We start from the raw sequence: 49,360 nt of genomic DNA, 5'->3' as shown, positions 1-49,360 counted from the left end.
GCACCCAACAAGCGCGGCCTCACCGCCTACGACCACTGAACACCAGCTTCAAGGAATCGATCATCTAGGCGGCACCCGCGGCCGTACCGGCCGGGGTGTGACGGACTACTGGCTCGCCTGGTCTCCCTGCTCCTGCTGCTGGCGGGCGACCTCGGCCTTGACCTCGTCCATGTCGACCTCCCGGACCTTGCCGATCAGCTCCTCCAGCGCAGGCGCCGGGAGCGCCCCGGGCTGCGCGTAGAGCACCACGCCGTCGCGCACCGCCATCAGCGTCGGGATCGACGAGATGCCGAAGGCCTGGGCCAGCTGGGTCTGGGCCTCGGTGTCGACCTTGCCGAAGGTGATGTCCGGGTGCTTCTCCGAGGCCTCGTCGAAGACCGGCGCGAACTGCCGGCACGGGCCGCACCAGGAGGCCCAGAAGTCGACGAGCACCGTGCCGTCGGCCGCCACGACCTCGTTGAAGTTGTCGGTCGTCAGTTCCACCGTTGCCATGTGGTGCTCAACTCCTCCGGGTCCGCGTGTGTTCCGGGCACCCGCGCAGCCCCTCCGCTCCGCCCAGCGCGGCGGGCAGCGGGGATCCGAGCCGGGAGCGGGCCTCCGGTCCGACCGGGTCGTGCGGCCGGAAGGCGCGGGCGTCGGCGTCGTAGACGAGGACGTCGGCGGTGCCCGCCAGCCACGCGTCGGGGCTGGGCCGGCCGGTGCGCAGCCAGTCGCCCAGGGACCCGAGCGCGCCCCTGCCGTGCCGGCGGGCTCGCTGACCTCGACCCGGCCCCCGGTGCCCCGGTGCCGCCGGGTCCAGGACTCGAGGTGGTCGTAGGCCGTGTGGTCGAGGTAGTCCACGACGAGGTCAACGCGCACGGGCTCGCCGCTCGGCACCTCCTTCAGCACGCAGGCCAGCGCCGGCACCGACAGGAAGCTCAACGTGCCCTCGACGACGACCCGGCGCGGCGCGGTGCCCGTCGGCTCCTCCACCCGCACCCGGGCGCGCGCGGCGCGACGCAGCATCAGCAGCCCGGCCAGCACGAGGCCGATCGCCACGCCCTCGAGCAGGTTGAGGAACACCACGCCGAGCACGGTCACGACGTAGAGCGGGAGCTCGCCGTGGGTCCGGGCGGTGCGGATGTCGGCGGGCTTGCGCCACGGTCAGCATGCCGCCGAGCACGCCGAGCCAGAGCCCGGAGTCGGGCAGCACCGGCAGCGCCACGGACTCGACGAGGTTCCCGGGCAGGTCGACGCGCGGCACGTCGGACAGCGCGACACTCAGCCCGGTGGCGGCGGCAACCGCGACGAGCGCACCCGGCACGGACTTCTGCGGCCCGGGCAGCCGCGGCCAGAGGCCCATGATCGCGATGGCGGTGAGCCCGACGAGGACCGCGCCGCCGTGCAGGTTCGTGAGTTGGGCCGGGAGCTCGCGCAGGTTGGCCGGCGCCCCGGTCTGCGCGCTGCCCCCGAGCACGACGTGCAGCTGGGCCAGCGCGATCGTGAGGCCGATGCCGGCGAGCATGCCGTGCACGACGGCGGGCGGGATGGCCTGGGTGAACCGCGCGAGCCGGGACAGCCCGAAGCCGAGCTGCAGGACGCCGGCGCCGACGGTGATCAGCGTGGTGACCTGCCAGCCGAACTGGTCGACCAGCCCGGCGACGATCACGGTCAGCCCACAAGCTGAACCTGTGGGAGAACGACACCGTGCAGGTCGAGGGCCTCGGGGTCTCGATCGCCGGACCGGCGGCACCCCCGCCCCGCTCCCGTTTCCGCCCCCGTGTCGGTGCCCGCACGCTGCGTCTGCCCACCGATCACATCGAACGGGGAGCCCGTCCGGTTCCCGGCCATTCGTTCCTGAACGTCCGATTCCTTCTGAATCGATCACCCTGCGTGGCCGGACCACCGGGATCGACGCCATCACGATCACCGCCGAACGCTTCGTTCGAGTGAGACCACCGCGCTGCGCGGCGCGCCGTACCCGCCCTCCCGGCGACCGACCGGCCCGATCGTGTGGATCATGATCGTCCGGACCACAGAAGCCCCGATCGGGTGATCGCGGTGTGAACGCCGTGTTACGCGGCGTCCACGACGGCGGCGACCCCGTCGGTGATCCGGGCGAGGTCCGCCGCGTCGCAGACGAACGGCGGCATCGTGTAGACGAGGTCCCGGAAGGGCCGCAGCCACACCCCGGCCTCCAGCGCCGTGCCGGTCGCGGCGGCCATGTCCACCTCGTGGTCCAGCTGGACCACGCCGATCGCGCCCAGGACCCGGACGTCGACGACGCCGGGTGCGGCCCTCAGCGGAGCCAGTCCGGTGGTGAGCGCGGATTCGAGGGAGCGGATCGTGCCGCGCCAGTCCTGGTCGAGCAGGAGCTGCGTGGAGGCGAGGGCCACTGCCGAGGCGAGGGGGTTGCCCATGAACGTGGGCCCGTGCATGAGGACCCCGGCCTCGCCGTCGGTGATCCCGCGGGCCACCTCGGTGCTGCACAACGCGGCCGCCATCGTCACGTACCCGCCGGTCAGCGCCTTGCCGACGCACATGACGTCCGGCGAGATCCCGGCGTGGTCGGCCGCGAACAGCTCGCCCGTGCGGCCGAAGCCGGTCGCGATCTCGTCGAACACCAGCAGCACGTCGTGGGTCAGGCAGAGCTCGCGCAGCACGTGCAGGTAGCGCGGGTCGTGGAAGCGCATCCCGCCGGCCCCCTGCACCACCGGCTCCACGATCACCGCGGCGAGCTCGTCGGCGTGCCGCTCGACCGCCTCCGCCAGCTCGGCGACGTAGTCGTGGGAGAACTGCCGCGGCGGCGCGCCCACGAACACCTGCTGCGGCAGCACGTCCCGCCACAGGCCGTGCATGCCGCCGTCCGGGTCGCAGACGCTCATCGCGCCGAAGGTGTCGCCGTGGTAGCCGCCGCGCCAGGTCAGCAGCCGGTGCTTGCCGGGGCGCCCGCGGGAGCGCTGGTACTGCAGCGCCATCTTGATCGCGACCTCGACCGACACCGAACCCGAGTCGGCCAGGAACACGTGCTGCAGCGGGCCCGGGGTGATCTCGACGAGCAGCCGGGCCAGATCGACGGCCGGGCCGTGGGTGAGCCCGCCGAACATCACGTGGCTCATCCGGCCCAGCTGGTCGGTGATCGCCGCGTCGAGCACCGGGTGGCGGTAGCCGTGGATCGCCGCCCACCACGACGACATCCCGTCCACCAGCTCCCGGCCGTCGGCCGTGGTCAGCCGAACGCCACGGGCGCCGACGATCGGGACCGGGTCCACGACCGCCGGCATCGGGGCGTACGGGTGCCACACGTGGGCGCGGTCGGCGGCCAGGAGGGCGGCGGTGTCGGTCCGGGCGGTGCCGTCGGTCCGGGCGGTGCCGTCGGTCCGGGCGGTGCCGTCGGTTCGGGCGGTGCCGTCGGTTCGGGCGGTGCTGTCGGTTCTGGCTTCGCTGTCGGTCCTGGCGTCGATGTCGAGGGTGGCGCGGGGATCGGCGGTGCTCACGCGGGGACCCTACGTCCCGGCCCGTCGTGCGCGGGGCGGCCGAGGAGGGGCACTATCCTGGGCCGACCATGTCCGCCGAAGCCAGCACGGACGTCGGTCCGGGGGGCGCCGACGTCGGGGATCTCGAGGGTCCCCATCCGGTCCTGTCCCGCCGCCGCGGCCTCGGCCAGACCAGCGCGCGCTCCCTGCTGCTGACCCTGCTGGGCGAGTTCGTGCTGCCGCGCGACGAGCCGGTGTGGACCCAGGTGCTGATCGACGTCCTGGGCGGGCTCGGGGTGGAGAGCAAGTCGGCGCGGCAGGCGCTCGCCCGCACCGCGGCCGAGGGGCTGGTCAGCTCCGACCGGGCCGGGCGCCGGGTGCGGTGGACGCTGACCGACGCCGGGCGCGGGCTCCTCTCGGCGGGCGCCGAGCGCATCTACACCTTCGGCAACCCCGCCCCCGCCTGGGACGGGCGCTGGCTGGTCCTGCTGGTCAGCGTCCCGGAGTCCCGCCGCCAGCTGCGGCACCGACTGCGCACCCGCCTGGCGTGGGCGGGCCTGGGCTCCCCCGCCCCCGGCGTGTGGGTCTCCCCCGACCCCGGCAAGGAGGCCGAGGTGGCCGACGTGGTCGCCGACCTCGACCTCGAGGCCGTGACCAGCTCGTTCGTCGGCCCGTTCGGCCGGATCGGCGAGCAGGCGGACGTCGTGGCCCAGGCCTGGGACCTCGCCGCCGTCGAGCGGGAGTACGAGGACTTCCTCGCCGAGTTCGCCGACGCGGCCCCCGCCGGGCCGGCCGACGTGCTCACCCACCAGGTGCTGCTCGTGCACGCCTGGCGCCGCTTCCCCTTCCTCGACCCCGAGCTCCCCGCGGAGCTGCTGCCGGAGGAGTGGGCCGGCACCCGCGCCGCCGCCCTCTTCGACACGCTGCACAGACGCTGGCAGCGGCCGGCCCAGGCGCACTGGCGCACGCTGGTCCAGCGCGCCGCCTGACCCATTGGGACGACGACCGGCGCCCCCGCTTCATCCGAGCGGGAGCCCCGGTCGTGTGTCCGGGCTCAGCCGGCTCCGGCCTCAGCCGACGAGCTCAGCTGGGTTCGGCTGACCGGGTTCAGCCCAGGCAGCCGGGGCCCAGGAGGGCCTTCAGGTCGCCCATCAGCGCCGGGGTGTTGGTGACCTTGAGGGTGTCGGCCAGCTTCCAGTGCGTGATCTTCGTGCCGTAGACCAGCGACAGGTGCACCTCGGAAGTGCCCGGGTGGTGGGTGAGCACCTCCCTGAGCTGGGCGACCCGCTCCGGGGTGCACAACTCGGTGCGCAGGCTGACCTTGACCGGCAGGCCCGCCTCACCGGCGGCCTGCAGCTCGGGGACGGCGAGGTCGTTGGCGATCAGGGACACCCGGTCGTCCCGCTTGTTGACCCGGGCCTTGACCAGCACGATCGCGTCCTCCGCCACGTCGACGCCCACCACCTGGTAGGCCCGCGGGAAGAACAACACCTCGATGCCACCGGCGAGGTCCTCGATCTGGGCCGACGCCCAGGGCTCGCCGTTCTTGTTCACCCGGCGGTTGACGTTGGTGAGGATTCCGCCGACGGTGACCTGCGCGCCCTCGCCGACCGTGCCCTCGAGGATCGCCGGGATCGGGGTGTCCGCCTTCGCGGACAGGGCCTGCTCGACGCCGTCGAGCGGGTGGCCGGAGACGTAGAGGCCCAGCATCTCCCGCTCGACCGCGAGCTTGTGCTTGGTGTCCCACTCCTCCTCGGGCACCTTCACGTCGAAGATCCCGCCGATGTCCGAGTCGTCGCCCCCGGAGCCGTCGAGCGAGCCGAAGAGGTCGAACTGGCCCATCGACGCGGCCTTCTTGCTACTCATGATCGCGTCGATCGCGTCGGCGTGGACGAGCAACAGACCCTTGCGCGAGTGGCCCAGTGAGTCGAAGGCACCGGCCTTGATCAGGGACTCGATGACCTTCTTGTTGCAGACCACCGCGTCGACCTTGCGCAGGAAGTCGGAGAAGTCGGTGAAGTCGCCCTTCTCCTTGCGCGCGGCGACGATCGCGTCGACGACGTTGAAGCCGACGTTGCGGATCGCGCCCAGGCCGAACCGGATGTCGTCGCCGACCGGGGCGAAGTTGCGCACCGACTCGTTGACGTCCGGCGGGAGGACCTTGATCCCCAGCCGGCGGCACTCGCCGAGGTAGACGGCGGCCTTGTCCTTGTCGTCCCGGACCGAGGTGAGCACCGCGGCCATGTACTCGGCCGGGTAGTTCGCCTTGAGGTAGGCGGTCCAGTAGGAGACGACGCCGTACGCGGCGGAGTGCGCGCGGTTGAAGGCGTAGTCGGAGAAGGGCAGCAGGATGTCCCAGAGCGTCTTGACCGCGTTCTCGGAGTACCCGTGGTCCTTCATGCCCTGGGCGAAGCCGGCGTACTCCTTGTCCAGGATCTCCTTCTTCTTCTTGCCCATCGCGCGGCGGAGCAGGTCCGCCTTGCCGAGCGAGTAGCCCGCCAGCTTCTGGGCGATCGCCATGACCTGTTCCTGGTAGACGATCAGGCCGTACGTCTCGCCGAGGATGTCCTTGAGCGGCTCCGCCAGCTCCGGGTGGATCGGCGTGACCTCTTGCCGCTTGTTCTTGCGGTCCGCGTAGTCGTTGTGCGCGTTCGCGCCCATGGGACCGGGCCGGTACAGCGCGCCGACGGCGGAGATGTCGTCGAACTCCGTGGGGGCCATGCGTCGCAGCAGGTCGCGCATCGGCCCGCCGTCCAGCTGGAAGACGCCGAGCGTGTCCCCGCGGGCGAGCAGGTCGTAGGTCTTCGGGTCGTCCAGCTCGACGTCCTCGATGACGAGCTTCGGCTTCCCGTTGAGCTCGATGTTCTCCAGCGCGTCGTCGATGATCGTGAGGTTGCGCAGGCCGAGGAAGTCCATCTTCAGCAGCCCGAGCGTCTCGCAGACGCCCATGTCGAACTGCGTGATGATCGCCCCGTCCGCCTCGCGGCGCTGGATCGGGATGACGTCGATCAGCGGCTTGCTGGACATGATCACGCCCGCGGCGTGCACGCCCCACTGCCGCTTCAGCCCCTCGAGGCCCCGCGCGGTGTCGATGATCTCGCGGACCTGGGCGTCCGCCTCGTACAGCGCGCGGACCTCGGTGGCCTCGGCGTACCGCTTGTGGCCCGGGTCGAAGATTCCGGACAGCGGGATGTCCTTGCCCATGACGGCCGGCGGCATGGCCTTGGAGATCCGGTCCGCCACGGAGTAGCCGGGCTGGCCGAACAGCACGCGCGCGGAGTCCTTGATCGCGGCCTTCGCCTTGATCGTGGAGTACGTGATGATCTGGGCGATCCGGTCCTCGCCGTACTTCTCCGTGGTGTAGCGGATCATCTCGCCGCGCCGGCGCTCGTCGAAGTCCATGTCGATGTCGGGCATGGAGATGCGCTCGGGGTTGAGGAAGCGCTCGAAGATCAGCTTGTGCCGGATCGGGTCCAGGTCGGTGATCTCCAGCGCGTACGCGATGAGCGAGCCCGCCGCGGAGCCACGGCCGGGGCCGCACCGGATGCCGACGGACTTGGCGTGCTGGATGAGGTCCGCGGTGACCAGGAAGTACCCGGGGAAGCCCATCTGGATGATCACGCCGAGCTCGTACTCCGCCTGCCGGCGGTACTGCTCGGTGACGCCGCCCGGGAAGCGCTTGTGCAGCCCCCGCTCGACCTCCTTGATCAGCCACGACTCCTCCGTCTCCCCCTCGGGGACGGGCGCGCGCGGCATGAGGTCCTGGTGGCCGAACGACACGTCGACCCGCTCGGCGATGGCGAGCGTGTTGTCGCAGGCCTCGGGGTGGATCGGGTCCCACATCGCGCGCATCTCGGCGGCCGACTTCAGGTAGAAGTCCTGCGCGTCGAACTTGAAGCGGTTGGGGTCGGCGAGGGTCTTGCCCGTCTGCACGCAGAGCAGCACCTCGTGCGGCTTCGTGTCGTCCGGGTACGTGTAGTGCAGGTCGTTGGTGGCGACGCCGGGGAGGTCGAGCTTCTTCTTCAGCGCGAAGAGGTCCTCCTGGACCCGCTTCTCGATCTCGATCCCGTGGTCCATCAACTCGCAGAAGAAGTTGTCCTTGCCGAAGATGTCCCGGTAGTCCGACGCGGCCTGGCACGCGTCGTCGAAGCGGTCCTGCTGCAGCAGGCGCGCCACCTCGCCGGACGGGCAGCCGGTGGTGGCGATGATCCCCTTGCCGTAGGTCTCCAGCAGCTCCCGGTCCATGCGGGGCTTGTAGTAGTACCCCTCGAGGCTGGCCAGGCTCGAGAGCCGGAAGAGGTTGTGCATCCCCTCCGTGTTCTCGGCCAACAGCGTCATGTGGGTGTACATCTCACCCGGGTTGTCGTCGCTGACCGTCTGCCCGCCGAGGGTGGCGCGCTTGCGCTCGTGCCGCGAGCCCGGGGAGAGGTAGCCCTCCATGCCGATGATCGGTTTGACCCCGGCCGCGTTGGCCTTCTTCCAGAACTCGTACGCCCCGTAGACGTTCCCGTGGTCCGTCATGGCCAGCGCGGGCATCTCCATCCGCGCGGCTTCCTCGAACAGGTCGTCGAGCCGGGCCGCACCGTCGAGCATGGAGAACTCGGTGTGCGTGTGGAGGTGGACGAAGGAGTCAGTCATGGTCCGCTCCGCTGTTCCCGCTCGCCGGGGCCATCTGTTGCCGAGACTCCCTTCACGCGCTCGCGCGCGGGTGGTGCGGCGGACCCGCGGGGCCCGACGGCGGCCGCCCGGCCGCCCTCGGGGTACGACGTCCGGGTGCACGGCCGGCGACCGGGCGGTGGCCCGTGCGGTGCCGGCGGGTGTCGGGTCCCCGGGTCCGGGGGTGCGGCCAGACTAGCCCCGGCCACCGACAGTTCCGTGACCGCCGCCGGGCCCGCCGCGAACCCGCAGCTCACCGCGTCGGGGTGTGTCGGGGGCCCGGCGCGTCGCCCCCGTCCGGGCGTGTCGCGGGCGCCGGACGGGGCTCCGCTCAGGCCGCCAGCGCGGGCACCGCGGGCCGAGCGGCGACCCGGTCGTAGACCTCCTCGAAGGCGTCGAGCGTGGCGTCGAGGGCGTGCCCGGCGACGAGCTCGCGGGCCGCCGCGCCCATCCGCCGACGGGCCGCCGGGTCGGCCAGCAGCGCGGCGAGGACCGAGGTGAGGACGTCGACGTCGCCCGGCGGGAAGAGCCAGCCGGTGCGGCCGGGCCGGACCAGGTGCGGCAGCGCCATCGCGTCGGCCGCCACCACCGGCTTACCCGCCGCCATCGCCTCCAGCGTGACCAGGCTCTGCAGCTCGGCGACCCCGGGCATGCAGAACACCGCGCACCGCCGGTACGCCGCGAGCAGGGTCTCCTCGTCGACGAACCCGTGGAACACCACGCGGCCGCCGAGCCCCAGCTCCCCCGCCAGCCGCTGCCACGCGCCGCGCTCGGCGCCGTCGCCGACGATCTCCAACCGGACGGGCGCCGCCAGCCGCGCAGTGGCGCGCAGCAGCTCGTCGACCCGTTTCTCCTGGTCCAGGCGTCCGACGAACAGGACGGTCGGGGTCGGATCCTCCTGACCGCCGGCGTAGCGGGCCGCGTCGACGCCGCAGGAGATCGCGGTGGCCGGCAGCCCGGTCGACCGGGTGAGCAGCTCGACGGCGCGGGGTGTGGGCGCGGTCAGGGCGTCGGCGCGGCCGAAGACCCGCCGGACGTCGCGCCACGCGAGGCGGGCCGCGAGCCGGTGCAGGGCGCCGGGGATCCGGGCGTGCGCGACCAGGTTCTCCGGCATGAAGTGGTTGGTCGCCACGAGCGGGCGCCCGGTCGCCGACGCGGCCGCCGCCAGCCCGCGCCCGACCGAGAAGTGCGCCTGCACGTGCACGACGTCCGGGTCCACCTCCGCCAGCACGGTCGCCGCCGCCGGGCCCGCGACCCACGGCAGGCACACGCGGAAGTTCTCGTGCAGCGGGTAGCGGTGCGACGGCACCCGGTGCACGGTGACCCGGCCGTCGCCGCCGCCGAAGCGGTGTACGGCGGACGGACCGTCCGGCGACGGGGCGGCCACGTGCACCTCGTGGCCGCGGCCGGCCAGGCCGGTGGCCAGGCGTTCGGCGAACCGGGCCGCGCCGTTGACGTCGGGCGCGAAGGTGTCGGCGCCGAGCAGGATCCTCACGTCGGTACCTCTCTCGGGGTGGAAGGGCGGGTGGACGGGTGCGGGACGGGCCGCGGGGCCGCGTCCGGGTGGTGCCGGGAGAGCAGGGCAACGCCCGCGGCCGCGACCGCGCCGGCGCCCAGCAGGAGAGCCACGCCGGCGGCGCCGAGCCCGCCGGCCTCGCCGAGCAGGGCCGTGCCGAGCCCGGTGGCCACGAGCGGGTCGACGACGGTCAGTGCGGCCACCACGACCGCGGGCGGGCCGGCCGCGAACCCCTGCTGCACGAGCCAGCCGCCGGCGGCGAGCGCGACGGCCAGAGCCGCGGCCGCGCCCAGCACGGTGCCGACGTCCGCGGTCCCGAGCTGCACGGAGACCGCCCGGAGCAGGGCGGAGACCAGGCCGAACGCGACAGCGCCCGCCGCGGCGAAGGCGACGCACCGGACCCTGCCGGCGGTCCTGGCCGCGACGACCGCGAGGGCGAGGCCCGCAGCCGCGGCGGTGGTCCCGGAGACCAGGAGGAACCGCCCGAGGTCGGCGGGCGCGTCCGGGGTGGCCGCGGCGGCCGTCCGGACGACGAGCGCGACCCCGGCCACGCACAGCGCGGCGCCGGCCACGACCCGCACGGGCGGCCGTTGGTCCCGCAGGCTCAGCGCGACCGCGATCGGGACCGCCAGGACCCCGACCGGCTGCACCACGCTCACCGGGGCGAGGACCAGGGCGAACACGTGCACGCCGGCGCCCGCGGCGGCGAGTCCGGCGCCGGCGAGCCAGCGCGGCCGGGCGAGGAGCTCGCGCAGGTCGACCCGGCGCCGCGGCGCGATCGCCCCGTGCTGGAGCACGGCGCCGCCGGCGAAGCAGAGGGCGCCCACCACGGCGAGCAGGAGGGCCGGCGCGGTCATCGGGAGACGCCCGGGATGCTCACCGGGCGCAGGGCGAGGGTGGTCGTGATCAGCAGCGCGGTCACCGCCCCGTACAGAACCCGCTCCACCCCACCCAGCAGGGGAAATGTGGATGAACCCGCGACGACGATCGGCAGATGGGCGAGGAGGAACGTCCCCGACAGAGCGGCGGTGAGGAGGGCGAGCGCCACGACGCGGCGCCGCGCGGCCTCCCGGATCGCGGACCCGCGGGCCAGGAGCAGGACGGCGACCGGCAGCACGGCGAAGATCCACGCCCCGGCGTAGCGGTGCACGGCGGCGGAGAGGTCCGGCGGGGTGCCCGGCGCGTTGGTGGGGACGACACCCGCCACGACCATCGCCACCGCCCAGCTCGCGAGCAGTCCGACGGGGGCGCGGGAGGCTCCTGCCCGCGCCGCCGCGCCCGCCAGCACCGTCGCGGCGAGGGCCAGCGCGGCCGCCGCGATCCCGAGCACCAGGTGCCCGCCCGGCAGCAGGACGTAGTCGCTCACGGTGTGCACCAGCGGGTCCACGACCGGGGAGTGCAACGCCCCCGCGACGTGCAGGACCGCTACCGCCCACACCGCCACCGCGACCCCCGCCGCCACCAGGGCGGAAGGGAGGGTGAGGGCGGGGCGCTCGGGCGCGGTGGCCGGCAGACGCCCACTACTCGTTGCCGGTGCGGCCGCCGCCGGTGCTGCCGTCGTCCTGCCGTGTGCCGCCCGCACCGAGAGCACCGCCGGCGCCGTCGCAGCCTGCGCCGTCGCGATCGTGGTCCTGGGCGCGACCACCGCCGCCCCGCCCGCCTCGCTCCCCCGCTGTTTCACGTGATCAACGCTCGCAGCGGGGCGGCTCCGCCGGAATCCGGTGATCCACCGAGCCGACCCGGGGGTCACCCCGACCTTTGCCGGGGTCGCCCGCCCCACCATCGGGCCACCAGGGCGCCGGAACCTGCTCGCACACCAGCGGGAATCTCCGCACATGAGCCCAGGCCGATGTGCGAGCCACCGCCCCTGTGTGCGAGCGGCACGGCACTGTGATCAAGGGCGGGAAGGCGTCAGTCGATCTCTCCTCGCACCCTTCCGCCCTTGATCACCGCGAGGCGGCGGGGTGCGGGCGCGATGCGCGAGCGGCGCGGTACGAGGCGGGCGGGGTGCGAGGGGCGGGCGTGATGCGGTGGCGGGCGCTCACGACGCGCCGGGCGCTGCGGGGACCGGGCCGTCGTCGGGGAGGGGGGTGGCAGCCGTGGTCTGCTCGGGCAGCAGCGGGGAGAGGGCGAGCTCGGGCGCCGTGACCCCGGCCGGCGCGGCCTCCACCGCCCGCACCCCCGGCGCCGCGGCGAGCGCCTCCAACCCGGCCCGGTCGGCCGAGACCACCAGCGCCACCACGCACGCACACGATCCCGCTTCGTACGCCGCCGCCTCCGCCCGGGCGACGGCGGCGGGGCGGTCGGTCGACCGGGAGGCATCGGCCCCGGCGGCGTGCTCCGCGCGCTGCCGGGCGGTGTCGAGCGCCGCCGCGACCGGTGCGCCGGCGGGGAGGGTCTCGAAACGCAGGGCCGTCTGCACCCGCGGGATCGGCACCCGGAACACGACCTCGGCCGGCGCGGCGGACCCGATCAGCGCGGCCGCGTCGGCGGTCGTGACCTCCCGGTCGAGCTGTACCAGGGCCAGCGCCTGCTCCCCCGGAGCGGGCAGGGTGGCCGGGAGCCGGGCGAGGTAGTCCGACACGGCCTCGCCCGAGTCGGGCCCGAGCCGCACCTGCCCCTGCGCGACCGCGGGCCCACGTCCGGCGGACAGCGCCCGGGACTGGGCCGTCGCGTACCCCACGGCGGCCAGCACCGCGAGCACGCACGCGATGATCAGCCAGCGGCGCCCCCGCCGGGTGAGCAGACCACCCTCGTCGGCGGAGTCGGGATCGTCCGGCTCAGTCACGCAGCCGCTCGAGGGCCCGGGCGAGATCGGCCGGGTACTCGCTGGTGAACTCGACCCACCGCCCGTCGGCCGGGTGGTCGAAGCCCAGCGAGCGGGCGTGCAGCCACTGTCGCTGCAGCCCCAGGCGCTTGGCCAGCGTGGGGTCGGCGCCGTAGGTCAGGTCGCCGACGCACGGGTGCCGCAGCGCGGAGAAGTGCACCCGGATCTGGTGCGTGCGCCCCGTCTCGAGGTGCACGTCGAGCAGCGACGCCGCGCGGAACGCCTCCACGGTGTCGTAGTGCGTGACGCTCGGCTTGCCGCCCGCGACCACCGCGAACTTGTAGTCGTGCTTGGGGTGCCGGTCGATCGGCGCGTCGATCGTGCCGCTGCTCGGGTCCGGGTGCCCCTGGACGATCGCGTGGTAGCGCTTCTCGACCGTCCGCTCCTTGAACGCCCGCTTCAGCACCGAGTAGGCGTGCTCGGACTTGGCCACGACCATCACGCCGGTGGTGCCGACGTCGAGCCGGTGCACCACGCCCTGCCGCTCGGCCGCGCCGGAGGTCGACACCCGCACGCCGAGCGCGGCCAGCCCGCCGACCACGGTGGGCCCCGTCCAGCCCGGGCTGGGGTGCGCCGCGACCCCGACGGGCTTGTCGACGACGACGATGTCGTCGTCCTCGTACAGCACCGTCATGCCGCCCACCAGCTCCGGCGGCGCGGCGATGACCGCCGGCGCCTCGGGCTCGGGCAGCTCGACCTCCAGCCAGCTGCCGGCGGTGAGCCGGTCCGACTTGCCGGCGGCGCGCCCGTCGAGCGCGATCATCCCGTCCTCGGCGAGCGTGGCGACGACGGTCCGGGACAGCCCCAGGAGCCGGGACAGGCCGGCGTCGACCCGCATCCCGTCGAGGCCGTCGGGCACCGGGAGCTGGCGGAGGTCACTCACCGGCCGGCTCCCGCTCGGCCGCCTTCGCCCGCGTCCCGTCGAGCTCGCGGCCGGTCAGCGCGAGCAGGACCAGCAGGATCCCGCCGCAGACGATGCTGGAGTCGGCGAGATTGAACACCGGGAAGAACGAGCCGTCCGTCCGGACCACGGAGATGATGTCGACGACGTGGCCCTGCAGCGGCCCCGGCGCCCGGAAGAACCGGTCGACCAGGTTGCCGAGCGCGCCGCCGAGCACGAGCCCGAGCGCGATCGCCCAGCCCACCGACCGCAGCTTGCGCGAGATCCGGATGATCACCACGACCACGGCGAGCGCGATGATCGACAGTACCCAGGTGTAGCCGGTGGCCATGGAGAAGGCGGCGCCCGGGTTGCGCACCAGCACGAGGTTGACCAGCCCGCCGAACAACCGCACCGGCGGCCGGTCCTCCAGCGTCGCGACCGCGAGGACCTTGGTCAGGATGTCCAGCAGCAGGACGACGGGCGCCACGAGCGCGAGCACCCACACCCGGCGCGGCGGGAGTGGGGCGGTGTCGGTGCGCTCGGCCGGCTCGTCACTCACACCGTCGATTATGCGGGCTTTCCGGGACCGTCCGGACGGGGGCCGGGATCGGTGTCCCGCCAGCGCACCAGCGCGCCGCCCCGGTCGACGGCGCGCAGCCGCTCCTCGGTGCGCTCGCGGACCTCGGCCGTGGCCACCACGAGCAGCTGGTCGTGCTCGCGCAACCGGGTCTGCCCATTGGGGGTGAAGGCCTCCTCGCCACGCACGACGAGGCTGACCGTGGCGCCCACCGGCAGCCGCAGCTCGCGCAGGTAGACCCCGCGCAGCCGGGAGCCCGGCGGTATGCGGACCTGCAGCAGGTCGGCGTGCAACTCGTCGAGCGGGGCGGCGTCGACCTCGACGTCCCGGGCCTCGACGGGCTGAGCCACCCCCAGCCGTCGGGCCACCCAGGGCAGGGTCGTGCCCTGCAGCAGGGTGAGGATCACGACGAGCACGAACACGACGTCGACCAGGTTCGCCGCGCCGGGAGCACCCTCGACCAGGGAGATCAGCGCGAGCACGATCGGCACCGCCCCGCGCAGCCCCGACCAGGACAGGAACGCCTGCTCCCGCCAGGGCACCGTGAACGGCAGGGCGGCCGCCATCACCGAGATCGGCCGGGCGAGCACGAGCAGGACGCCGGCGGCGATCAGCGCCGGGATCACGGCGTCGACCAGCCGGGCGGGGCTGACGTAGAGCCCGAGCAGCACGAACAGGCCGATCTGGGCCAGCCAGCCGGTGCCCTCGGCGAAGGACAGCACGCCCCCGCGGTGCGGCAGCCGCGAGTTGCCCAGCACGAGCGCGCAGGCGTAGGTGGCGAGCAGCCCGGACGCGTGGGCGAGCTGCCCGGCGGAGAACGCGAGCACGCACACGGCCAGCGCCGCGAGCGGGTACAGGCCGGTCGCCGGCAGCGCGGCCCGGCGCAGCGCCCAGCCGCCGCCGAACCCGAGCGCGAGCCCGATCAGCGCGCCCGCGAGCAGCTCGTAGACGACGAGCAGCGGTGTCATCCAGGTCAGCGGGTCGTCCGAGGCGAGCAGGAGGACGGCCAGGACCACCGGGGCGTCGTTCATGCCGGACTCGAGCTCGAGGGCCCCGGCGAGCCGTGGCGAGACCCCGACCCCGCGCAGCACGCTGAACACCGCGGCCGCGTCCGTCGAGGAGAGGACCGCACCCCAGAGGAACGCGACCCGCCAGTCCAGGCCGAGCACGTAGTGCAGCGCGGTGCCGGCCACCACGATGCTCACGACGACGGCGATCGTCGAGAGCCCGATGCCGATCCCGAGCGACGGCCGCACCGCCTGCCAGCGGGTGGTCAGGCCGCCCTCGACGAGGATGAGCACGAGCGCGGCGAGGCCGAGGTTCTCGGTGAGCGCGGCGTTGGAGAACTGGACGCCGAGGACCGCCTCGCCGAGCAGGATCCCGATGCCGAGGTAGAGCAGCAGCGAGGGCAGGCCCAGGCGGACCGACACCCGCACGGCGAGCACGCCGATCAGCAGGACCGCCGCGACGACCCCGAGCAGGACCTCCAGACTCATCCCCACCCCCGGCTCGTGCGCGAATCACCCTATCGGCGCAGGTCAACCGGTCGTGAGGCGGGTGCCGCCACTGAGCGGCGGCGATGCTCGAAACGCCTGAACAGGCAACACGGGCAGGGTGCAGCGCAGCCGGAGAGCGGACGCTCCTGGCGGGGATCCTGCCGTGCGCCGTGCGGCGCTCGGCGGGCACCTCGTCACGCCCGTGCCGGCGCGCCTGGCCGGCGACTCGCTCGGCGTGGTGTCCGCCTGGTTCCCGATCACGTGATCAGGGGCGCCACACCAGGGTGGCCGCGGTGCGCGGACGCGGGGGGATCGTCCCGAGCGCCGCGGCGACCTCGGGCTCCCGGTCCGGGGGCAGGCACAGCCGCCGGGTGACCCACTCCGGGGAGCTCGGGGCGCGCCGCGCCCGCTCCCAGCGCGTGACCTCCGGCTCGACGCCCAGCTCCCGCAGCACGGCGACGGCGTCGTCGACGGTCGCGGGCTCGGGCCGCTGCAGGTCGTGGAAGCGCACCCAGAGCGGGTCGAGCCAGGCCATCGGGTGCTCGGACAGCATCTCGACGACGACGCCGCGCCCGGCCGCCGCGGTCAGCGCGTCGAGGAAGGGAGGCAGGTCGACGACGTTGTGCAGCACGTGGTGCGACACCACGACATCGGCGGTGCCGGCCTCCCCCGCCACGTCGGGCCACGGGCCGAGGACGGTCCGGACGGGCACCCCGCGCAGGTCGGCGCCCTCCTCGAACAGCTCGAGCATGTCCTGCTGGCTGTCGACACCGGTGGCGTGGGTCAACGGCCCGACCAGCGCGAACGCCGCATCACCACCGCCGCACCCGATGTCGCTGACCGTGCCCGAGGCGCCCAGCAGGGCCAGGCCGGCGGCGCGCGAGGGCGTGTCCTCCGGGACGTCGGGCACGGTGAAGTCCGCGGGGTTGTGCCCCCACGGGCTCACCGGCGCCTGCGCCAGGATCTCCGCCGGGATCCCCCGGCCCGACTGCAGCTCACTCCACCGCGCGGCAGCACTCCCCACGCCGGATCACCCTAGCGATCCGCGGCTCCGCGAACCGGCCCGAGCACCCGCGAGTCGGGGCCTCGCCACCCGGGAGTCGCGCACGACTCGCGGCAGGGCAGAGCGCGACCCGCAGAAGCCCACAGCGCGACCCGCGGGAGCCCACAGCCCGACTCGCGGGAGCCCACAGCCCGACTCGCAGAAGCCCACAGCGCGACTCGCGGGAACCCGCAGCCCGACTCGCGGGTCAGGGGGCGGTGACCGCGACCCGGACCTCGGCGTTCTTCCCCTGCGGGTCGGAGACGCTGCCGGTGCCGGTCGGCTCGGCGACCGCGGCGTAGGCCACGCTCGTCGCCAGCACCTCACCCGTTACGAAGGCCTCGTGGGTCCGGACCGCGTCGAGCACCGGCTCCGGGGCGTCCAGGGTCAGGGCGATCCGGTCCGAGACGTCGAGCCCGGCGTCACGGCGGGCCTGCTGGACCGCGCGCACGACGTCGCGCGCCGTGCCCTCGGCCGCCAGCTCCGACGTGACCTCGGTGTCGAGCACCACGAGCCCGGTGTTGCCGGGCAGCGCCCCGGTGGACTGCGGGTCCGCCGCGAGCAGCCGCTCGGAGAACTCGCCCTCCAGCAGCCGGATGCCGCCGGCCGTGACCGTGCCGTCCTGGTTCGGCGTCCAGTCCCCCGCCTTCACGGCCTTGATCGCCGTCTGGGTCTCCTTGCCCAGGCGGGGACCGCAGGCGCGGGCGTTGACCGTCAGCTCGAAGCGGCCGTGGGTCGCGACGTCCGTGGTCAGCACGACCTCCTTGACGTTCACCTCGTCCCGCAGGATGTCGGCGAACGGCGCGAGGGTCTCCGCGTCGGCGGCGGCCACCGTCAGCGAGGCCAGCGGCAGCCGGACCCGCAGCTTGCGGGCCTTGCGCAGCGACAGCCCCGCCGAGGCCACCTGCCGGACCCGGTCCATGGCCGCGACCAGCGCCGCGTCGTGCGGCAGGTCGCCCGAGGACGGCCAGTCGGTCAGGTGCACCGAGCGGCCGCCGGTGAGCCCCTGCCACAGCTGCTCCATGGTCAGCGGCAGCAACGGCGCGGCGACGCGTGCGGTCACCTCCAGCACCGTGTGCAGGGTGTCGATCGCGTCCCGGTCCCCCGCCCAGAACCGGTCCCGCGAGCGCCGGACGTACCAGTTCGTGAGCACCTCGGCGTGGTCGCGGACCTGCTCGCACGCCCCGGCGATGTCGTAGGCGTCGAGCGCCGCGGTCACGCCGTCGACCAGGTCCGCCGTCTTGGCCAGCACGTACCGGTCGAGGACGTGCGCGGACATCTGCTCGGGGTCCGTCCGGGTGGTCCCGGTGACCCCCGCCGCCCCGGCGTAGAGCGACAGGAAGTACCAGGTGTTCCACAGCGGCAGGATCGCCTGCCGGACGCCCTCGCGGATGCCCTGCTCGGTGACGACCAGGTTCCCGCCGCGCAGGATCGGCGACGCCATGAGGAACCAGCGCATGGCGTCGGAGCCGTCGCGGTCGAAGACCTCGTTGACGTCCGGGTAGTTGCGCAGCGACTTCGACATCTTGGCGCCGTCGTCGCCCAGCACGATGCCGTGCGCCACGCAGGTCTCGAACGCCGGACGATCGAACAGCGCCGTGGCCAGCACGTGCAGCGTGTAGAACCAGCCGCGGGTCTGGCCGTTGTACTCGACGATGAAGTCGCCCGGGTAGTGGTCCTCGAACCAGTCCCGGTTCTCGAACGGGTAGTGCACCTGCGCGAACGGCATCGAGCCGGACTCGAACCAGCAGTCCAGCACCTCGGGCACGCGGCGCATGGTCGACTTCCCGGTCGGGTCGTCCGGGTTGGGCCGGGTCAGCTCGTCGATGAAGGGCCGGTGCAGGTCCGTCGGCCGGACGCCGAAGTCCCGCTCCAGCTCGTCGAGCGAGCCGTAGACGTCCGTGCGCGGGTAGCGCGGATCGTCGGACACCCACACCGGGATCGGGCTCCCCCAGAACCGGTTGCGGGAGATCCCCCAGTCCCTGGCGCCCTCCAGCCACTTGCCGAACTGGCCGTCCCGGATGTTGCCGGGCACCCAGTTGATCTGCTTGTTGAGCTCGACCATCCGGTCCCGGAACGCCGTGACCTGCACGAACCAGGAGTCGACGGCGCGCTGGATCAGGGCGTTGCCGCAGCGCCAGCAGTGCGGGTACGGGTGGTCGTAGGTCTCGTGCCGGAGCAGGACGCCCTTCACGTAGGGGGCACCGCTCTTCAGGTCGCGGATGATGTTCGGGTTGGCGTCGAACACCTGCTGGCCGGTGTATGGCGGCACCTCGACGGTGAACTCGCCCCGCGAGTCGACGGGGACGACGGCCTCGATCCCGGCCGCGTCCGTGACGACCTTGTCCTCCTCACCGAAGGCGGGGGCGATGTGCACGAGCCCGGTGCCGTCCTCGGTGGTGACATAGTCCGCTTCGAGCACCCGGTGCGCGTTCTCCCGGCCGACGAAGAAGTCGAACGGCGGGGTGTAGGACAGGCCGAGCAGCTCGCGGCCGGAGAAGGTGCGCAGGACCTCGGGCTCCTCGCCCAGCTCGCGGGCGTAGGCGCCGACCCGCGCGGTGGCCAGCACGTACTTCTCACCGTTCGCGGAGAGCAGCGCGTACTCGACCTCCGGGTGCACGGCCACGGCGAGGTTCGACGGCAGCGTCCACGGCGTCGTCGTCCAGACCAGCGCCAGGGCGTCGTTCAGCTCGGGGTCGTCGCTCGTGAGCCGCAACCCGACGGTGACGGCCGGGTCCTGCCGGTCCCGGTAGACGTCGTCCATCTTCGTCTCGGAGTTCGACAGCGGCGTCTCGCAGCGCCAGCAGTACCAGAGCACGCGGAACCCGGAGTAGACCAAGCCCTTGTCCCACAAGGTCTTGAAGGCCCACATGACGCTTTCCATGTAGTCCAGGTCGAGCGTCTTGTAGTCGTTGTCGAAGTCGACCCAGCGGGCCTGGCGAGTCACGTAGTCGCGCCACTCGCCGGTGTAGCGGAGCACGGAGGTGCGGCACGCCTCGTTGAACTCGGCGACGCCCATGCTCTCGATCTCGGACTTGTGGTTGATCCCGAGCTGGCGCTCGGCCTCCACCTCTGCGGGCAGGCCGTGGGTGTCCCAGCCGAAGCGGCGCTCGACGTGCTTGCCGCGCATGGTCTGGTAGCGCGGGACGACGTCCTTGACGTAGCCGGTCAGCAAGTGGCCGTAGTGCGGCAGGCCGTTGGCGAAGGGCGGGCCGTCGTAGAAGACGAACTCGTTGCTGCCGTTCTCGCCGGCGGGGCGCGCCTCGACGGAGGCGACGAACGTGTCGTCGGCCTCCCAGTACTTGAGGACCTCGCGCTCGAGCTGCGGGAACGAGGGATGCGCGGGAACCGGGGGGTAGCTCTCGCTCATGGCGGTCGGGTGCTCCTCGTGCAGTCCGTTGCTGTCTGCACGGGGACGACTCGATGGTGCTGAGCCGCGGTACCACCCCGCTTGCCCCGCTCGCGCGGGACCGCTCGTTCGACGGCTGTGACGGGCCGAACCCGTCCGGTTCTACTCCCCGGCCCTGCCGGGTTTCTTCCGGAGGCTCCCCGGTGATGGCCGGATCGGTGCCTGTGTGACCAGGGTAGCGCGCCCGGTCGACAGGATATTCCGCGGGACGTCGGGCGCGACGTCCCGCGGCGGCCCGGGGTGCGTGCGGACCGACCGGACGGCCCGGTGGGCCGGCGGACCGGCGACGGGCCGGGCGCGGGGTGCGCCCGGACGAACAGTCCGGACGACCAGGCAGAAGTGATCAGGCAGGGGCGATCAGTGGGCCGCGGCCTGGTGTCGGCCCGCCATGGTGCGGTCCGGGTTGCACCAGCCGCACGGGGTGAAGCCCAGCTCGACCGCCTCCTTGGCCGGCAGCGGGATCACCGAGCGCCCGGGCAGCGACCGGCAGCCGGCCAGGTGGTAGCGCGGCTGCTCGTCGACCACGACGACCTCGTCCTCCAGCTCGGCGACCAACGCCGCGACCGTGGCGTCCCGAGGTTCCTCCGGGGGCTCGCCGTGCGGCCCGGGAGGCGGCATCGAGCCCACCGGTGGCGGACCGCCGGCGGGCTGCTGCCCGGCCGGGGCCTGCTGAGCCGGCTGGCCCTGCTGGTCCGGGGGCTGGTCGGGCTGCCCCTCGGACGGCTGGCCGGCCTGCTGCGGCTCTGCACCCTGGGCGGAGCCGGTGTGGGCCGGCGTCGCCACCGTGGGGCCGTCGATGTCCGAGGCCGAGGCGGACGCCGCCCCGGAGCCCGGGGTCGACGCGCTCCCGGGGGCCGCCGCGGACTTCGCCGAGGTGTCCGGCGTGGTCACGTCGCCGGACGTGGCGCCCGTCGCCGATGCGGCGCTCTCCGCCGACACGGCTTCCGGAGCCGACGCAGCCAGGGCCGACGCGTCCGGTGCCACACCTCCGGGCGCAGCAGCGGAACCTGCGGCCGGGCCGGCTGCCGCCGTGCCGCCGGCCCGACCGGGTTCCGATGCCTGGTCCACCGCCTCGGCGGACACGGGGGACGCCGCCGGGGACCCAGCCGGAGCCGGGGATGCCTCTCCGGCCGGCTCCACGTCCGACTTCGCTGCGTCGGACTTCGCCGTTCCGGACCCTGCAGCGTCGGACCCCGCAGCGTCGGACCCCGCAGCATCGGACGCCGCAGTGCTGGACGTCCCTACTCCGGGCTCCGCCGCCGGATCCGCGGAGGACGCCTCCTCTGCCGCGCCCGCGCGGGTGCCCGCCTCGTCGGCCGAGGGGCCGGACGCCGGCTCCTCGCTCTCGTGCTTCGCGTGCGCCGCACCGGCTACCCCGGCAACCGCGGCTCCCGCCGCAACGCCGGCCGCACCGGCCGCCACTGCTCCACCGGGGACCGCCCCGGTCTCCCCCGACGGAGAGCCGGGATGCCCCGGGGCGTCGACATGACCCTCGTCGCCAGTCACGCTGCGTGACGCAGATTCGCTCGACCGTGTGTCGCCGCCGAGAGCGCCGGACGGTCGCTCGGCTGAGCCGGACGGTCCCACCCGGGGCATCACGGAGGTCGCCTCGGCGTCGGACCCGGAGTCCGGGACGACACCGTGGCCGGAGTCCGAGGAGGACTGTCCACGCTCCACCCCGGGCCGGCCCGGGGTCACGCGTCCGGGTGAGCCCTGGCCGAACACCGGGAGCACCTCGGTGACCGGCTCGATGTCACGCCGCGGCGCCTGCGGCCCGCCCTGCGGCGCCACGGGGGCGCCGGAGGCGGGTTGCTGCGACTCCGCGCCCGCCTTCACGGCCGAGCGGCGTTGCAGCCAGTCGACCAGCAGGGCCACCGCGGCCGCCACGGAGACGGCCACGGAGATCCACGCCCAGAGCACGCTGCCCGAGAGCAGCGCCACGACCAGCAGGCCGAAGGCGATGAGGACCAGAACGAGAACCAGCAGCAGCACTGTTCACCCCGTGTACGGCGGGCGGCGGCGCGAGTGACGCACTACCGCCCACCAGTCGTTCGGACGACGGGCCGGGCCGTCAGCTTCCGGCGTCCGCACGCTGGCCGTAGCCGCTGGCGGCGTACCCGCCGTTGGCGTTCGACCGGGCGGCGTCCGACGGCGCGGCCGAGCCCCGACCCTCGAGGTCGCGCAGCTGCGACTCCAGGTAGGTCTTGAGCCGCGTGCGGTACTCGCGCTCGAAGGTCCGCAGCTCGTCGATCTTCTTCTCCAGCACGCCCTTGTCGCGCGTGATGGTGCCGATGATCTCGGTCTGCTTGCGCTCGGCCTCGCTGACCAGCGACGACGCCTTGTCGCGCGACTGCCGCTCGAGGGTCTCGGCGCGGGTCCGCGCGTCGTTGAGCATCGTCTCGGCGCGGGCGCGGGCGTCGTTCACCAGGCCGTCGGACTTGGTCCGGGCCTCGCTGAGCAGCTGCTCGGACTTGGCGCGCGCGTCCGACAGCATCGAGTCGGCCTCGTTCTTGGCCTCGGCGGTGAGCCGGTCGGCCATCTCCTGGGCCAGGCCCAGGACCTTCGCGGCCTGGACGTGGTGGTCCCCGCCGGCGGCGTCGCCGTCGCCCATCGGGCCCATCGCGCGCTGCGGCTCGACCGGCCGCGGCGGCTGCGGCGGCTCCACGGGCCGGATCTGCTGCGTGGGCGGCGGGCCGGCCTGGGCCCCCATCCCGCCCTGCTGCGGGCGCGAACGCGCCTCCTCCAGGTCGGCCTCGGCGTTGCCGAGCCGCTGCTCGAGCTGGGAGACCTGCTCGCGCAGGTCCTCGTTCTCCTCGATCAGCCGGGCCAGCTCGGCCTCGACCAGATCGAGGAACGCGTCGACCTCGTCCTCGTTGTATCCCCGCTTACCGATCGGGGGCTTGCTGAACGCGACGTTGTGAACGTCGGCGGGCGTCAGCGGCATCGGATCACCTCATGCAGTCCTCGGCGGCAAACCGGCTGGCGGGTGACTGGGGCTCACGCCACCGCCGGTCTGGCAATGCTCATCAGTATGAACACCACCAGCAGCAGAACCATAATCGAGAGGTCCAGTCCGACGCCCCCGATCCGGACGACGGGGATCACTCTCCGCAACAACTTCACCGGTGGGTCGGTGACGCTGAACACCATCTCGAGGGCCGCGGCGGGGCGCCCGGCGGGCACCCACTCGCGCGCGAACGAGTGCACCAGCTCGACCACGATGCGCGCGACGAGCAGGAGCCAGAAGAAGAACAGGATGTAGTAGATGACGAACTGGAGGACGATCGGCACGCCCTAATCCTGGCGGAAGAGGCCCCGCTCTGCGAGCCTCCGGGCGTCGTCGGCCGAGACCTCGACGTCCGCCGGTGTCAGGAGGAACACGCGGCTCGTGACCTTGTCGATGGAGCCGCGCAGCGCGAACGCCAGGCCTGCGGCGAAGTCGACGAGACGGCGCGCGGCGGCCTCGTCGAGGTCGGTCAGGTTGATGATCACCGGGACGCCGTCGCGGTACCGCTCGCCGATCGTGCGGGCCTCGGTGAAGCTGCTGGGCTGCAGGGTCGTGATGCGGGCCAGGGCGGCCGCGCCGCGGTCGCGCTGCTCGGGCACGGAGGAGGACGCCGCGACCGGCGCGGGCGGCTCCGGAGCGGCCCGCAGGACGGACTCCTCCCGGTCCACGGCGAGGGCGCCGCGCGTCGTCGGGGACCCCGCCGAGAGGCCGCCGCCCGCCCCTCCGGACAGCCCGCCCGTCGAACGGACGGGTTCGCGCGGGGGGCGCGCCGGACGGACGGGCTCGCGCGCCGACCGGTGGCTCCAGTCGTCCAGGGGCCGCTCGTCGCGGCCGGTCTCGTACTCGGCATAGCTGCCCCGGGGGTCGGGCGCGTCGTCGAAGCGGTCGTCCGGGTCCGACCAGCGGTCGGTGCGGGCGCGGGGCGCGCGGCGCGGATCGGCGAAGGCGTCCGGCTCGTCGGCGTAGTCCATCTCCTCGGCGGGCACCATGCCGAAGTAGGCCTTGAGCCGGTACATCGCACTCATCCGTGCTCCCAATCCTCGACGCCCCCGATGCCGGTCCGCCCCCGCGGACCGGGCAGTCACCGGGAGGTTAACGTCCGGTCCCCCACAAGGGCCGTTCCGACACGCGCGACCGTCGAACCGTGACGGATCGCCACCTCCAGGTCCCCGCTCATCCCGGCCGACAGCACGGTCGCGCCGGGGTGCGAGGACCGCACCCGCCTACCCGCCGCCTCGATCGCGGCAAACGACTCCTCGACGTCGGCACCCAGCGGGGCGACGCTCATCAGTCCGTCGAGGACGAGCCCGGAGGCCCCTGCGACCTGGTCCGCGAGCTCCTGCAGGCCCTCGTCGGGCACACCGCCGCGGTCCGGGTCACCGTCCACGCTGTACTGGACGAGCACCGGCAGCGGTTCCGTCCGCAGGCCCTCGTCGAGCGCGCGGAGCACCGCCTTGTCCAACGCGGCGGCCAGCCGGGGCGAGTCGACGCTCTCGACCCGTGTCACCCACGGGACCACCAGCTTCGCCTTGTTCCGCTGCAGCCCGCCGACGAAGTGCCACCGCAGCGGCGCGTCCGGCCGCAGCGCGCGGAGCTCCTCGACCTTCGCCGCCGCCTCCTGCGCCCGGTTCTCGCCGAACGCGAGGAGCCCGAGGTCGACCAGCGCCGCGACGTCGGCCGCGGGGATCGTCTTGGTGACGGCGAGCAGCTCCACCTCGTCCGGCTCGCGCCCGGCCGCGGCACAGGCCTTCGCGATCCGGGCACGCACCTCGCCGAGGCGGCGCTCGAGCTCGGCGCGCCGTTCCGGGGAGGCGTCCTTCATCACGCGGCGAACCTTACGGAACGTGGCCACCGGGACCCGCGAGCCGAAGGGGTGGTGTCGCGAGCATCACGCAACCGTGATGTCTCCCGAACGTCCACAGCTCCATGACCGCGGGGTGATGTCCGGGGCCGTCGTCGTCGGTGCCGTTCCCGCGCGGCGTACTCGGGCACGGTCGTCAGGCGCGGTCGTCGAGCCAGATCACGCCGGCGAGACGACCGGTCCGCGCGTCCCGGCGGTGGCTGAAGAGGGCCGGGTCCTCGAGGGTGCAGCGCGGGTCGGCACCGACCTTCGTGACGCCGAGGTCGGCGAGCTGGCGATACAGGCCCGCACGGACGTCGACCGACGGCGTGCCCCGCCGGGTCGTCGCGGCGCTGCCGGGCAGCGCCGACTCCACCTCGGCGCGCATCTCCGCCGGCACCTCGTAGCAGAGCCCGCAGACCGCCGGCCCGAGCAGCACCTCGATGTCCCCGACGGTCGCGCCCAGCTCCTGCATGGCCGCCACCGTCGCCGGCACGACCCCCGCGGCCGCCCCGACCCGCCCTGCGTGCGCCGCGCCCACCACGCCGGCCAGGGGGTCCGACAGCAGCACGGGGGCGCAGTCGGCGGCCAGCACCGCGAGCCCGATCCCCGGGACGGCGGTGACGGCGGCGTCGGTCTCCGGGACGTCGGGTGCACTGCGCCGCGGGGGCTCGGTGACCGTGACCACGCGGGTGCCGTGCACCTGGTTCAGGAACACGGTGCCGCGCAGGCCCAGCTCGCGGGTGAGGCGGTAGCGGTTGGCGTCGACCGCGGCGGGGTCGTCGCCCACCGCGCGGGACAGGTTGAAGCTGTCGAAGGGCGCCGTGGACCGGCCGCCCGCCCTCGTGGTCACGACCCTGCGGACCCGCGCGCGCTGCGCCGTCTCACTCACCCCACGACCCTATCCACGGCGCATCCGGTGCCTCGCACACCACATCGCCCTCCCGCACAGCGGTTGGAGCTGGTGTGCCAAGGGGCGGAGCGGTGTGCGAGCGGTTCGGTGGTGGAGAGCAGCCGCAGCAGCCCGTGGGCGCCGGTCCACTCGGCGGCGGCACGAGGCGCCAGAACGGGCGGGGGTGCCGGACCGCGTCCGGCACCCCCCCGCCGGTACCTACGTCTCCCGGACCTCAGCGGCGCATGAAGGGCGGGACGTCGACGTCGTCGTCGACCTCCCCGTCCCGGCTCGGCGTGGCTGAGGGGGCGCTGGAGGACGTCGACGGCGCGCCGGGGGCCGGGTCCGGCTGCACGTGCATGCCGGACGACGGGGACGAGGGCGCCGGGCCCTCCGCCACAGGACCGCCCAGCTCCGTCATGGCCGGGTTCTGCCGGGCCACCTCCGGCTGGCGGGGCGCCGGCGGCGAGTACGGCGCCACGGGCGGCAGCGTGCCGCTCTGGTTCGCACCCGAGCCGAACGCCGTCGAGGATCCGGGCGAGTACCCAGTGTGGCCGTTGCCGGTGTTCCCCGACGACGGCGGGGTCTGCGGCGCGGGCGACGGGGCGGCCGGCGGGGCCGCGGCAGGCGGCGCCACGGGCGCGGCGGGCTCGGCCGAGCGGAAGGCGGAGGGCTCCAGCTTCTTGTGCGTGGGCGTGCCGCCCTCGAACCCGGCTGCTATCACCGTGATGCGCACCTCGTCGCCGAGGGAGTCGTCGATCACCGTGCCGAAGATGATGTTGGCCTCGGGGTGGGCCGCCTCCTGGACCAGCGACGCGGCCTCGTTGATCTCGAACAGGCCGAGGTCCGACCCACCCGCGATCGACAGCAGCACGCCCTGGGCGCCGTCCATCGACGCCTCCAGCAACGGTGAGTTGATCGCCTTGCCGGCGGCCTGCACGGCTCTGCCCTCCCCCCTGGCCGAGCCGATGCCCATCAAGGCGGACCCGGCGCCGGACATGACCGACTTGACGTCGGCGAAGTCCAGGTTGATCAGGCCCGGCGTGGTGATCAGGTTCGTGATGCCCTGCACACCGGAGAGCAGCACCTCGTCGGCCGAGCGGAAGGCGTCCATCAGGGAGACGCCGACATCGCCGAGCTGCAGCAGCCGGTCGTTGGGGATGACGATCAGGGTGTCGCACTCGTTGCGGAGCTGGGTGATCCCGTCCTCCGCCTGGCCGGCACGGCGGCGCCCCTCGAAGGTGAAGGGCCGGGTGACCACACCGATGGTGAGCGCGCCGAGCTTGCGGGCGATCGACGCGACGACCGGCGCGCCGCCGGTGCCCGTCCCGCCGCCCTCGCCGGCGGTCACGAAGACCATGTCGGCCCCCTTGAGGACCTCCTCGATCTCCTCGCGGTGGTCCTCGGCGGCCTTGCGGCCCACCTCCGGGTTGGCGCCCGCGCCGAGGCCACGGGTCAGCTCGCGGCCGATGTCCAGCTTCACGTCCGCGTCGGACATGAGGAGGGCCTGCGCGTCGGTGTTCACCGCGATGAACTCGACGCCCTTCAGGCCGACCTCGATCATGCGGTTGACGGCGTTGACGCCGCCGCCACCGATGCCGACCACCTTGATCACTGCCAGGTAGTTGTGCGGGGGCGTCATGCGCGGCACCTCTCGGTCGCTCGGGTCCGGGTCAGCTCCGTCCAGCAGGTCTGTCCGGGCCGTTCGCGGTCGAACGCTAGGTCCGAGGAGGGGCCACGGTCCAGCAGGCGCGCCGCGCGTCGGCAACACCTCGATGGTGTGGAGACCGCGGAACCGTGACCTCCTCGTGACCCAGAGCCCATCCGGCCTGACGGAGAGCGACAGGCTGGTCCGGACGGAGCAGTGGCTCTCTCAGGAAGCGACCGGTCAGCGGGTGACGGTCGGGAGCTCCGGGCTGGAGACGTCGTAGACGCTGCCCTCCTGGGTCAGCAGCGGCACGAGCACGGCGACCTTGCGGTCCGCGCGGTCGGTGGAGCCGAACAGCACCTGCCGCTCCCCCAGCCCGAGCCGGACGGTGGGCTCGGTGGCCGCATTGTCGACGTCGATCGTGGTGACCTGCCCGCGCAGGTCGGCCGGCAGCGCCTGGAGGACGGTGAGCGCGGCCCTGGTCGACGGGTCGTCCGGCCCGACGGCGCCGAAGCCCAGCATCGGCAGCGCGGGCGGCACCTCGGGCGCCTTCTGGTAGGCGACGCCGGTGGCGTCGACGAGCGTGATCCCCTGCGGGGTCCGCGCCAGCGCCACCGCCGTCCGCTCCACGACGGCGATCTCCACCGTGTGCGGCCACCCGCGGCTGACCTGCACGGAGCCGACCCCGGGCAGCTGGGCGACGCGTTCGGCGGCGGCCTTGGTGTCGACCTCGGCGAGCGGCCCCCCGGTCTCGACGGCCGCGGCGTCCAGGACCGCGTCCCGTGAGACGGTCAGGGTGCCCGTGACCTCCACGGTCTCCACGTCGGCGAGCCCGGAGCGGGTCAGCAGCAGCCACGACCCCACACCCAGCGCCGCGAGCAGCACCAGGACCAGCAGGGTCAGCGCGACCCGCCGCCGCACCCGGAACCGCCGGTCGCCGGGCCTGGCCGCCCGGACCGCCGCCTTGCGGGCCTTCCGGGCCTGCCGCGCCGAGACCTGCGCCGACCGCTGCGCCGTCCTGCGCGCCCGCTTCTCCTCCGCCCGTTGCTGCTGCGGCAGCAGCCGTCCCCGTTGCGCCGCCCGCTCCTCGCGGATGCGGCGGGCGCGCTCGGCGGCGGCCGGGCGCGCGGGCATGCGGTCGGCGGTGCGGTCACCGGAGCGGTCCGACGACCGGCGCCCGCGCCGGGTGGAGGAGGTCCGGGTCACGTCGCGGCCCGGTCCAGTTCGAGGAGGATCTCCGGGCCGAGGACGGTGACGTCGCCGGCGCCCATGGTGAGGACCAGGTCGCCGGGGCGGGCCAGGCGCGCGAGCACGCCCGGCACGTCCCCCCACGCCGGGACGAAGTGCACCTGCTCGGCCGGCAGCGGCACGGCGTCGGCGACCAGCGCGCCGCTCACGCCCGGCTCGGGGTCCTCCCGCGCACCGTAGACGTCGAGGACCACGACCTCGTCGGCCAGCGCGAGGGACCGCCCGAAGTCCTCGGCGAAGGTCCGCGTACGGGAGTAGAGGTGCGGCTGGAACGCCACGATCACCCGGCTGCGCTGTCCGGGCCCTCCCGCCGGGGGCTGCACCTCGCGCGCCGCGCGCAGGGTGGCGGCGACCTCGGTGGGGTGGTGGGCGTAGTCGTCGTAGACGGCGACCCCGCCGGCCCGGCCCTTGAACTCGAACCGGCGCCGGACGCCGTCGAACACCGCGAGCCCCTCGACCAGGCCGCCCACCGGCGCGCCGAGCGCGACCCCGGCCAGGAGCGCGCCGAGGGCGTTGAGCGCCATGTGCTCGCCGGGCACGGCCAGCTCCAGCTCCCGCTCGACGCCGGCGTGCCGCGCCCGCACGCGCGAGCCGGGGCCCTCCGGCCGGAAGTCGAGCAGGACCGCGTCCTCGGGGCCGGCGGCGGTGCGCCCGTACCGGCGCACCGGCACCCCGCCGGCCTCGGCGAGCGTCGCCAGCCGTTCGGCGCCCTCGTCGTCGGCGCAGGTCACGAGCGTGCCGCCGGGTGCGAGCCTGCCGAGGAACTCCTCGAACACGGCCCGGTAGGAGGCCTCGTCGCCGTGATGGTCCAGGTGGTCGGGTTCGACGTTGGTGACGACGGCGACGAGCGGCGCGTAGGCGGTGAACGAACCGTCCGACTCGTCGGCCTCGACCACGAAGACGTCGCCCTCGCCGTGGTGGGCCCCGGCGCCGGTGACCGTGAGGTCGCCGCCGATGGCGAACGACGGGTCCACGCCGCAGTGCTGCAGCGCGACGGTGAGCATCGACGAGGTGGAGGTCTTGCCGTGCGTGCCCGCGACGGCGGCGACCCGGTAGCCCTGGGTCAGCGCGGCGAGCGCCTGGGCCCGGTGCACGACCGTGAGGCCCCGCTCGCGGGCCCGCACGAGCTCCGGGTTGGACTCCCGGATCGCGGTCGACACGACCACCGTGGGCGGCCCGCCGAGCTGTTCGAGGTTCTCCGCGGCGTGCCCGACGGCGATCGACGCCCCCAGCGCCCGCAGGGCGAGGACGGTGCGCGAGTCCTTGGCGTCGGACCCCGAGACCTCGACGCCGCGGGCCAGCAGGATCCGCGCGATCCCGCTCATCCCCGCCCCACCGATGCCGATGAGGTGCACCCGGGGCCCCAGCACGGGGACGGAGCTGTGCACGGTCACCTGCCCAGCACCCCGAACACCACCTGGGCCAGCCGCTCGTCGGCGTCGGCGTGGCCGGAGGCGCGGGCCGCGGCGCCCATCGCGGCGATCCGCTGCGGCTCGCGGAACCACGGGACCAGCTCGGCCAGGACGCGGTCGCCGGTCAGCTCGGCGTCCGGGACGAGCACGCCGCCCCCGGCCCTGACCACCGGTTCGGCGTTGAGGGCCTGCTCGCCGTTGCCGTGCGGCAGCGGCACGTACACCGCGGGCAGCCCGACGGCGGAGACCTCGGCGACCGTCATCGCGCCGGCCCGGCAGAGCACCGCGTCGGCCGCGGCGTAGGCGAGGTGCATGTCCTCGATGTAGGGCAGCGGCATGTACCCCGGCTGCGGCGCGGCGGCCTGCCCCGTCGGGCCGTGCGCGTGCAGCACGCCGACGCCCTCGTGCAGCAGGCCCGGCAGCGCCTGCGCCACCGCGCCGTTCAGGGTCCGCGCGCCCTGCGAGCCGCCGAAGACGAGCAGCACCGGGCCCGTCGGGGGCAGCCCGAAGCGGCGGCGGGCCCGGTCGCGCAGCCCCGCGCGGTCGAGCGTGGTGACGGCGTGCCGCAGCGGGATGCCGAGCACCTGGGCGTCGGGCAGGCCACTGCCGGGCACGGCCGCGACGACGGCGGCGGCGAACCGCGCGCCGACCTTGTTGGCCAGCCCCGCCCGGGCGTTGGCCTCGTGCACCACGATCGGGACCCGCCCGCGGGCGCCGAGGTAGGCCGGCAGCGCGACGAACCCGCCGAAGCCCACCACGACGTCGGCCTCGACCTTGGTGAGCACCTCGCGCACCCGGGCCACGGCGCCGCGCACCTTGCCGGGCAGCCGGAGCAGGTCCGCGGTCGGCTTGCGCGGGAGCGGGACGGGCGGGATCAGCTCGAGGGGGTAGCCGCGGGCCGGGATCAGCCGCGTGTCGAGGCCCTTCTCCGTGCCCAGGGCCGTGACGGTCGCGTCGGGCCGCAGCCGCTTGACGGCGTCGGCGAGGGCGAGCGCCGGCTCGATGTGACCGGCGGTGCCGCCGCCGGCGACCACCACCGACGGGCCCGGGCCCATCCGCGGCAGGAACTGGGTGCCGTACTCGCTCATCGTCTCCGCTCGGGGATCTGCTGTTGTCGGGATGGTCGGCGCGGTCGTCCGCTCCGCGTGCTCCGCTCAGCGGCGCACCGTCCGCTGGACCGGCGGACGCGGCGCGGGCGCACGGTAGGGCTCCGGCAGCGGGAGCCGCAGGAACGAGGCGATCCGGCCCTGGCCGTCCGACCGCAGCGCCGCCACGGCCTCGGGCTCGTGCCGGGCCGCGTTCGTCAGCATGCCGAACACGAACATGGTCACGACGAGCGAGGTACCACCGGAGGAGATGAGCGGCAGCTGCAGACCGGTGACTGGCAGCAGCCCCACCACGTAGCCGATGTTGATCGCGGCCTGCACGACGAGGGAGGCCGTGGCCGTGGCGGTCACGAGCCGCAGCCACGGGTCGGTGCTGCGCTTGGCGATGCGCAGGCCCGTGTAGGCGAGCGTCGCGAACAGCGCGAGGACGGCGAGGGCCCCGACCAGGCCGAGCTCCTCGCCGATGATCGCGAAGATGAAGTCGTTGTGCGCGTTGGGCAGGTAGTCCCACTTCGCGCGGCCCTGCCCCAGCCCCACGCCGAACAGCCCGCCGTCGGCGAGGGAGTAGAGCGCCTGGGTGGCCTGGTAGGCGGGCCCGAGCGGGTCGGCGGTGTCCGAGGAGAGGAACGCCGTGATGCGGCTGACGCGATAGCCGGCGGTGAGCCCGAGGATCACGGCCCCGCCCAGCCCGCCCGCGGCGATCGCGGCGATCAGCTTCATCGGGGCGCCGCCGAACCACAGCAGCGCGACCATGACGATGCCGACCGAGACCGTCATACCCAGGTCCGGCTCGAGGACGAGCAGGGTGAGCAGCAGCAGCGTGACCGGGACCAGCGGGTTGAGCGCGTGCTTCCAGCGGTGCATGACGGTGCGCCGCGCGACGAGCACGTGCGCGCCCCACAGCATGAGCGCCACCCGCACGCCCTCGGAGGGCTGCAGCGAGAACGAGCCGACGGCGAACCAGGACCGGGAACCGTTGCGGACCACGCCGACGCCCGGGACCAGCACCGCGACCAGCAGCACGACGCCGCCGATCAGCAGCCAGGGCGCCAGGGCCCGCATCCGCCTCGGCGGGATCCGCAGCCCGAGGTAGAAGAGCACCAGGCCGACCGCACAGAAGCCCAGCTGCCGCACGAACACCGAGTACGACGAGCCGCCCGCGGAGTACGCCTCCACCGACGACGCCGACAGCACCATCACCAGGCCGAAGATCGTCAGCAGCCCGAACACGCCGAGGACCAGGTGCAGCGAGGTGAGCGGGCGCCGCAGCCATGCCTGCAGGGCCTTGGTGCCGCGCGCGACGGCGGCGCGTGCCGGCGCCAGGCCGTCCGCGCTGGTCCGGGCCGGGCGTCGGGGGCGGCGGGTGGGGGCACTCATGCGCCCGGCTCCCCGGCCTCGCTCCCGGCCCGCGTCTCCAGGGCCGCCACCGCGGCCGCGAACGCCTCGCCGCGCTCGGCGTAGTCCCGGAACTGGTCCATGGAGGCCGCCGCGGGTGCGAGGAGCACGACATCCCCCGGTCGGGCGAGTGCGGCGGCACGGCGGACGGCGGAGGACATGACGCCATCGTCGCCCTCGGTCACCTCGGTCGCGGGGATCTGGGGCGCGTGTCGCGCGAGTGCGTCGATGATCTCCGCCCGGTCGGTGCCGATCACCACGGCGCCGGTCAACCGGCCCGCGTGCCGGGCGACCAGCTCGTCGACGTGCGCGCCCTTGAGCAGCCCGCCGAGGATCCAGACGATCTTCCCCGCCGGCTGGGCGGCGAGGGCGGCGTCGGCGGCGTGCGGATTGGTGGCCTTGGAGTCGTCGACGTATCGGACGCCGCCGACCGTCCCGACCAGCGCCGAGCGGTGCGGTCCGGGCCGGAACCCCGCGAGCCCCTCCCGCACGGCGTCGGCCCCGACGCCGTGGGCGCGGGCCAGCGCGGCGGCGGCCAGGGCGTCCGTGAGGCCGGGCGGCCCGCCGGGCGTGACGTCCGTGACCTCCGCGAGCACCACGCCCTCGCCGGTGCTCGCGACTCGTGGTGCGGAAGCTCCCGACTCGCGCGGCCGGTCGTCCCGACTCGCGGGGAAGGCGCGGTCGACGAGCTGCTCCCCCACGATCCCCAGCTGCCCCGGACCGGGCTCGGCGAGCGTGGCGCCGATCTTGGTCGGGGCCGGGGACCCGCGGAGCAGGCGGGCCGCGATCGCGTCGTCGATCCCGGCGACGGCGACCGGTCCGGTGAGCGCGCGGGCCTTCGCCGCCGCGTAGGACTCGAGCCCGCCGTGCCAGTCCAGGTGGTCCTCGGCGACGTTGAGCACCAGGCCGGCGGCCGGCACGACCGAGGGCGACCAGTGCAGCTGGAAGCTGGAGAGCTCCACGGCCAGCACGGGGTGCCCCGCCGCGACCGCGCTCACCACCGGGTAGCCGATGTTGCCGCAGGCCACGGCGTCGAGCCCGGCCGCACGCAGGATCGCGGCGAGCATGCCGGTGCAGGTGGTCTTGCCGTTGGTACCGGTCACCACCAGCCACACCGGCGGGACCGCCCGCTCCCGCCCCAGCCGCCAGGCCAGCTCCGGTTCGCCGACGACCTCGATCCCGCGGGCCGCCGCCTCGGCGACGAGCGGGTGGTCGGGCCGGCGGCCGGGGCCGGTGACGATCAGCTCGACGCCCTCGGGCAGCCCGGTGACGGCCTCGGCGCCGGCCGGGAGGTCCTCCAGGGCCGCGGCCCGGTCGTCGGACACCAGGGTCCGGGCCCCGGCCGCGACGAGCACCTCCGCCGCGGCGAGCCCGGAGACCCCTGCGCCCGCGACGAGCACCGTGCGGCCGGCGAACTGGCTCGCCATCTCAGAACGCCGACGCCGCGGAGAGCCACTCGGAGTAGAAGATCCCCAGCCCCAGCGCCGCGCAGATCGCCGCGAGCAGCCAGAACCGGATGATCACCGTGGTCTCGGCCCACCCGGCCAGCTCGAAGTGGTGATGGAAGGGCGCCATCCGGAACAGTCTCCGCCGGGTGGTGCGGAAGACGATGATCTGCAGCGAGACCGACAGCGCCTCGACCACGAACACCCCGCCCATGACGACGAGCAGCAGCTCGGTCTTGGTGACCATGGACAGCCCGGCGAGCAGGCCGCCGAGGGCCAGCGACCCGGTGTCGCCCATGAAGATGCGGGCCGGCGCGGCGTTCCACCACAGGAAGCCGATGCAGCCGCCCATCGCGGCGGCGGCCACGATGGCGACGTCGAGCGGGTCGCGCACCTCGTAGCAGCCCGCGGCCGCGCCGACCGAGCAGCTGTTCCGGAACTGCCAGAACCCGATGATCGTGTAGGTCGCCAGCACCATCGCGGCGGTGCCGGCCGCCAGGCCGTCGAGCCCGTCGGTCAGGTTCACGGCGTTCGACCAGGCGGCGACGATCAGGTTGCAGAGGATCACGAACCCGACGACGCCGAACCCGAGCACCGCGATGTCCCGCACGAAGGACAGGTACTCCGACGCCGGGGTGAGGTTGCGGGCGTTGGCGAACCGGAGCGCGAGGATGCTGAAGATCGTCGCCGTGAGCACCTGGCCCACGATCTTCGACGTCTTGTTCAGGCCCAGGTTGCGGCGCCGGCGCAGCTTGAGGAAGTCGTCGACGAACCCGACGATGCCCAGTGCCGTTGTGAGGAAGAGGACCAGCAGGGCCGACGCCGTCATCGGCTCACCCGTGAGCAGGTGCGCGACCAGGTAGCCCACCCAGATGGCGAGCAGGATCGCGACGCCGCCCATGGTCGGCGTACCCCGCTTGGTCTGGTGGCTCTTCGGGCCGTCGGCGCGGATCTCCTGGCCGAAGCCCTGCCGCGCGAAGAAGCGGATCAGGTACGGGGTGAGCAGGATGGACAGGGCCAGCGCGACCCCGGCCGCGACGAAGACGCCCCTCACTGTCGGATCAGCTCCTGTTCCACCAGCGCCGCGGCGAGCCGGTCCAGGCCGGCCGAGCGCGAGGCCTTGACCAGCACGACGTCGCCCGGGCGTACCTGCCCGGCCAGCAGGGCGGCCGCCGCGTCGCGGTCGGCCACCCGCTCGGTCCCGTAGAGGTCCGTGCCGACGGCCACGAACCGGTCCACCCCCAGCTCTCGGACGACCGCCGCGACCTGCGCGTGCGCCGCCGGCGCGGTGTCGCCGAGCTCGGCCATCGGGCCCAGCACCGCCCACGTGCGGCGCCGCTGCCCACCGTCCCCGCCCCCGCCGATCGCGGCCAGCGCGCGCAGCGCGGCGGTCATCGACTCGGGGTTGGCGTTGTAGGCATCGTTGATCACGGTCACGCCGTCGGCCCGGTCGGTGACCTCCATCCGCCAGCGGGAGGCGGCGCCGGCACCGGAGAGCGCGGCGGCGATCGCGGTGACCAGACCCGCCCGCCCGCCTCCGAGCTCCAGCGCGACCGCAGCGGCGGCCAGCGCGTTCCCGACGTGGTGCTCGCCGACGAGCTTGAGCGCCACCGGCGCCTCGCCGGCCGGGGTGACCAGCCGGAAGGTGGCCCGCCCGGCCTCGAGCCGGACGTCGGCGGCCTGCACCGCGCCGCCCGTGCCGTACCCGACGACCCGGGCGGAGGTCCGGGAGGCCATGGCCGCGACCCTCGGGTCGTCGAGGTTCAGCACCGCGACCCCGCCCTCGGCCGCCGGCGGCAGGGCCTCGACCAGCTCGCCCTTCGCCTGCGCGATCGCCTCGGGCGAACCGAACTCGCCGACGTGGGCGCTGCCGACGTTGAGCACCACGCCGGTCCGCGGCGGCGCGATCCGGCACAGCCGCGCGATGTGCCCCGGCCCGCGGGCCGAGAGCTCCAGCACGAGGTGCCGGGTCGCGACGTCGGCGCGCAGCGCGGTCCACGGGTGGCCCAGCTCGTTGTTGAACGACCCGGGCGGGGCGACGGTCTCGCCGAGCGGCCGCAGCACGGCCGCGATCAGGTCCTTGGTGGAGGTCTTGCCCGAGCTGCCGGTCACGCCGACGACCTGCAGCTCCGGCAGGTGCGTGACGGAGTGCCGGGCCAGCCTGCCCAGCGCGGTCAGCACGGCGGCACCGGAGCCGTCCGGGTCGGCGTCGCCGAGGTCCGTGCCGGCGAAGGAGTCCTCCGCCGGCGGCGCGATCACGGCCGGCGCGTCGACCTCCCGCCCGGCGAGCACCGCCGAGGCTCCGGCCGCCACCGCCGCGGCCGCGAAGTCGTGGCCGTCGGCCCGCTCCCCGGGCAGGGCGAGGAACAGCCCGCCCGGCCCGACCTTCCGGGAGTCGAACTCCACCGCGGTGACGGGCTCGTCGCCCGTCGCCCGGTGCAGCCTGCCCCCGGTGACGGCGGCGACCTCGGCCAGCCGCATCTCGATCATCGTGCCTTCCTCGATCCCCGGATCATCGCCCGGCGGCGCGGATCGCCGCGGCGAGCTCGTCCACGTCGTCGAACGGGTGCTTGACCCCGTGGACCTCCTGGCCGGTCTCGTGTCCCTTACCCGCAACGACCACCACGTCGCCGGGTTTCGCCACCTCGACGGCGGCCGCGATCGCCGCGCGCCGGTCGCCGATCTCGAGGATGTCGCCGCGGGCGGGTTCGGCCTCGGCACCTGCGCGCATGGCGGCCCGGATCTCCGCCGGGTCCTCGGTGCGCGGGTTGTCGTCCGTGACGATCAGCACGTCGGACCGGGCGGCCGCGGCGGCCCCCATGAGCGGGCGCTTGCCGGTGTCGCGGTCGCCGCCGCAGCCGAGGACGGTGACGATCCGGCCCTGCGGCTGCTGGGCGCGCAGCGCGTCGAGCAACGCGGCGACGGCCGCCGGCTTGTGCGCGTAGTCGACGATCGCGAGGAACTCCTGCCCGGCCTCGACCCGCTGCATGCGGCCGGGCACGGCCAGCTCGGCGAAGCGCGGCGCGGCGACGGCGGCGGGCACCCCGGCCAGGTCGAGCACGGCCAGGGCCAGCACGGCGTTGGCGATGTTGAAGGCCCCCGGCAGCTGCAGCCGCAGCGGGATCTCCTGCCCGTCCGGCGCCACGACGACGGCCTGCTGGGCCCCGTCGGGGTCGGTCACGACGTCCCGCGCGGTCCAGTCCGCCGGGGCGGTGGTGGCGACCGTCACGGCGTCGGGGGCCATGCCGGCCAGCCGGCGGCCCCATTCGTCGTCGACGCAGACGACGCCCTTCGCCGCGCGCAGCTCGTCGTCGACGAACAGGCGTGCCTTCGCGGCGAAGTACTCCTCCATGTCGTGGTGGAAGTCCAGGTGGTCCTGGGAGAGGTTGGTGAAGGCGCCCACGGCGAAGCGGGTGCCGGCCACCCGGCCCATCGCCAGGGCGTGGCTGGAGACCTCCATCGCGACGTCCGTGACGCCGCGCTCGCGCATGACGCCGAACAGCGCCTGCAGGTCCGGCGCCTCCGGGGTGGTGAACGCGCTGGGCAGGCGGTCGGTCCCGATCCGGGTCTGGACGGTGCCGAGCAGCCCGGTCACGCGGCCGCCGGCCTGCAGCCCGGCCTCGAGGAAGTGGGCCACCGTCGTCTTGCCGCTGGTCCCGGTCACGCCGAGGACGGTGAGGTCGGCGGTCGGGTCGCCGTAGACGGCCGCGGACAGTGCCCCGAGGACGGTGCGCGGGTGCGGGTGCAGCAGCGCCCGCACGGCCCCGCGCTCGACGGCCGCGGCCAGCTCGGGCCGGGTCAGCCCGGCCGGGTCGGTGAGCACGGCCGCCGCGCCGGCGGTCAGTGCCGCGCCGGCGAAGTCGGCGCCGTGGGCCCGGGCGCCCGGCAGCGCGGCGAACAGGTCGCCGGGGCGGACGTCGGAGTTGCGGTGGGTCACCCCGGTGACCGCGACCCCGGGCCCGCCGGTACCCACCTCCGCCTCCGTGTTCATGGTCGGCTCCGCACGCTCCGCCTCCGTGTTCATGGTCGGCTCCGCACGCTCCGCCTCCGTGGCCGGGTACGGCTCGGCCCCGCTCACTGCGGCGAGGCGGGCGAGGGCGACGGGCGCGACCCGCGCGGGCCGCGGAGGAAGGTTCCGGGGGAGCTGCTGCCCGGCCGTCGCACGCGCGTCCGTCGGGCGGTCCGTGGGGGCGGAGCTGGCGGGCGGCACGTCGGGGAGGCTACCGAGGCCCGCCGGGCGCCCCTCCCCCGCACCACCCGCCCGTCGCGGGTCCGCGGGACTCGTCGGGCGGCCGGCGCGCACGCCGGAGCGGCCCCCGGTCTGCAGGTCCGGGGGCCGCTCCGACGGCGGTCGGGTCACGGCCGGAATCACACCCCGGTCAGCCCCGGCGTCTCGCTCCGCACGCTCCGCTCAGGGCCGATGTCCGCTCCGCACGCTCCGCTCAGGGCGCCACCAGGGTCTGCACCGGCGCCGGCGGGCCGACCGGGATGGTGTCCCGCTGCCCCAGGTAGGACGCGATGTCGTGGAACAGCGGGGCGGCGGAGGTGCCGCCCTTCGGCGCGTCGAGCATGATCGCCGTCACGAACCGCGGGTCCTGCGCCGGCATCATGCCCGCGAAGGTGATCCAGTAGGTCGACGAGGCGTAACAGCCGCACTTCGGGTCGACCTGCTGCGCCGTGCCGGTCTTGCCCGCGACCTGGTAGCCGGGCACCTGGGCGGTGAAGCCGGTCCCGTTCTGCCCCGGCGCCTTCTGCGTGACGGCGGTGAGCATCGTGCGCAGCTGGGCCGCGGTCTCCGGCGACACCACCCGGATGCCCTCGGGCTGCGGCGTCTCGGTCCGCGACCCGTCCGGGGCGACGGTGGCGGCGACGATCCGCGGCGGGACCCGCACCCCGTCGTTGGCCACGGCCTGGTACATCCCGGCCATCTGCAGCACGGTCATCGACAGGCCCTGGCCGATCGGCAGGTTGCCGAAGGTCGAACCGGACCAGGCCGAGCGTGCCGGGACCGAGCCCGCGCTCTCGCCGGGCAGCCCGACGTTCGTGCGCTGGCCGATGCCGAAGCGGGCCAGCATGTCCGAGAAGCGGTCCGGGCCCAGCTTCTCCGCGGTCATGATCGTGCCGACGTTGGAGGACTTCGCCAGCACGCCGGTCAGCGTGTAGTGGTCCAACCCGTGGTTCCAGGCGTCGTGCACCGTGCGGTCGGCGACCTTGATGCTGCCCGGGACGTCGAGGACGTCGTCGGGCTTGGCGACGCCGAACTCCAGCGCCCCCGCCATGGTGACGATCTTGTTGACCGACCCCGGCTCGAAGGGGCTGGACACCGCGGCGTTGCCGAGCGTCGCCGGGTCGGAGGTGGCGAGCTGGCGCGGGTCGAACGTCGTCCCGTTGGCCATGGCCAGCACCTGGCCGGTCTTCGAGTCGAGCACCACCGCCGAGCCGCCCTTGGCGCCGGTCCTGGCCACGTAGTCCTGCAGCTTCTGCTGCACCACGTACTGCAGGTCCGAGTCGATGGTCAGCTCGACGTCCGAGCCCGGGACCGCCGGCTGCTGGGCCCGCGTGCTGCCCGGGATGACGGTGTCGCTGCCCTCGGCGGTGTCGACGACCTGGAAGCCGTCCGTACCGGCGAGCACGTCGTCGTCGGCGCTCTCGAGGCCGACGCGACCCACCAGCTTCCGGTTGTCCGCGCTCCACGTCGCGGCACCGATGACGTTGGCCGCCAGCGTGCCGGACGGGTACTGGCGCGCCTCCCGCTTCTCCTCGGCGATCTCCGGGAAGCGCTGCTCGAGGGCGCGCGCCACGTCCGGGTCCGCGCTGGTGGTGAGCACGACGTAGCCGCGGTCGGAGTTCAGCTGCTCCTGGATCGCGTTGGGGTCGCCACCGGTGGCCTGCGCGACGGCCTGCGCCATCTCGGTCTTGTACGCGCCCGCCTGCTCCTTCTTCACCGAGCTGATCAGCCGCGGGTTCGTGACGAGCGCGCGGGACTCGGTCGAGAAGGCGAGCCGGGTGCCGTTGCGGTCGAGGATCGCGCCGCGCTCCGCCGCGATGGTGATCTTGGTGGTGCGCTGTTTCTCCGCACTCGCCGTCAGCTCGCCGGCGCGCACGGTCTGGATCAGCAGCAGCTGGGCCGCCGAGAGCAGCAGCAGCACGACGAGCACGAGCCGGCCGATCCGGAACCGCCGGTCCGCCTGCCCGACGCGCGAGGCCGGCCTGCGCGGCGGCCCCGGAGGGCGCCGCGGGCCGGAGCGCGGGCGGGAGCCGGGACGGGCGCGCGGGGGCGCGACTGCCATCAGCCCGCTCCGCCGCCGGTCGGGGCCGGGGCCTGGGCGGCCTGCTGGTCCTGGGCCGCGCCGCCCCGGGGCTCCTGCTGCTCCTGGGTGGCGGCCTCGGCGTTGGGGTTGGCGGGTGCCTGGGCGTCCTGCGGCGTCTGCTGCTGGGCCCCGGCGTCCGCGGCGTGCTGCGACGGCGCGGGCGCCTGGGCCGGCATCGGGTCTCCCGGCGCCGCGGCGGCGGGCTGGGCCGGGTCCGCCGGTGCCGGGGCGGCGGGCTGGGCCGGGTCCGCGGGTGCCGGCGCGATCGGGGCGACGGGCGCCGCGGGCCGGGTGGCCGCGGACGGCTCGCCGACGACCGTGACCGTGCCGTCGGGCGCGACGACCAACCGGGCCGGGTCCTGCACCGGGACCATGCCCAGCTCGGTGGCGCGCTGGGCCAGCGCCGGCGCCGACTCCATCCCCGCCACCTCGCGGTGCAGCCGCTCGCTCTGCTCGGTCAGGTCGCGGGCCGCGGTCCGGGCGTCCTGCAGGGTGTAGGAGTCCGCGGCGGCGGCCGTGGACAGCCACAGCGTGAGCACCAGCGCGGTCGCCAGCAGCGCCATGATCAGCAGGACGAACTGCGCGCGCCCGCCGGTCGTGACCTTCTGCCCGGCGCGGCGCGGCGCACCGACCAGCCGCCGGTTGCGCTGGTCCCGGCGTGCGTAGGCGGCCTTGGCGGCGCCGGACCCGCGGCGCTGCGCGGGAACCGTGACGCTCCCGCGCTGGGCGGGGATCCGCCGGGCCGGCGCTTCCCTGGTGGTGGTGGTGGATGCGGTCGGCCCGGTGCCCTTCCAGCCGACCGACACCGAGGGCCGACGGGTGCGGGTCCGGTCCGCGACCGGCGCACTCACGCCGCACCCCCGGTGACGCCCTCCGAGTAGCTGCGGATCATGCTGCGACCTCCCGGATGCGTTCGGCGGCCCGGCACCGCACCGAGGCGGCGCGCGGGTTGTCTTCGATCTCGTCGTCCGTGGCGACCTCGGCCCCACGGGTCAGCAGCCGCAGCTCCGGGCCGTGGCCCGGCAGCTCGACCGGCAGGTCCACCGGGGTCCGGGAGGTCGCACGGGCGGTGAACTCCCGCTTGACCATCCGGTCCTCCAGCGAGTGGTAGGCGAGCACGACGACCCGCCCGCCCACGGCCAGCGAGTCGAGCGCGGCCGGCAGGGCCGTCCGCAGCGCCTCGAGCTCGCGGTTGACCTCGATCCGCAACGCCTGGAACGTGCGCTTGGCGGGATGCCCGCCGGTCCGCCGCGAGGCGGCGGGCACCGCGGCGTAGAGCAGTTCCACCAGCTCGGCGCTGCGGGTGAACGGTGCCTGCTGCCGGCGTCTCGCCACGGCGGAGGCGATGCGCGCGGCAAACCGTTCCTCCCCGTACTCCCGCAGGATCCGGGTCAGGTCGGGCACCGGGTAGGTGTTGAGGACCTCGGCCGCGGTCGGCCCCGTGGTGGGGTCCATCCGCATGTCGAGGTCGGCGTCGCGGGAGTAGGAGAAGCCGCGCTCGGCGGCGTCGAGCTGCAGCGAGGACACCCCGAGGTCGAACAGGACGCCGTCGACGCGCGGAAGCCCCAGTTCCGCGAGCACCTCGGCGATCCGGTCGTACACGGCGTGCACCAGGTGCGTGCGGCCGGAGTGGGCGGTGAGCCGCCGTCCGGCCAGCTCCAGCGCCTGCGGGTCCCGGTCGAGGCCGACCAGGGTCAGCCGCGGATGGGCCGCCAGCAACGCCGCCGAATGGCCGCCGAGGCCCAGGGTGGCGTCGACCAGCACCGCCGGCCGGTCCCGGAGGGCCGGCTCGAACAGCTCGAGCACGCGCGGCAGCATGACCGGCACGTGGGAGTGCGGACCCGGCTCGTCCCCCGTCGTGGACACCTGGTCACCTCCCGCCGCGCCTCGGCCCCGCGCCCGCACACGGAGCCGCCCTGCATGCACAGCGGCCCGGGACCCGCCGGCGTCCCGAGCCGCTGCCGTCCCGCTCCAGCTCCCCAGCCTGGCGGGTGTGTACCGCTGCGCAACCCCTGCCGCCGCCGTCCCCACCTGGCCGCCGTGCGGCCGCCCCGCCCCGACGGACCTGGCACCGGGGAAGGTGCGCCAGGGCCGTCGGACCGGGAGGGCCTTCACGGCGTCCGGGTCGGGACGGCGACGGTGTCGCGTCGTCGAAGTGGTGGACCGTTCCGCACCCGTGTGGTCACGGGCTCAGATCAGTCCGGGCAGAACCTCCTCCTGCGCCTTGGCGTAGTCCTCCTCGTGCCGCTCCTGGTACTCCTGCCAGGACTGCGCGTCCCAGATCTCGACGCGCGTGAACGCGCCGATCACCACGCACTCCTTGGTCAGTCCCGCGTACCGGCGCAGCTCCGGGGCGATCGCGATCCGGCCCTGGCCGTCGGGGTTCTGCTCGTCGGTTCCCGCGAAGAGGTTCCGCTGGAAGGCACGGGCCGACTCGCTGGTCAGCGGCGCCGAGGCGACCTTGGTGGCCATCTCCGTGAAGGCCTCGCGGGTGAACACGTAGAGGCAGTGGTCCTGCCCTTTCGTGACCATGCACCCGCCCCGCAGTTCGTCCCGGAACTTCGCCGGCAGCGTGAGCCGCCCCTTGTCGTCCAACCGTGGGGTGTAGGTGCCGAGGAACACCCGCCCCACCTCATCTCGGAGCCCCGTCTCGCTCCAACGGCGGCCACATTACCCCACTTCCCCCCACCGTCAACTCGAACAGACCCCTTCAGCGGCCTCCGTTCGGTGTTTCAGCAGGTCGGATGACGTGGGGGGCGGTGGGGGGAAACCGGCGGTACGCGTGTCCGGGCCCCGCTCCCCACCAGCACGGCTCCGAGAAAACCGCAGGTCAGCGCGCCGAGGGTGCGGCGATGGGGCCCGGTGGGGTGCGGGATGGGGGACGGTGGGAGCCCTCGGTGGGGGGCCGTGGGGCGGCGGGTGGAGGCCCCCGGACGGACGCCCCGGCGGGGTACACGTGACACGTCCGGGGGAGGCGCCGCGCGGCCGTTTGACAGACTGGGGGCGCAAGTTCCCGCAGTTCCCCGTGTCCGACCCGTCCGCGGACGCCCACGAACAGGAGCAGGGTTGACCACCAGCAGCCGTCCGGGCCCGCCGGTGACCGGCGAGAGCGCACCCGAGCCCCCGCCGCTGGCCGCCGTCGCCGACCTCACCGGCCGCATCGCGCAGAACGTGCAGCGGATCATCGTGGGCAAGCCGGAGGTCGTCCGGCTCGCGCTGGTCACCCTGCTCGCCGAGGGGCACCTGCTGGTCGAGGACGTGCCCGGCGTGGGCAAGACGTCGCTGGCCAAGGCGCTCGCCCGCTCGCTCGACTGCTCGGTCAGCCGCGTGCAGTTCACCCCCGACCTGCTGCCCGGCGACATCACCGGCATGTCCGTCTACAACCGGCAGACCGGCGAGTTCGAGTTCCGGCCCGGGCCGGTGTTCGCCAACGTCGTGATCGCGGACGAGATCAACCGCGCCTCGCCGAAGACCCAGTCGGCACTGCTGGAGTGCATGGCCGAGCACCAGGTGACCGTGGACGGCGGGACCTACGGGCTGGCCAGCCCGTTCATGGTCGTCGCCACGCAGAACCCGGTGGAGATGGACGGCACCTACCCGCTCCCCGAGGCGCAGCGGGACCGCTTCACCGCACGGATCAGCGTCGGCTACCCCGACCCCGCCGCCGAGCTCGCGATGATCGACGAGCACGCGGGCGCCGACCCGCTCGACACCCTGCGCCCGGTCGCCGACGCCCGCACCGTCCGCTCGGTGATCGAGGCCGTGCGCCGGATCCGGGTCGGCCAGGAGGTGCGGCAGTACTGCGTCGACCTCGTCGGCGCGACCCGCCGGCAGCCCGAGCTGCGCCTCGGTGCCTCCCCACGCACCACCCTGCACCTGGTGCGGGCGGCGCGGGCGCAGGCGGCGCTGGCCGGGCGCGGCTACGTCGTCCCGGACGACGTCCAGGCGGTCGCCGTCCCCGTCATCGCGCACCGGCTGACCGTCGCGCCCGAGGCCGGCGCGTCCCGGGTCACCGCCGCCGACGTCGTCCGCGGGTTGCTGTCGCGCATCCCGGTGCGGGCACCCTCACGGGCGTGAGATCCCGTCCGTCCGTGGGTCGATCCGGGGCCCGCACGTTCGGGCTGACGGTCCGGGGGCGCAGCCTCCTGGCCGGCGGCGTCGCGACCGCGGTGTGCGCGGTCGTGCTCGACGAGCGCGACCTGCTCCGGGTCGGGCTGGTCGTGTGCCTGCTGCCGCTGGTCTCGCTGCTGCTCGCCGTACGCACCCGCCGCTCGGTGCAGGCCGCGCGCACGCTGCTGCCCGCGCGCAGCGCCACCGACACCCCGGTCGAGGTGGCACTGGACCTGCGCGGCGGCCCCGTGTTCGGCGCCCTCCGCCTCGCCGACACCGTGCCCGACGCCGCCGGCCCCGTCCCGTCGACGCCCCCGCGGTTCACCGTGCACCGGATCGGGGGCCGCGGGGCCCGCGTCACCTATCCCCTGCGGCCCGCCCTGCGCGGGGCGCACCGGGTGGGGCCGCTGACCGCGCGGGCGGTCGGCGCGCTGGGGCTGGCCGAGTTCACCCGCGAGATGCTCGCGCCCGACCGGCTGCTGGTGGTGCCGCGGGTCGTCGGGCTGCACGGGGCGCCGCGCGCGCTGGGCAGCGGCGAGGGCCTCCCCGGGGCCGCCGCCCAGCAGGGCCAGGGCAGCCCGGACGTCATGGTGCGGACCTACCGGCAGGGCGACGAGCTGCGGCGGGTGCACTGGAAGAGCACGGCCCGGCACGACGAGCTGATGGTCCGCCTCGAGGAACGGCCGTGGCACGCGGGCGTGACCGTGCTGCTCGACCGGCGCGACGGGGCGCACCGCGGCCACGGCGCGGGCGCCAGCCTGGAGTTCGCGGTCACGCTGGCGGCCAGCATCGGCGCGCACCTACTGCGGCGCGGCGAGCCGGTCGAGGTGGTCACCGAGGACGGCGCCCCGGTCGCCGCCGGTGCCGGCCTCGATCCCCTGCTCGACGCGCTCGCCGTGCTCCGCCCCGCCGCCCGCCCCGACCTCTCCGGCCCGTCGACGGCCGCCGGCCGGGACGTCGTCGCCGTGCTCGGGGCGTGCACGCCGGAGCAGGCCGGGCAGCTCGCCGGGCGGCACCCCGGCGGCGGGTACGCGGTCCTGCTCGACGTCGCGACCTGGGACGGCGCCGGCGAGCGGACACCCGACCCCGCCGCCGCGGCCGAGGTGCTCCGGCGCGCGGGCTGGCACGTCTCCGTCGCGGGCGCCCACCGCACGCCCGAGCAGGCCTGGGACGCGCTCGTCGCGGGCAGCCCCGTGAGCCCGGCGGGTGCGCCATGAGCGCACCCACCGCGCTCCGGCCGGCGCCGCCCGCGACCGCTCCCCCACCGGACCGTCCGCGGATCCGCTGGATCGCTGCGGTGGCCGGCGGGCTCGCGGTCCTGCTCGCGGGCACCTGCCTGGTCGCCGTCGTGCAGGGCGGCACCTGGTTCGCCGATGCCGCGCTGGTCGTGGCGGTGGTCGTCGGCCTGGGGGTGGCGCTGCAGCGGCTGCCGGGCCCGGCCGTCGCCGTCGGCCAGCTGATCGGCGCCCTCCTGGTGCTCACCGGCCTGTTCGGCGACGGCGCGGTGGCCGGCTTCCTCCCCGGGCCCTCGGCGTTCGGCGCCTTCGCCGACCACGTCGCGGAGGCCGCCGCGCAGATCGACTCCGGGGTGGCGCCCGTCGTGCCGACGCCGGGGATGATGTTCCTGATCGCGGCCGCGTTCGGCCTGCTCGCGGTGATCGTGCACGCCGTCTCGGTGTCCTCGGACGCGCCGGCCGCCGCCGGGGTGCCGCTGCTGTGCATGGTCGCGGTGCCGGCCGCGCTCTCCGACGCCCTGCTGCCCTGGTGGGCGGTGGCCTGCGCGGTCGCCGGGTACGGCCTGCTGCTCGTCGCGCGCGACGGCGTCGGGCGGCGCAGCGGCGCGCTCGTGACCGGCGGGATCGCGGTCGTCGCCGTGGCCGGGGTGCTGGGGCTGCTGCTCGGCAGCGCGGCGACCGTCGTCGGCACGTCCGGGCGGTTCGTCAGCGGCGGCGCGGGCGGCGGCAACGGCGGCGCGATCGGGCTCAACCCGTTCACCTCGCTGCGCGGCCAGCTCACCCAGAGCGACCCCGTCGAGCTGTTCCGCACCACCGGGCTCCCGCGCCCGACGTACCTGCGCGCGCTGACCCTCTCCGACTACCGCGCCAACTCCGGCTGGCAGGCGGCCCAGCCCCGGCCCGGGGTCCCGCTCGCCGGGCCACTCACGGAGGACCCGCCGGAGGGCGACCGCGTCCAGGTCGCCGTGCAGAACGTGAACTTCCGGGACTACTGGCTCCCGCTCTACGGCCAGCCCGGGTCCGTGACCGGAGTGGACGCCGACAAGTGGGCCTACGACCGCAGCAGCGGCATCGCCTACACCCAGCGCCCGCGCGAGGAGGAGGCCTGGCAGGAGACCGCGGTGCTGCCGGCGCCGTCGGCCGACGATCTGCGCTCCGCCTCCGGCCCGACCCGGGTCGACCCGGGGTACCGGGACACGACGGGCGTCGACGCGCGGGTCGCACGGATCGCCGCCGACGTCACCCGCGGTGCCGCGACCAACTTCGACAAGGCGATCGCGCTGGTCGAGTACTTCACCGGTCCGCAGTCGCAGTTCCGGTACAGCCTGGAGACCGCGCCGGGCAGCGGCGACGACGCCCTCGTCGACTTCCTCACCGTCGGGCACGCGGGCTACTGCGAACAGTTCGCCTCGGCGATGGCCGTGATGCTGCGGACGCAGGGCGTGCCGGCCCGGGTGGCCGTCGGGTTCACGGCCGGCACCGAGGGCGACGGCTACCGCAGCGTGAGCACCCGCGACGCACACGCCTGGGTCGAGGCCTGGTTCCCCGGCTACGGGTGGACGACCTTCGACCCGACCCCGCTCACCGACGGCCGCACGGTCGTCCCGCCCTACGTCCTCGAGGCCGTGGGCGACGCCCCGCCCGGCGCCGCGCAGCCCGCCGCGCCCCAGCAGGAGGTCCCGCAGCCCGCGCCGCAGGCCGAGGCGCCGCAGCCGACGCCGCAGCCGACGCCGGTCGACGTGCCGCAGCCGGATCCGACCGCGGCGGACCAGGACGGCGGCGTCCCGGTGCTGGGTCCGCTCGTGGCGTTGCTGGTGGTGGCGCTGCTGGCCGGCCCGACGATTGCCCGGCGGATGCTGCGCAGGCGCCGTCTCGCCGCCGCCGGGGCCGGCGGCCCGGGGGCCGGTCGCGCGGCGTGGGACGAGGTGCTCGCGACCTCGCGGGACCGCGGCTCGGCCGTGTCCGCCGGCGGCACCGTCCGCGGCACCGCGCGGGCGCTCGTGGGGGCGCACGAGCTCGACGGCCCCGCGAGCGCCGCCACGCAGGACGCGTTGCGCGAGATCGTGCGGCTGGTCGAGGCGGAGTGGTACGGCGACGCACCATCCACCGAGGGCGCCCTGACCGCTCCCCTGCGGATCGTGCTCGCCGCGATCGACGGCTCCGGTCGCGGGGGGTGGCGGGCGTGGGTGCGGACCCTGGCGCCCCGCTCCCTGCTCGATCTGCTCCCGACGAAGGACCGCCGCCCGAGCACGACCGGCTGACGGCGCTACCCGCGTTATGGCTCCATAACGCTCACGGCGCGCGAACGACGAGAGCCGCGGCCTCCCGGGCCGCGGCTCTGCTCGTGGTCTGTCGATCAGTCCTGTTCGAACCGACGCCGGAAGCGCTCTTCCATGCGCCCGGTGAATCGGTTCTTGTCCGGCTCGGCCTGCTTGCCGTCCGCACCGCCACCGCCCTTGCCGGCCCCGCGGGCGCTGAGCGCCAGCATCGTGCCGCCGAGCATGGCCAGGAACCCGACCACGCTGACGACGGGGACCGCGCCGACGAGGTCGCGGAGCGGGGCGACCGCCACGCCGACGACGAGCAGCACCAGACCCACCGCGAAGAGCGCGATGCCCTGGATTCGCCGGCGCCGGCTCGGTTTGCGCAGCTTGGAGCCGCGCACGGTCGAGGCGAACTTGGGGTCCTCGGCGTAGAGAGCACGCTCGATCTGTTCGAGCAGGCGCTGCTCGTGCTCGGAGAGGGGCATGACGTCCTCCGGCACAACGGTCACGGGATGTCCCGCCAACCCTGGTGCGGCGGGTGGCGGAACGAGCGCCCGGGCTGGGCGTCTGACCAAGAGAATACGAGGCAAAGGGCTGGTCCACTACCCGGAGGTCACAACCCGGGCACATCGATCTTCGAACGGCCTCCCCGCCCCGGACGAGAGGTGATCGACATCGCTTTCCTCGTCCAGGTCGGACGGCGCCCCACCACCGGCTGCGGCGCCGGAGCGCCGCACCCGGCTCAGGGCGTGACGGCGCGCGCCAGGACGTGCAGCCGCGCGGCGACCTCGCGCAGCGCCGGCACCCCGGCGGCGAGGTCCTCCAGCTCCGCCGCGCCCCGCATGTCCGCCGGACCACCGTCCCGGACGGAGTGGGGCAACCAGGCCTCGAGAAGGCCGTCGCCCTGGACGAGCTCGACGCGCAGCCGCCTCGTCTCCTCCAGCAGCGCGGTGACCGTGGGCCCGTCGAGCCGGCGGCGGAGGGTGTCGTCCGGGCCGTAGCGCCCGTCCGGGTCGGTGAGGACGGCGCGGGCCTCCTCGAGCCGCCCGCCCAGGACGTGCCAGAGGACGGCGGCGTTCCGGCTGGTCGCCAGCACCGACACGGCGGCGCCCGGGGCTGCGACCGCGGCGAGCGAGGCCGCGGCCCGCGCCGGGTCGTCGACCACCTCGAGCAGCCCGTGCCCGAGTACGAGATCGGCGCCACCGGAGTCGATGAGGTCGGCCACGACCTCGGGCAGCTGGTCGGCGTCGCCCTGCACCGGGGTGACGAGCGCGTGCACCTCGGCCTCGCGGGCGCGGCGCTCGAGCGCGGCCAGGGCATTGGGGCTGACGTCGACGACGGTCACCGCGCACCCCGCGGCGGCCAGGGGCACCGCCCAGGAGCCGCTGCCCCCGCCGACGTCGACCACCCGGGGCCGGCCGTCGGGCCGGGCGGACCGCGCCCGCTCGACCTCCGCGTCGAGGACGCGACGGACCGCCCCGCCGCTCACGGTTCCCGGACGCTCGCCTGCCACCGCGTTCACACGGGCAGCCTAGTGGTCTCGGGCGTTAGTTCGTCGGGGGTCTGAGGTCCTGCCAGGCGTTGGG

General features: G+C 74.8%; 38 protein-coding genes. 4 read left to right on the top strand and 34 right to left on the bottom strand.

Annotated elements, in window-relative coordinates; all coding sequences use genetic code 11:
• Positions 1-105 precede the first annotated feature (105 nt).
• The 3 genes from trxA to LWC33_RS26495 all read right to left on the bottom strand — a co-directional run bounded on the left by trxA (position 106) and on the right by LWC33_RS26495 (position 3,263).
• On the bottom strand, positions 106-492 hold the full coding sequence (trxA, locus tag LWC33_RS26505) for a thioredoxin (RefSeq protein WP_233307394.1): 387 nt from the start codon (positions 490-492) through the stop codon (positions 106-108).
• 355 nt (positions 493-847) lie between these two features.
• Positions 848-1,900, bottom strand: coding sequence for a SulP family inorganic anion transporter (locus tag LWC33_RS26500; RefSeq protein WP_233307393.1), 1,053 nt, complete (start codon positions 1,898-1,900; stop codon positions 848-850).
• Between the two features lie 154 nt (positions 1,901-2,054).
• Positions 2,055-3,263, bottom strand: a complete 1,209-nt coding sequence (locus LWC33_RS26495; RefSeq protein ID WP_233307401.1) for an adenosylmethionine--8-amino-7-oxononanoate transaminase — start codon at positions 3,261-3,263, stop codon at positions 2,055-2,057.
• 281 nt (positions 3,264-3,544) lie between these two features.
• Between LWC33_RS26495 and LWC33_RS26490 the strand changes: the two genes are divergently transcribed.
• On the top strand, positions 3,545-4,444 hold the full coding sequence (locus LWC33_RS26490) for a PaaX family transcriptional regulator (protein WP_233307392.1): 900 nt from the start codon (positions 3,545-3,547) through the stop codon (positions 4,442-4,444).
• Between the two features lie 118 nt (positions 4,445-4,562).
• Here the strand turns inward: LWC33_RS26490 and dnaE are convergent, their stop codons facing one another.
• The 29 genes from dnaE to mraZ all read right to left on the bottom strand — a co-directional run bounded on the left by dnaE (position 4,563) and on the right by mraZ (position 42,787).
• Positions 4,563-8,093, bottom strand: coding sequence for a DNA polymerase III subunit alpha (dnaE, locus tag LWC33_RS26485; RefSeq protein WP_233307391.1), 3,531 nt, complete (start codon positions 8,091-8,093; stop codon positions 4,563-4,565).
• A gap of 349 nt (positions 8,094-8,442) precedes the next feature.
• A complete protein-coding gene (locus tag LWC33_RS26480) occupies positions 8,443-9,606 on the bottom strand; it encodes a glycosyltransferase (protein ID WP_233307390.1) in 1,164 nt (387 codons plus the stop codon).
• Entirely contained in the window at positions 9,603-10,484 is an 882-nt protein-coding gene (locus tag LWC33_RS26475; RefSeq protein WP_233307389.1) for a hypothetical protein, read from the bottom strand. The genes LWC33_RS26480 and LWC33_RS26475 overlap by 4 nt, the downstream gene beginning before the upstream one ends.
• On the bottom strand, positions 10,481-11,308 hold the full coding sequence (locus LWC33_RS26470; protein WP_233307388.1) for a DUF998 domain-containing protein: 828 nt from the start codon (positions 11,306-11,308) through the stop codon (positions 10,481-10,483). Before LWC33_RS26470 ends, LWC33_RS26475 begins: the two co-directional genes overlap by 4 nt.
• 360 nt (positions 11,309-11,668) lie before the next feature.
• A complete protein-coding gene (locus LWC33_RS26465; RefSeq protein WP_233307387.1) occupies positions 11,669-12,415 on the bottom strand; it encodes a hypothetical protein in 747 nt (248 codons plus the stop codon).
• The gene (locus tag LWC33_RS26460) at positions 12,408-13,292 is read right to left on the bottom strand and encodes an RluA family pseudouridine synthase (RefSeq protein ID WP_233307400.1); all 885 of its coding nucleotides are present in this window, start codon (positions 13,290-13,292) and stop codon (positions 12,408-12,410) included. The genes LWC33_RS26465 and LWC33_RS26460 overlap by 8 nt, the downstream gene beginning before the upstream one ends.
• Positions 13,293-13,329: 37 nt before the next feature.
• Positions 13,330-13,896, bottom strand: a complete 567-nt coding sequence (gene lspA, locus LWC33_RS26455) for a signal peptidase II (protein ID WP_233307386.1) — start codon at positions 13,894-13,896, stop codon at positions 13,330-13,332.
• Positions 13,897-13,904: 8 nt separating this feature from the next.
• The gene (locus LWC33_RS26450; RefSeq protein WP_233307385.1) at positions 13,905-15,410 is read right to left on the bottom strand and encodes a potassium/proton antiporter; all 1,506 of its coding nucleotides are present in this window, start codon (positions 15,408-15,410) and stop codon (positions 13,905-13,907) included.
• A gap of 265 nt (positions 15,411-15,675) precedes the next feature.
• Positions 15,676-16,434 (bottom strand): class I SAM-dependent methyltransferase, encoded by a 759-nt coding sequence (locus LWC33_RS26445; RefSeq protein ID WP_233307384.1) that lies wholly within the window; start codon positions 16,432-16,434, stop codon positions 15,676-15,678.
• A gap of 226 nt (positions 16,435-16,660) precedes the next feature.
• The gene (ileS, locus tag LWC33_RS26440; protein WP_233307383.1) at positions 16,661-19,822 is read right to left on the bottom strand and encodes an isoleucine--tRNA ligase; all 3,162 of its coding nucleotides are present in this window, start codon (positions 19,820-19,822) and stop codon (positions 16,661-16,663) included.
• Positions 19,823-20,218: 396 nt separating this feature from the next.
• Entirely contained in the window at positions 20,219-20,752 is a 534-nt protein-coding gene (locus tag LWC33_RS26435; RefSeq protein ID WP_233307382.1) for a hypothetical protein, read from the bottom strand.
• Between the two features lie 1,180 nt (positions 20,753-21,932).
• Positions 21,933-22,805 carry a DivIVA-like cell division protein Wag31 gene (wag31, locus tag LWC33_RS26430; protein ID WP_233307381.1) on the bottom strand — a complete coding sequence of 291 codons (873 nt, stop codon included), beginning with the start codon at positions 22,803-22,805 and terminating at the stop codon, positions 21,933-21,935.
• A gap of 53 nt (positions 22,806-22,858) precedes the next feature.
• Positions 22,859-23,152: a YggT family protein gene (locus LWC33_RS26425; RefSeq protein WP_233307380.1), complete on the bottom strand. Its 294-nt coding sequence runs from the start codon at positions 23,150-23,152 to the stop codon at positions 22,859-22,861.
• A 3-nt stretch (positions 23,153-23,155) separates the two neighbouring features.
• Positions 23,156-23,893: a cell division protein SepF gene (locus LWC33_RS26420; RefSeq protein WP_233307379.1), complete on the bottom strand. Its 738-nt coding sequence runs from the start codon at positions 23,891-23,893 to the stop codon at positions 23,156-23,158.
• Between the two features lie 56 nt (positions 23,894-23,949).
• Positions 23,950-24,690 (bottom strand): YggS family pyridoxal phosphate-dependent enzyme, encoded by a 741-nt coding sequence (locus tag LWC33_RS26415; protein WP_233307378.1) that lies wholly within the window; start codon positions 24,688-24,690, stop codon positions 23,950-23,952.
• Positions 24,691-24,865: 175 nt separating this feature from the next.
• Positions 24,866-25,600 (bottom strand): peptidoglycan editing factor PgeF, encoded by a 735-nt coding sequence (gene pgeF, locus LWC33_RS26410; protein ID WP_233307377.1) that lies wholly within the window; start codon positions 25,598-25,600, stop codon positions 24,866-24,868.
• 235 nt (positions 25,601-25,835) lie between these two features.
• Complete coding sequence (ftsZ, locus tag LWC33_RS26405) at positions 25,836-27,242, bottom strand: cell division protein FtsZ (protein ID WP_233307376.1); 1,407 nt, start codon at positions 27,240-27,242, stop codon at positions 25,836-25,838.
• A gap of 246 nt (positions 27,243-27,488) precedes the next feature.
• Complete coding sequence (locus LWC33_RS26400) at positions 27,489-28,382, bottom strand: cell division protein FtsQ/DivIB (RefSeq protein ID WP_233307375.1); 894 nt, start codon at positions 28,380-28,382, stop codon at positions 27,489-27,491.
• Positions 28,383-28,450: 68 nt separating this feature from the next.
• Positions 28,451-29,890, bottom strand: a complete 1,440-nt coding sequence (gene murC / locus LWC33_RS26395; protein ID WP_308191011.1) for a UDP-N-acetylmuramate--L-alanine ligase — start codon at positions 29,888-29,890, stop codon at positions 28,451-28,453.
• Positions 29,887-30,996 (bottom strand): undecaprenyldiphospho-muramoylpentapeptide beta-N-acetylglucosaminyltransferase, encoded by a 1,110-nt coding sequence (gene murG / locus LWC33_RS26390; RefSeq protein ID WP_233307374.1) that lies wholly within the window; start codon positions 30,994-30,996, stop codon positions 29,887-29,889. Before murG ends, murC begins: the two co-directional genes overlap by 4 nt.
• A gap of 66 nt (positions 30,997-31,062) precedes the next feature.
• The gene (ftsW, locus tag LWC33_RS26385; protein WP_233307373.1) at positions 31,063-32,391 is read right to left on the bottom strand and encodes a putative lipid II flippase FtsW; all 1,329 of its coding nucleotides are present in this window, start codon (positions 32,389-32,391) and stop codon (positions 31,063-31,065) included.
• A complete protein-coding gene (gene murD, locus LWC33_RS26380) occupies positions 32,388-33,836 on the bottom strand; it encodes a UDP-N-acetylmuramoyl-L-alanine--D-glutamate ligase (RefSeq protein WP_233307372.1) in 1,449 nt (482 codons plus the stop codon). Before murD ends, ftsW begins: the two co-directional genes overlap by 4 nt.
• 1 nt (position 33,837) lies before the next feature.
• Positions 33,838-34,908 (bottom strand): phospho-N-acetylmuramoyl-pentapeptide-transferase, encoded by a 1,071-nt coding sequence (mraY, locus tag LWC33_RS26375; RefSeq protein WP_233307371.1) that lies wholly within the window; start codon positions 34,906-34,908, stop codon positions 33,838-33,840.
• Positions 34,905-36,344 (bottom strand): UDP-N-acetylmuramoyl-tripeptide--D-alanyl-D-alanine ligase, encoded by a 1,440-nt coding sequence (locus LWC33_RS26370; protein WP_233307370.1) that lies wholly within the window; start codon positions 36,342-36,344, stop codon positions 34,905-34,907. The genes mraY and LWC33_RS26370 overlap by 4 nt, the downstream gene beginning before the upstream one ends.
• 22 nt (positions 36,345-36,366) lie before the next feature.
• Positions 36,367-37,845 (bottom strand): UDP-N-acetylmuramoyl-L-alanyl-D-glutamate--2,6-diaminopimelate ligase, encoded by a 1,479-nt coding sequence (locus tag LWC33_RS26365; protein WP_233307398.1) that lies wholly within the window; start codon positions 37,843-37,845, stop codon positions 36,367-36,369.
• 451 nt (positions 37,846-38,296) lie between these two features.
• Positions 38,297-40,144: a peptidoglycan D,D-transpeptidase FtsI family protein gene (locus tag LWC33_RS26360; protein ID WP_233307369.1), complete on the bottom strand. Its 1,848-nt coding sequence runs from the start codon at positions 40,142-40,144 to the stop codon at positions 38,297-38,299.
• A complete protein-coding gene (gene ftsL / locus LWC33_RS26355; RefSeq protein ID WP_233307368.1) occupies positions 40,144-41,016 on the bottom strand; it encodes a cell division protein FtsL in 873 nt (290 codons plus the stop codon). Before ftsL ends, LWC33_RS26360 begins: the two co-directional genes overlap by 1 nt.
• Positions 41,017-41,053: 37 nt before the next feature.
• Positions 41,054-42,031: a 16S rRNA (cytosine(1402)-N(4))-methyltransferase RsmH gene (gene rsmH / locus LWC33_RS26350; protein ID WP_372476695.1), complete on the bottom strand. Its 978-nt coding sequence runs from the start codon at positions 42,029-42,031 to the stop codon at positions 41,054-41,056.
• A 324-nt stretch (positions 42,032-42,355) separates the two neighbouring features.
• Positions 42,356-42,787 (bottom strand): division/cell wall cluster transcriptional repressor MraZ, encoded by a 432-nt coding sequence (mraZ, locus tag LWC33_RS26345; RefSeq protein WP_037041303.1) that lies wholly within the window; start codon positions 42,785-42,787, stop codon positions 42,356-42,358.
• 474 nt (positions 42,788-43,261) lie between these two features.
• On the opposite strand from mraZ, the gene LWC33_RS26340 reads away from it, so the two are divergent.
• From LWC33_RS26340 to LWC33_RS26330, 3 genes are read left to right on the top strand one after another with little or no spacing between them, the layout of a single operon-like run.
• A complete protein-coding gene (locus tag LWC33_RS26340; protein WP_233307396.1) occupies positions 43,262-44,242 on the top strand; it encodes an AAA family ATPase in 981 nt (326 codons plus the stop codon).
• 14 nt (positions 44,243-44,256) lie between these two features.
• The gene (locus LWC33_RS36260) at positions 44,257-45,492 is read left to right on the top strand and encodes a DUF58 domain-containing protein (RefSeq protein ID WP_233307367.1); all 1,236 of its coding nucleotides are present in this window, start codon (positions 44,257-44,259) and stop codon (positions 45,490-45,492) included.
• Entirely contained in the window at positions 45,489-47,771 is a 2,283-nt protein-coding gene (locus LWC33_RS26330) for a transglutaminase TgpA family protein (protein WP_233307366.1), read from the top strand. Before LWC33_RS36260 ends, LWC33_RS26330 begins: the two co-directional genes overlap by 4 nt.
• Before the next feature lie 95 nt (positions 47,772-47,866).
• Here LWC33_RS26330 and LWC33_RS26325 read toward each other — a convergent pair whose 3' ends face one another.
• Together LWC33_RS26325 and LWC33_RS26320 are read right to left on the bottom strand one after the other, a co-directional pair.
• Positions 47,867-48,259, bottom strand: coding sequence for an SCO2097 family morphological protein (locus tag LWC33_RS26325; RefSeq protein WP_233307395.1), 393 nt, complete (start codon positions 48,257-48,259; stop codon positions 47,867-47,869).
• Positions 48,260-48,516: 257 nt separating this feature from the next.
• Positions 48,517-49,287, bottom strand: a complete 771-nt coding sequence (locus LWC33_RS26320; protein WP_443720024.1) for a class I SAM-dependent methyltransferase — start codon at positions 49,285-49,287, stop codon at positions 48,517-48,519.
• Between the last annotated feature and the right edge of the window lie 73 nt (positions 49,288-49,360).

The sequence above is a fragment of the Pseudonocardia terrae genome (assembly GCF_021343995.1).
Lineage (GTDB): Bacteria > Actinomycetota > Actinomycetes > Mycobacteriales > Pseudonocardiaceae > Pseudonocardia > Pseudonocardia terrae.
The sequence above is the reverse complement of the archived record's forward strand: the minus strand, read 5'-3'. Positions and strand labels throughout refer to the sequence as shown.

What these genes read in the sequence shown, in the direction of transcription:
- trxA (WP_233307394.1), bottom strand. Translation starts at nt 492, where the DNA reads ATGGCAACGGTGGAACTGACGACCGACAACTTCAACGAGGTCGTGGCG.
- LWC33_RS26500 (WP_233307393.1), bottom strand. Translation starts at nt 1,900, where the DNA reads ATGGCGTCGATCCCGGTGGTCCGGCCACGCAGGGTGATCGATTCAGAA.
- LWC33_RS26495 (WP_233307401.1), bottom strand. Translation starts at nt 3,263, where the DNA reads ATGCCGGCGGTCGTGGACCCGGTCCCGATCGTCGGCGCCCGTGGCGTT.
- LWC33_RS26490 (WP_233307392.1), top strand. Translation starts at nt 3,545, where the DNA reads ATGTCCGCCGAAGCCAGCACGGACGTCGGTCCGGGGGGCGCCGACGTC.
- dnaE (WP_233307391.1), bottom strand. Translation starts at nt 8,093, where the DNA reads ATGACTGACTCCTTCGTCCACCTCCACACGCACACCGAGTTCTCCATG.
- LWC33_RS26475 (WP_233307389.1), bottom strand. Translation starts at nt 10,484, where the DNA reads ATGACCGCGCCGGCCCTCCTGCTCGCCGTGGTGGGCGCCCTCTGCTTC.
- LWC33_RS26460 (WP_233307400.1), bottom strand. Translation starts at nt 13,292, where the DNA reads ATGCGGGTCGACGCCGGCCTGTCCCGGCTCCTGGGGCTGTCCCGGACC.
- LWC33_RS26450 (WP_233307385.1), bottom strand. Translation starts at nt 15,410, where the DNA reads ATGAGTCTGGAGGTCCTGCTCGGGGTCGTCGCGGCGGTCCTGCTGATC.
- ileS (WP_233307383.1), bottom strand. Translation starts at nt 19,822, where the DNA reads ATGAGCGAGAGCTACCCCCCGGTTCCCGCGCATCCCTCGTTCCCGCAG.
- wag31 (WP_233307381.1), bottom strand. Translation starts at nt 22,805, where the DNA reads ATGCCGCTGACGCCCGCCGACGTTCACAACGTCGCGTTCAGCAAGCCC.
- LWC33_RS26420 (WP_233307379.1), bottom strand. Translation starts at nt 23,893, where the DNA reads ATGAGTGCGATGTACCGGCTCAAGGCCTACTTCGGCATGGTGCCCGCC.
- LWC33_RS26415 (WP_233307378.1), bottom strand. Translation starts at nt 24,690, where the DNA reads ATGAAGGACGCCTCCCCGGAACGGCGCGCCGAGCTCGAGCGCCGCCTC.
- ftsZ (WP_233307376.1), bottom strand. Translation starts at nt 27,242, where the DNA reads ATGACGCCCCCGCACAACTACCTGGCAGTGATCAAGGTGGTCGGCATC.
- LWC33_RS26400 (WP_233307375.1), bottom strand. Translation starts at nt 28,382, where the DNA reads ATGCCCGCGCGCCCGGCCGCCGCCGAGCGCGCCCGCCGCATCCGCGAG.
- murG (WP_233307374.1), bottom strand. Translation starts at nt 30,996, where the DNA reads ATGAGCGAGTACGGCACCCAGTTCCTGCCGCGGATGGGCCCGGGCCCG.
- ftsW (WP_233307373.1), bottom strand. Translation starts at nt 32,391, where the DNA reads ATGAGTGCCCCCACCCGCCGCCCCCGACGCCCGGCCCGGACCAGCGCG.
- murD (WP_233307372.1), bottom strand. Translation starts at nt 33,836, where the DNA reads ATGGCGAGCCAGTTCGCCGGCCGCACGGTGCTCGTCGCGGGCGCAGGG.
- LWC33_RS26370 (WP_233307370.1), bottom strand. Translation starts at nt 36,344, where the DNA reads ATGATCGAGATGCGGCTGGCCGAGGTCGCCGCCGTCACCGGGGGCAGG.
- LWC33_RS26365 (WP_233307398.1), bottom strand. Translation starts at nt 37,845, where the DNA reads ATGAACACGGAGGCGGAGGTGGGTACCGGCGGGCCCGGGGTCGCGGTC.
- LWC33_RS26360 (WP_233307369.1), bottom strand. Translation starts at nt 40,144, where the DNA reads ATGGCAGTCGCGCCCCCGCGCGCCCGTCCCGGCTCCCGCCCGCGCTCC.
- LWC33_RS26330 (WP_233307366.1), top strand. Translation starts at nt 45,489, where the DNA reads ATGAGCGCACCCACCGCGCTCCGGCCGGCGCCGCCCGCGACCGCTCCC.
- LWC33_RS26325 (WP_233307395.1), bottom strand. Translation starts at nt 48,259, where the DNA reads ATGCCCCTCTCCGAGCACGAGCAGCGCCTGCTCGAACAGATCGAGCGT.